At 45.1% G+C, this 57,671-nt stretch carries 58 protein-coding genes, 1 tRNA gene and 1 riboswitch (1 of these 60 running past the window's edge); of the genes, 29 read left to right on the forward strand and 30 right to left on the reverse strand.

Annotated features, from left to right (window positions below; translation table 11 throughout):
* Together H8S84_RS14280 and H8S84_RS14285 are read left to right on the forward strand one after the other, a co-directional pair.
* Positions 1-839, forward strand: partial view of a hypothetical protein gene (locus H8S84_RS14280; protein ID WP_187068036.1) — the 3' portion only. The gene continues 274 nt to the left of window position 1, outside the view; 839 of the gene's 1,113 nt are visible here — the last part of the coding sequence; its start codon lies beyond the left edge, outside the window; the stop codon is at positions 837-839.
* Between the two features lie 248 nt (positions 840-1,087).
* Positions 1,088-1,558: a glycine-rich domain-containing protein gene (locus H8S84_RS14285; RefSeq protein WP_187068037.1), complete on the forward strand. Its 471-nt coding sequence runs from the start codon at positions 1,088-1,090 to the stop codon at positions 1,556-1,558.
* 191 nt (positions 1,559-1,749) lie between these two features.
* Here H8S84_RS14285 and H8S84_RS14290 read toward each other — a convergent pair whose 3' ends face one another.
* Both H8S84_RS14290 and H8S84_RS14295 read right to left on the reverse strand, forming a co-directional pair.
* Positions 1,750-2,247 (reverse strand): hypothetical protein, encoded by a 498-nt coding sequence (locus H8S84_RS14290; RefSeq protein WP_187068038.1) that lies wholly within the window; start codon positions 2,245-2,247, stop codon positions 1,750-1,752.
* Between the two features lie 99 nt (positions 2,248-2,346).
* Positions 2,347-2,769: a hypothetical protein gene (locus H8S84_RS14295; RefSeq protein ID WP_187068039.1), complete on the reverse strand. Its 423-nt coding sequence runs from the start codon at positions 2,767-2,769 to the stop codon at positions 2,347-2,349.
* 541 nt (positions 2,770-3,310) lie between these two features.
* Between H8S84_RS14295 and H8S84_RS14300 the strand changes: the two genes are divergently transcribed.
* The 5 genes from H8S84_RS14300 (at position 3,311) to H8S84_RS14320 (ending at position 9,127) form a co-directional block, all read left to right on the forward strand.
* Entirely contained in the window at positions 3,311-4,906 is a 1,596-nt protein-coding gene (locus tag H8S84_RS14300; RefSeq protein WP_187068040.1) for a PDDEXK nuclease domain-containing protein, read from the forward strand.
* Between the two features lie 141 nt (positions 4,907-5,047).
* The gene (locus H8S84_RS14305) at positions 5,048-5,977 is read left to right on the forward strand and encodes a tetratricopeptide repeat protein (protein WP_187068041.1); all 930 of its coding nucleotides are present in this window, start codon (positions 5,048-5,050) and stop codon (positions 5,975-5,977) included.
* A gap of 2 nt (positions 5,978-5,979) precedes the next feature.
* Entirely contained in the window at positions 5,980-7,071 is a 1,092-nt protein-coding gene (locus tag H8S84_RS14310) for a hypothetical protein (RefSeq protein WP_187068042.1), read from the forward strand.
* A 71-nt stretch (positions 7,072-7,142) separates the two neighbouring features.
* Complete coding sequence (locus tag H8S84_RS14315) at positions 7,143-8,408, forward strand: DUF1036 domain-containing protein (RefSeq protein ID WP_187068043.1); 1,266 nt, start codon at positions 7,143-7,145, stop codon at positions 8,406-8,408.
* Positions 8,409-8,521: 113 nt separating this feature from the next.
* Entirely contained in the window at positions 8,522-9,127 is a 606-nt protein-coding gene (locus H8S84_RS14320; protein WP_187068044.1) for a hypothetical protein, read from the forward strand.
* Positions 9,128-9,240: 113 nt separating this feature from the next.
* Here H8S84_RS14320 and H8S84_RS14325 read toward each other — a convergent pair whose 3' ends face one another.
* From H8S84_RS14325 to H8S84_RS14335, 3 genes are all read right to left on the reverse strand, one after another.
* Positions 9,241-9,438 (reverse strand): hypothetical protein, encoded by a 198-nt coding sequence (locus H8S84_RS14325; RefSeq protein ID WP_187068045.1) that lies wholly within the window; start codon positions 9,436-9,438, stop codon positions 9,241-9,243.
* A gap of 136 nt (positions 9,439-9,574) precedes the next feature.
* Positions 9,575-10,096 carry a helix-turn-helix domain-containing protein gene (locus H8S84_RS14330; protein ID WP_187068046.1) on the reverse strand — a complete coding sequence of 174 codons (522 nt, stop codon included), beginning with the start codon at positions 10,094-10,096 and terminating at the stop codon, positions 9,575-9,577.
* Complete coding sequence (locus H8S84_RS14335; protein WP_187068047.1) at positions 10,093-10,422, reverse strand: type II toxin-antitoxin system HigB family toxin; 330 nt, start codon at positions 10,420-10,422, stop codon at positions 10,093-10,095. The genes H8S84_RS14330 and H8S84_RS14335 overlap by 4 nt, the downstream gene beginning before the upstream one ends.
* A 289-nt stretch (positions 10,423-10,711) precedes the next feature.
* Here H8S84_RS14335 and H8S84_RS14340 point away from each other — a divergent pair, with 289 nt between their 5' ends.
* Entirely contained in the window at positions 10,712-10,885 is a 174-nt protein-coding gene (locus H8S84_RS14340) for a hypothetical protein (RefSeq protein WP_187068048.1), read from the forward strand.
* 320 nt (positions 10,886-11,205) lie between these two features.
* Here the strand turns inward: H8S84_RS14340 and H8S84_RS14345 are convergent, their stop codons facing one another.
* Positions 11,206-11,544, reverse strand: coding sequence for a YegP family protein (locus H8S84_RS14345; RefSeq protein ID WP_187068049.1), 339 nt, complete (start codon positions 11,542-11,544; stop codon positions 11,206-11,208).
* A 95-nt stretch (positions 11,545-11,639) separates the two neighbouring features.
* Between H8S84_RS14345 and H8S84_RS14350 the strand changes: the two genes are divergently transcribed.
* Complete coding sequence (locus H8S84_RS14350) at positions 11,640-12,656, forward strand: helix-turn-helix transcriptional regulator (protein WP_187068050.1); 1,017 nt, start codon at positions 11,640-11,642, stop codon at positions 12,654-12,656.
* 94 nt (positions 12,657-12,750) lie between these two features.
* Here H8S84_RS14350 and H8S84_RS14355 read toward each other — a convergent pair whose 3' ends face one another.
* The gene (locus H8S84_RS14355; RefSeq protein ID WP_187068051.1) at positions 12,751-13,005 is read right to left on the reverse strand and encodes a helix-turn-helix domain-containing protein; all 255 of its coding nucleotides are present in this window, start codon (positions 13,003-13,005) and stop codon (positions 12,751-12,753) included.
* A 285-nt stretch (positions 13,006-13,290) separates the two neighbouring features.
* Here H8S84_RS14355 and H8S84_RS14360 point away from each other — a divergent pair, with 285 nt between their 5' ends.
* The 4 genes from H8S84_RS14360 to H8S84_RS20375 all read left to right on the forward strand — a co-directional run bounded on the left by H8S84_RS14360 (position 13,291) and on the right by H8S84_RS20375 (position 17,847).
* Entirely contained in the window at positions 13,291-13,830 is a 540-nt protein-coding gene (locus H8S84_RS14360; RefSeq protein WP_187068052.1) for a hypothetical protein, read from the forward strand.
* Positions 13,831-14,524: 694 nt separating this feature from the next.
* Positions 14,525-15,094, forward strand: a complete 570-nt coding sequence (locus tag H8S84_RS14365) for a helix-turn-helix domain-containing protein (RefSeq protein ID WP_187068053.1) — start codon at positions 14,525-14,527, stop codon at positions 15,092-15,094.
* Between the two features lie 13 nt (positions 15,095-15,107).
* Entirely contained in the window at positions 15,108-15,971 is an 864-nt protein-coding gene (locus tag H8S84_RS14370; RefSeq protein WP_187068054.1) for a hypothetical protein, read from the forward strand.
* A 274-nt stretch (positions 15,972-16,245) separates the two neighbouring features.
* Positions 16,246-17,847 (forward strand): recombinase family protein, encoded by a 1,602-nt coding sequence (locus H8S84_RS20375; RefSeq protein WP_394368001.1) that lies wholly within the window; start codon positions 16,246-16,248, stop codon positions 17,845-17,847.
* Here the strand turns inward: H8S84_RS20375 and H8S84_RS14385 are convergent.
* Positions 17,803-17,879 (reverse strand) — tRNA-Met (locus H8S84_RS14385). The two genes, H8S84_RS20375 and H8S84_RS14385, sit on opposite strands and share 45 nt — an antisense overlap.
* An 83-nt stretch (positions 17,880-17,962) precedes the next feature.
* A complete protein-coding gene (locus H8S84_RS14390) occupies positions 17,963-19,723 on the reverse strand; it encodes a BamA/OMP85 family outer membrane protein (protein WP_187068055.1) in 1,761 nt (586 codons plus the stop codon).
* A gap of 179 nt (positions 19,724-19,902) precedes the next feature.
* Between H8S84_RS14390 and hemW the strand changes: the two genes are divergently transcribed.
* The 4 genes from hemW (at position 19,903) to ctlX (ending at position 23,333) form a co-directional block, all read left to right on the forward strand.
* The gene (gene hemW, locus H8S84_RS14395) at positions 19,903-21,030 is read left to right on the forward strand and encodes a radical SAM family heme chaperone HemW (RefSeq protein ID WP_187068056.1); all 1,128 of its coding nucleotides are present in this window, start codon (positions 19,903-19,905) and stop codon (positions 21,028-21,030) included.
* A 99-nt stretch (positions 21,031-21,129) separates the two neighbouring features.
* On the forward strand, positions 21,130-21,543 hold the full coding sequence (locus H8S84_RS14400; RefSeq protein ID WP_187068057.1) for a hypothetical protein: 414 nt from the start codon (positions 21,130-21,132) through the stop codon (positions 21,541-21,543).
* 76 nt (positions 21,544-21,619) lie between these two features.
* A complete protein-coding gene (locus H8S84_RS14405) occupies positions 21,620-22,390 on the forward strand; it encodes a cyclase family protein (protein ID WP_187068058.1) in 771 nt (256 codons plus the stop codon).
* Positions 22,391-22,397: 7 nt separating this feature from the next.
* Entirely contained in the window at positions 22,398-23,333 is a 936-nt protein-coding gene (gene ctlX / locus H8S84_RS14410; RefSeq protein WP_187068059.1) for a citrulline utilization hydrolase CtlX, read from the forward strand.
* A gap of 90 nt (positions 23,334-23,423) precedes the next feature.
* Here the strand turns inward: ctlX and metF are convergent, their stop codons facing one another.
* From metF to rplU, 4 genes are all read right to left on the reverse strand, one after another.
* Positions 23,424-24,380 carry a methylenetetrahydrofolate reductase [NAD(P)H] gene (gene metF / locus H8S84_RS14415; protein WP_187068060.1) on the reverse strand — a complete coding sequence of 319 codons (957 nt, stop codon included), beginning with the start codon at positions 24,378-24,380 and terminating at the stop codon, positions 23,424-23,426.
* Positions 24,381-24,610: 230 nt separating this feature from the next.
* Positions 24,611-28,315: a methionine synthase gene (gene metH, locus H8S84_RS14420; RefSeq protein ID WP_187068061.1), complete on the reverse strand. Its 3,705-nt coding sequence runs from the start codon at positions 28,313-28,315 to the stop codon at positions 24,611-24,613.
* A 72-nt stretch (positions 28,316-28,387) separates the two neighbouring features.
* Positions 28,388-28,497, reverse strand: a riboswitch (SAM riboswitch).
* Positions 28,498-28,769: 272 nt separating this feature from the next.
* Positions 28,770-29,039 (reverse strand): 50S ribosomal protein L27, encoded by a 270-nt coding sequence (gene rpmA / locus H8S84_RS14425; protein WP_187068062.1) that lies wholly within the window; start codon positions 29,037-29,039, stop codon positions 28,770-28,772.
* A gap of 73 nt (positions 29,040-29,112) precedes the next feature.
* Positions 29,113-29,421, reverse strand: coding sequence for a 50S ribosomal protein L21 (gene rplU, locus H8S84_RS14430; RefSeq protein WP_187068063.1), 309 nt, complete (start codon positions 29,419-29,421; stop codon positions 29,113-29,115).
* 645 nt (positions 29,422-30,066) lie between these two features.
* Here rplU and H8S84_RS14435 point away from each other — a divergent pair.
* The 4 genes from H8S84_RS14435 to H8S84_RS14450 all read left to right on the forward strand — a co-directional run bounded on the left by H8S84_RS14435 (position 30,067) and on the right by H8S84_RS14450 (position 36,455).
* Positions 30,067-31,026, forward strand: a complete 960-nt coding sequence (locus H8S84_RS14435; protein ID WP_187068064.1) for a ribonucleoside-diphosphate reductase small subunit — start codon at positions 30,067-30,069, stop codon at positions 31,024-31,026.
* A 350-nt stretch (positions 31,027-31,376) separates the two neighbouring features.
* On the forward strand, positions 31,377-33,755 hold the full coding sequence (locus tag H8S84_RS14440) for a ribonucleoside-diphosphate reductase subunit alpha (RefSeq protein ID WP_187068065.1): 2,379 nt from the start codon (positions 31,377-31,379) through the stop codon (positions 33,753-33,755).
* A gap of 274 nt (positions 33,756-34,029) precedes the next feature.
* Positions 34,030-35,463 (forward strand): amidohydrolase family protein, encoded by a 1,434-nt coding sequence (locus H8S84_RS14445; RefSeq protein ID WP_187068066.1) that lies wholly within the window; start codon positions 34,030-34,032, stop codon positions 35,461-35,463.
* Positions 35,464-35,870: 407 nt separating this feature from the next.
* The gene (locus H8S84_RS14450) at positions 35,871-36,455 is read left to right on the forward strand and encodes an outer membrane beta-barrel protein (protein ID WP_187068067.1); all 585 of its coding nucleotides are present in this window, start codon (positions 35,871-35,873) and stop codon (positions 36,453-36,455) included.
* A gap of 111 nt (positions 36,456-36,566) precedes the next feature.
* On the opposite strand, the gene H8S84_RS14455 is transcribed toward H8S84_RS14450, so the two are convergent.
* The 5 genes from H8S84_RS14455 to H8S84_RS14475 form a co-directional block, all read right to left on the reverse strand.
* Positions 36,567-37,199: an OmpA family protein gene (locus H8S84_RS14455; RefSeq protein ID WP_187068068.1), complete on the reverse strand. Its 633-nt coding sequence runs from the start codon at positions 37,197-37,199 to the stop codon at positions 36,567-36,569.
* A 142-nt stretch (positions 37,200-37,341) separates the two neighbouring features.
* On the reverse strand, positions 37,342-37,794 hold the full coding sequence (locus tag H8S84_RS14460) for a hypothetical protein (RefSeq protein ID WP_187068069.1): 453 nt from the start codon (positions 37,792-37,794) through the stop codon (positions 37,342-37,344).
* Between the two features lie 22 nt (positions 37,795-37,816).
* On the reverse strand, positions 37,817-38,239 hold the full coding sequence (locus H8S84_RS14465; protein WP_187068070.1) for an STAS/SEC14 domain-containing protein: 423 nt from the start codon (positions 38,237-38,239) through the stop codon (positions 37,817-37,819).
* Positions 38,240-38,378: 139 nt separating this feature from the next.
* On the reverse strand, positions 38,379-38,783 hold the full coding sequence (locus H8S84_RS14470) for a hypothetical protein (RefSeq protein WP_187068071.1): 405 nt from the start codon (positions 38,781-38,783) through the stop codon (positions 38,379-38,381).
* Between the two features lie 187 nt (positions 38,784-38,970).
* Positions 38,971-40,701, reverse strand: coding sequence for a T9SS type A sorting domain-containing protein (locus tag H8S84_RS14475; protein ID WP_187068072.1), 1,731 nt, complete (start codon positions 40,699-40,701; stop codon positions 38,971-38,973).
* A gap of 463 nt (positions 40,702-41,164) precedes the next feature.
* Between H8S84_RS14475 and H8S84_RS14480 the strand changes: the two genes are divergently transcribed.
* Positions 41,165-41,551: an Hsp20/alpha crystallin family protein gene (locus tag H8S84_RS14480; RefSeq protein WP_187068073.1), complete on the forward strand. Its 387-nt coding sequence runs from the start codon at positions 41,165-41,167 to the stop codon at positions 41,549-41,551.
* A 49-nt stretch (positions 41,552-41,600) separates the two neighbouring features.
* On the opposite strand, the gene H8S84_RS14485 is transcribed toward H8S84_RS14480, so the two are convergent.
* The 3 genes from H8S84_RS14485 to H8S84_RS14495 form a co-directional block, all read right to left on the reverse strand.
* Positions 41,601-41,870, reverse strand: coding sequence for a hypothetical protein (locus H8S84_RS14485; protein ID WP_187068074.1), 270 nt, complete (start codon positions 41,868-41,870; stop codon positions 41,601-41,603).
* 164 nt (positions 41,871-42,034) lie between these two features.
* Positions 42,035-42,214: a hypothetical protein gene (locus tag H8S84_RS14490; RefSeq protein WP_187068075.1), complete on the reverse strand. Its 180-nt coding sequence runs from the start codon at positions 42,212-42,214 to the stop codon at positions 42,035-42,037.
* Positions 42,215-42,304: 90 nt separating this feature from the next.
* Positions 42,305-43,678 (reverse strand): serine hydrolase, encoded by a 1,374-nt coding sequence (locus tag H8S84_RS14495; RefSeq protein ID WP_187068076.1) that lies wholly within the window; start codon positions 43,676-43,678, stop codon positions 42,305-42,307.
* Positions 43,679-44,659: 981 nt separating this feature from the next.
* Here H8S84_RS14495 and H8S84_RS14500 point away from each other — a divergent pair.
* The 4 genes from H8S84_RS14500 (at position 44,660) to H8S84_RS14515 (ending at position 47,115) form a co-directional block, all read left to right on the forward strand.
* Positions 44,660-45,391: a hypothetical protein gene (locus H8S84_RS14500; protein ID WP_187068077.1), complete on the forward strand. Its 732-nt coding sequence runs from the start codon at positions 44,660-44,662 to the stop codon at positions 45,389-45,391.
* 52 nt (positions 45,392-45,443) lie between these two features.
* The gene (locus H8S84_RS14505; protein WP_187068078.1) at positions 45,444-46,160 is read left to right on the forward strand and encodes an alpha/beta fold hydrolase; all 717 of its coding nucleotides are present in this window, start codon (positions 45,444-45,446) and stop codon (positions 46,158-46,160) included.
* A gap of 3 nt (positions 46,161-46,163) precedes the next feature.
* Positions 46,164-46,586 carry a septal ring lytic transglycosylase RlpA family protein gene (locus tag H8S84_RS14510; RefSeq protein WP_187068079.1) on the forward strand — a complete coding sequence of 141 codons (423 nt, stop codon included), beginning with the start codon at positions 46,164-46,166 and terminating at the stop codon, positions 46,584-46,586.
* A 127-nt stretch (positions 46,587-46,713) separates the two neighbouring features.
* Positions 46,714-47,115, forward strand: a complete 402-nt coding sequence (locus tag H8S84_RS14515) for a hypothetical protein (protein ID WP_187068080.1) — start codon at positions 46,714-46,716, stop codon at positions 47,113-47,115.
* 35 nt (positions 47,116-47,150) lie between these two features.
* Here H8S84_RS14515 and H8S84_RS14520 read toward each other — a convergent pair whose 3' ends face one another.
* The 7 genes from H8S84_RS14520 to H8S84_RS14550 form a co-directional block, all read right to left on the reverse strand.
* Positions 47,151-47,483, reverse strand: coding sequence for a DUF962 domain-containing protein (locus tag H8S84_RS14520; protein ID WP_187068288.1), 333 nt, complete (start codon positions 47,481-47,483; stop codon positions 47,151-47,153).
* A gap of 84 nt (positions 47,484-47,567) precedes the next feature.
* Entirely contained in the window at positions 47,568-48,221 is a 654-nt protein-coding gene (locus tag H8S84_RS14525; protein ID WP_230407192.1) for a ZIP family metal transporter, read from the reverse strand.
* 103 nt (positions 48,222-48,324) lie between these two features.
* The gene (locus H8S84_RS14530; RefSeq protein ID WP_187068082.1) at positions 48,325-49,062 is read right to left on the reverse strand and encodes an SAM-dependent methyltransferase; all 738 of its coding nucleotides are present in this window, start codon (positions 49,060-49,062) and stop codon (positions 48,325-48,327) included.
* A 169-nt stretch (positions 49,063-49,231) separates the two neighbouring features.
* The gene (locus tag H8S84_RS14535) at positions 49,232-49,540 is read right to left on the reverse strand and encodes a hypothetical protein (protein WP_187068083.1); all 309 of its coding nucleotides are present in this window, start codon (positions 49,538-49,540) and stop codon (positions 49,232-49,234) included.
* Positions 49,541-49,656: 116 nt separating this feature from the next.
* Positions 49,657-50,244, reverse strand: a complete 588-nt coding sequence (locus H8S84_RS14540) for a hypothetical protein (protein WP_187068084.1) — start codon at positions 50,242-50,244, stop codon at positions 49,657-49,659.
* Between the two features lie 104 nt (positions 50,245-50,348).
* Complete coding sequence (gene nadC, locus H8S84_RS14545; protein ID WP_187068085.1) at positions 50,349-51,206, reverse strand: carboxylating nicotinate-nucleotide diphosphorylase; 858 nt, start codon at positions 51,204-51,206, stop codon at positions 50,349-50,351.
* Positions 51,207-51,272: 66 nt separating this feature from the next.
* Positions 51,273-51,671 carry a DUF4783 domain-containing protein gene (locus tag H8S84_RS14550; RefSeq protein WP_187068086.1) on the reverse strand — a complete coding sequence of 133 codons (399 nt, stop codon included), beginning with the start codon at positions 51,669-51,671 and terminating at the stop codon, positions 51,273-51,275.
* Between the two features lie 210 nt (positions 51,672-51,881).
* On the opposite strand from H8S84_RS14550, the gene gpmI reads away from it, so the two are divergent.
* From gpmI to H8S84_RS14565, 3 genes are all read left to right on the forward strand, one after another.
* Positions 51,882-53,405 (forward strand): 2,3-bisphosphoglycerate-independent phosphoglycerate mutase, encoded by a 1,524-nt coding sequence (gene gpmI / locus H8S84_RS14555; protein WP_187068087.1) that lies wholly within the window; start codon positions 51,882-51,884, stop codon positions 53,403-53,405.
* Positions 53,406-53,409: 4 nt separating this feature from the next.
* The gene (locus tag H8S84_RS14560) at positions 53,410-53,985 is read left to right on the forward strand and encodes a hypothetical protein (RefSeq protein ID WP_187068088.1); all 576 of its coding nucleotides are present in this window, start codon (positions 53,410-53,412) and stop codon (positions 53,983-53,985) included.
* Positions 53,986-54,085: 100 nt separating this feature from the next.
* A complete protein-coding gene (locus H8S84_RS14565) occupies positions 54,086-55,567 on the forward strand; it encodes a M43 family zinc metalloprotease (protein ID WP_187068089.1) in 1,482 nt (493 codons plus the stop codon).
* A 136-nt stretch (positions 55,568-55,703) separates the two neighbouring features.
* Here the strand turns inward: H8S84_RS14565 and H8S84_RS14570 are convergent, their stop codons facing one another.
* Both H8S84_RS14570 and H8S84_RS14575 read right to left on the reverse strand, forming a co-directional pair.
* A complete protein-coding gene (locus H8S84_RS14570; RefSeq protein ID WP_187068090.1) occupies positions 55,704-56,123 on the reverse strand; it encodes a secondary thiamine-phosphate synthase enzyme YjbQ in 420 nt (139 codons plus the stop codon).
* Positions 56,124-56,275: 152 nt separating this feature from the next.
* Positions 56,276-57,649, reverse strand: a complete 1,374-nt coding sequence (locus tag H8S84_RS14575) for a hypothetical protein (RefSeq protein ID WP_187068091.1) — start codon at positions 57,647-57,649, stop codon at positions 56,276-56,278.
* Between the last annotated feature and the right edge of the window lie 22 nt (positions 57,650-57,671).

Below are 57,671 nucleotides of genomic sequence, written 5' to 3' on the forward strand. Positions count from 1 at the left end.
AGGGCTATACGACCGCAAGCATAGCTTTCGTTAAAGAGGCCTTGATACGCCTAGTTCATTATAGTATAGACGGCTGTAGCAAAAGCAAGGGGGTGTACAAGAGGTTCTGGGAGGTTGTTGCAAATACAAACCGGAATATTTCTGTGCTGACGATGAACTATGATACACTACTAGACGAATCCTTCGACTTTCTTTACCCTGATAAGGCAGTAATCGACTACTGTCTAAACTTCATGAATTATGAGCATTACGATAGGATAGAAGCTTTTAATTGGTGGGATAATCCCAGAGAGCCTATAACCGTTTGGGAAGGGGGGGATCCGCGTCCAATAAAAATAATGAAGATCCACGGCTCCCTCAATTGGAAATATTGCAACTGCTGCAACCAGGTCTTATTAACACCCTGGGACACGAAAATAAGTTTAGAATCACAAGGCTTCAAAGGGAGAACCGGAAGAAGCTGCGAAAATCCAGAAAGCATAGAGTATGATTTGAGATGCCCGATTGATGACACGCTGTTCGACACCTTTATTGTTCCCCCTTCTCACATAAAAAACTTAAGCCACCCTGCGGTTACTAAGCTTATGGACGAGGCTGCAATTGAGATAAGGAAAGCAAGTCGAGTTGTGTTTGTCGGCTATTCATTCCCGGAGGCTGACGTTCATGTCAAAGCACTGTTCAAAAAGAATCTTACAGATGGAGTTAGTATTGAAGTAGTTGATCCTTTCCTTAACAGTCAATTAGAAGCAAACTACAGGAGCTTGAGTAAATCGGTGAAATTCGTCAAAGCGCATTTTGAGGAATACATTGGAAATGGGTTGGAAGCGGCGTTGAAATAAATTATCGAGTGGTCACTACACATCACATTTTATAGAACCGCTTAAGCCTTCCTCTATGAGTGATCCAGCTTTTTAGTTTATTCTCTCCTCTTAATATCTAAACATTCCCTCTCTTATAAGGTTCAATTCCTTTTTTTTAGCTTGATCATTAACCTGATTAACTAAATAAGTTAGCTAAACTGATTTTATTATCTATATATTTAATTTAAATATTATTATATTTAGAGTGTCAATAAAACCTTTTAGCCATGGAAATTAGTATTTCATCTAAAAGAGCTTTAGTAGCTAAGGCTCTTTTATCATTGTCAAAAATTGACTTTGAAATGTTGAAGCTCAAGCTTCAAGATTCAGAAGAAGGGCTTGGTTGGTCGCCTGAAGAATGTGACATTGCTGAGTTAGATTACAAACGCTTCTTAGCGCTTAAGTATGCCTATCCTGATGAAGAAGTAGTGCCTAATCAGACAGTAGACAAATTTTGGCATTACCACATCCTTGATACGAAAGCATACGCCCGGGACTGTGAGCAAGTGTTCGGGTATTTTGTTCACCATTTCCCTTATTTTGGTATGCGCGGAGAACAAGATTTACGTGATCTGCACATAGCATTTGCTGATACAACTGCGCTTTATATGCAGCACTTCGGTGAGGGATATGACAGTGCCAAAGGTGGTGGCCGCGGAAAATGCAGAACAGCCTGTAAACCGGTAAAATGCAAGTGATTTCAAATCAGAAAGCCCTAACAAATAGGGCTTTCTGATTTAAAATTTAATAACAAATCTTAAAGACATTCATAGAAGCCTGTGCTTCTCTAAGGAAATGGGGTCTACAGCAGCACTGCCCCGGCTAAGCTCCCTACAGGTAGAATTGATGCGGTGTTCAAAGCCAGTCACATCGCTGGAGTGTGTGGTGCTTATATTGCAGAAACTGAAGCAGGGGCTAAAGGTGCCACTAAGGCAGTTGGTATTGGTAATAGCAAAAGCTGTTGGAGCAAATCCAGCAAGTGCTTAGCCTTTAGCTGGTTGGCCTGTGCCTGGTGCTTTTTTATAACCTGGTAGGTAGAAGTCCAGATGGTATCATAGTCCCAGGTGCTCGCTGCGTTCTCCACGGCAGCTACTGTTTCCCCGCGGGTTCTGGTAGCGCAGATGATGATGTCACAGCTATAGGAGCCGGCAAGCTTTTGCAGTCTTTTCTCTAGCCCGGTACCCGGGTCACCCATGCTTTCTATCCCGATCACGATGCCTGCTATTTCTATGATAAGTTGAAAATCGCCATCAACGGGTACTTTGGCAGGTATAGGCTTTATGGCCACGAAAGTCGGGTAGGAACCAAGAAGCAGGTTAGCCAGTTCACGGATGGTCTGTGTTTTTCCCTTGCCGCTGGCATGGCTGATCGCTAGAATAGTTTTCATAGAATCTTCTATAGTGAATAATGCCGGAAGATAGCTAATGCCATTGGAAGACCAATGGCATTAGCTAAAACACCTAAACAGCTCGCAAGCGGCTGTGCCTTACCAGGGGATGTAGTCCGGGTCCTGGCTTTTTTCCCGAATGTGACGAATACGTTTGCGTATACTGACAATCTGCATGTCTACCTTAGATTGCTCCTCCTGCAAGAAATACCGCTCACGATCTGTCAGCTTTGTCTTGTCTGCATTTCTATCTGCTAGGTACAGATCCTTCAGACTTTTGTAATAGTGCTCGTATTCCTGAATGCGGAGCGTATGAAAGTCAATCACCTCTTCGAGTGCTCTTGGGTGTTCCCCACTTAGATGCTTCTCACCAAAGGTATCGTCCGGATCTAACTGCTTCCGTTGCTCACGATACGGATTGAAGTACACCAGGCGCAGGTCTCTGCCTGATCCTATGAGCATCGGCTCCATGCCTTTTCTGCCTTCCACATCCGGCGAAGTTCCAGCTGAAATCTTTGGCATGTCCGCTTCCCGCTTTGCCTTATTGGCATAGACCCTGCACTTATCCGAGCAGTAAATAGCGCGGGGTTTATTTGCCCAAAAGCTTTGAGTACAATAGGGACATACTTTCTTATAAACAATCGAATTCACGGGAAACTCTTCGCGGCTGTATTTGGGCATAGGGGTAAAGGCTTTTCTAATAATTTAACGAATTACGTAATTATTACAGATTAATTATATAGTATTTATGGAATTATTTCAAAATAGCAGTACATAATATTCATACACTTTTTCAGTTTAGCCACTATTCATATGGTTAGCAGAAATGAATTAAACTCAATGTATTAGTTTATAACAGTTAGAAAGATAGTTAAAAACGAATATTACTTAAAGTAATACTTTAAGTGCGATTTGATTTGCATAAGCTGATGACCTGAGCCTTAACTGTCGTGATTTAGAGCACACCTTTACAAACAGATAGGAGTGCCTTTTGCTTTGAAGAATTTACTAACTTCACGCCTGCGCCTGCTTTTACTTTGGCAAGGTGGCTACGGTGTTAAAGATGGAAAAACTCACAACGTACTGGGAGCTGTTCGAGCAGCTAAAACAAGAAATCAAGGCGGCCCGTGTGCACGCTGTTCTTACCGTGAACGCCCAGATGCTGGAGCTGTACTGGAAGATCGGCCATGCCATCCTGCAACAGCAGCAGCAGGAAGGGTGGGGCGCTAAAGTGATCGACCGGCTAGCCACTGATTTAAGAACTGCTTTTCCGGATATGAAAGGCATGTCGGCTCGTAACTTAAAGTACATGCGTGCCTTTGCCGAAGCCTGGCCTGGCTTTGTGCAAGTATCCCTTGCACAAAGTCAGGCGATACCTGCAAGTGCAGAAGCCAGTAAAATTGTGCAAGCGCCCCTTGCACAAATAGCCTGGTACCACCACATCACAATCTTAGACAAGCTCAAGGGCCAAGAAGAACGCCTGTTCTACATCCGGCAAGCTGCACTAAACGGCTGGAGCCGCAACGTGCTGGTGCATCAGATCGAATCGCGTTTGCATGAGCGCCAAGGAAAGCTGCAGCACAATTTTCCCAGCACGCTGCCTGCCGTGCAGGGGGATCTGGCAAAAGAGCTGTTTAAAGACCCATATAAGTTCGATTTCCTGCAGTTGTCAGAGGAAGCCCAGGAACGGGATCTGGAGAATGCCTTGGTCGATAACATCACCAAATTCCTACTTGAAATGGGTAGGGGCTTCTCGTATGTCGGGCGGCAGGTGCACCTGGAAAAGGGAGGGCAGGACTACTATATTGATTTACTGTTCTACCACCTAAAACTGCACTGCTATGTAGTCATAGAGTTAAAGATCGGTGACTTCAAGCCGGAGTATGCCGGCAAGATGAATTTCTATTTGTCCGCTGTAGACGAAGACCTGAAAACAGGTGATGACTCGCCTTCCATTGGGCTGATCCTGTGCAAGAGCAAGAACAAGGTTACAGTTGAGTATGCGCTGCGCGACATGAACAAACCCATGGGCGTAGCCGAGTATGAGCTGACAGAAGCCATGCCGCTAGAATTGCAAGGGGAACTGCCAACTATTGAAGCACTCGAGCAGGAACTGGAAAAAGAGATTGTAGCACCGGTTAAACCGCTCGATCAAAAGCTGCAACTGCTAAAAGATCTGCTGGCACAAGTGAGCAGGGAAGAGGAGGTGCAACAGGAAAAGGATCACGCTGCGCTGCGTTACCTATTTGACGATGTACTTTCAAGCTTAATCGTCCGGATAAATCAAAATTTAGCTGATGTATTCCCTTTGTTCAACACGGTGTGGTTAAACAGGCAAGTAAACCAAACAGCAAAACCAGATTACACAACAGAGGAATTCAAAGAAATGCTGGAGGCTGGAAATACAGTCTATCAAATAGGCCTAAGCCTGTGGATGGACGGTTTTAAGAAAGCAGGCACGAAAGCCTTTAGCGTCTCGAGAGACCTGATCTTTACACTCGAAAAGTTTAAGTACGCTGTCGGCCCCGACAGAGATGAAAGCTGGCTGGAAAAGCTATACCATCAGCAGTGGCCTGAAGAAGAGTTAGAGGCTCTGGCTGACAGGTGGTGTGAAGTAGTGATAGAGGATGTAACCTATAGCCTGAACCGCATAAAGTAAATACAGAATTAGGCAATTGGGTAGCCATCTAAGCTGTTTCAGGCTCAGGTAAAACCCGTAAGAATAAACATACACTTTGTTCTATATTTAGATAAAATGTAGTATTTTGGCTTTATAATCCAAGCTAAAATACGAGAACAAATGCGTTATGTCCCTGATTTGATCCCGAAGGCGTCCCGGGTGCTGCCCAGTTACTTTCAAGGAAGCCCGTATGCTTTCCCCACACGGAACAAGTTCCTGGTGGCACTCTCTTATCTGGGCGCTGCTTTTTTCTTTCTAGGCGCTTTGGCCTTTCTAAAACACCCTTTCGTGACGCTGTTGCTGGGCGCGATCGGCTTTTTGCTGTTGCCGCAGGGGCATCGCTGGCTGGAGCGCAAGGGGCGCTTTCAGTTCAAGCGCAAAGCCAAAGCCATCGTAAGCGGCTCCATCTTCTTGGTTTCCACGCCTTTCATCAACCACTATGCCGAGGTGGACGCGCAGGAGGCGCACGCCATGCAGGTGCAGGAAGAAAAAGCCAGGCAGGAGCAGCTCATGGCAGCCAAGGTAGAAGCGCAACGAAAGGACAGCCTTCACTTTTACCTGGCTGAAAGCGTGCAGCTAAAGGAAGCCAAGAAGGCCACATTGGCACTCGCTCGACTTCAGCATGCCGAGGCCCTTGCGACAGAAGCTGAAAAAGACACCATCCAAGGCATTAAATCCGACATTTTGACGGTTCGGGCGCTTACGCTGGTGAGCGCTAAGAAGTATAAGGCAGCTGCTGCGGATTTGACCACCCTGATAGATCAAAGCCCTACAGATGGAGACTTGCTCTACAACCGCGCCTTGTGTTATAGCAAGCTAGGCAAAACGAAGGAAGCCGTAGCCGATCTTAAAACGGCGATTGAGGTGGGGCATGTGGAAGCCAACAAGTTGCACGAGCGCATCAATCCTCTAAAGAAGAGAGTCGCCTATTACGTGACCCGTTGCTGTGACGGCACTACTTCCAGTGCCACCGGCAGAGGGGCCTGCTCGCACCACGGCGGAGTATGTGATTGGAATGATCCGGTATACGAAGAATACAGAAAATACTAGCTATGAGCAAACACCTATACCAAACTGTACCATTGGCCAAACGCAGCCTGCTGCAACGCCTACTGGGCCAGCACCCGGAAGAAAATGCTGTCATTGAACTAAACAACTTGCTTGCCAGCAAGCAAATCCAAAAGATTTCACGGCAAGAGGTAGGGCAGATAGCCCAAACCTATCAAACAGACTTTTTGCGGCAGTTCCAGCGTAATATGGAAGAGTTTTATGCTGTGTACCTGAATCATTGCCTTCAAGACAATATCCTGAGCCAGGATGAGCTACAGTCACTCAAACACCTGCGCGGTTTGCTGCAACTGGACGAGCGGACGGTAGAAGGCCTGCATGCCAAAATAGGGGAGCAGGTGTATAAGGCTTCCTTCGAAAAAGCCGTTGCCGATGGACGCATCACTCCGGAAGAGAAAGCTTTTTTAGAAAAACTGGAGGCAGACTTAAAGCTTCCGGAGGCGCTAGCCAAAAAGATCTCTGAAGAAGTGCGGGGCACGTTTATTCAAAATTATGTTGCGTCTATTATAGCAGACGAGCGCCTTTCGCCTTCGGAAGAGCAGGAGCTGGAGGCCATTGCCGCCAACTTGAATGTCACCCTAGAGGTGAATGAGCAAACAAAGCGCCAGCTGCAGCAGCTCAAGCTATACTGGGCCCTAGAGAATGCCGAGCTTCCGTCGATTCAGCCGGATATTTTGCTGCAAAAAAGCGAGAAGTGCTACATTTCCATTCCGGGAGTAAAATGGCATGAGCTGCGCACGGTGCGGCATCGCACCAGCTACAGCGGCTACTCCACCAGCTTCCGAGTGGCCAAAGGCTTTTACCTGCGTTCCGGTTCCTACACCCCACGCAGCTACAGCACCGATGAGATGAAGTTGATTGACTCGGGCACCTTATACTTAACCAGCAAGCGTCTCATCTTTGCAGGGAGTAAGAAAAATTCGATCATTCACCTAACAAAGATTCTCAGCATCACCCCTTACTCCGACGGGCTTGAGATTGGCAAAGATACCGGTAAATCACCGCTGTTGCAGCTTCCTAACCGGACGGATGTGTTTAGTATCATGCTCGAGCGCTTGCTTCGGGAGCGGGCATAAAGAATTCATAATACGTCAAACTAAATACCCTTCACCAGAGTGGCCGTAGGAGGCTAATCACACTTTTTGCTATGCGTAAGCTTTTACTTTCTCTATTAATCTTAATTACTTTTAATCTGTTCCCAGTTTCAGCACAGCTGAAGGTTATCAACCCTAACGGGCATGCGGTATCGCTCGCACTCGGTTTTTACAACGAGACTGGGCTTATAAAGGGGTGGCATACCCAAGGATGGATAAACATTGCACCGCATGACTCCGCCATGTTGCTGCCTAACGGGATTGTGGGAGGAGAGGTATATTATTTTGGACGTATTTCCGGCTGTGATCAGCTTTACCAGGGGCAGTACAGCTTGCATATCCAACCAAAGGAGGCCTTTTCAATTGCAAACTCTGCCTCAGATTTACCTATTTCCCTAAATAAAGGGTTAGAGAAAGCGCCGTTTACGAAAGTAAGCATTCCCAATGGTGGCAAAACTTTCACGCTGCGCCTGCCGGAGGTGAACTGTACCCAAAAGGGCATGCGGCAAGGAGCATGGACACTCTATTTAGACCGCGACAAAGAAGAAGTAAAACAGGCGCAGGATGCTGCCTTCATCCGAAAGATCAATTATCAAAACGGAGTGCCAAGCGGACTGGTGCGTGACTATTATGCCAAGACCAACGTACTGCAATGGGACGGGAAGCTGATCAGCGAGAAGCCGGATGTGCGGCAGGGTACCAGCATCACCTATAGCGAGCAGGGTCAGAAGGTAGAGGAGGCCTTCTACCAAAGCGGCAAGCCGGAGGGCAAAGTGCGGCGTTGGGATGCCGACGGCAAAGAGATCGTCACCAAAAAGACCTACAGGACCGTGACGGTGCTTAAGCCGCAGGTTGGATACCTGGTGAGCTACTACAACTCGGGCAACAGCAGAACTTATATTCCCGTGATCCTTCCGGAGAACACGGTGGAGTGGTATTACGAGTTTACCGCCTACCGCAACGAAGCTGAGCTGCAGGCGGCCCAGGAGAAGTTCAAGCTTGCCTCGGAGCTGACGCTCTTGATTGACCAGACCGGCATGCTGAAGCTCGCGGCGGACCTGTTCACGGCGCCGCCTGGAGGAGACATCTGTAACGTCTACATGTTTGAGGACGAGGCCCAAGTAAAGGCGTTCATGCAAAAAAGAAGCTTTACCCCCGTAAGAGACTGGTCGCGGACCAGCTTGAAGTCTGCCGTGGTGCCGGTGCACAGCAGCGGCAGGAAAGCTTACCTCGGGCTGCACAACCCAGCGGATTTGGATGGCATACACTTCGCCATTGAGGTGGTCGCCGTTGTGGAGAAAGAGGAGATAGTTAAATGACAGCTTGAAGTATAAAATTCCACTAATTGTCAGAATTGATGTTTACCAAAAGCCAAAAGAATTCGCTGTATACTGTAATTCAGCAGCAGGGCCTGAATGTGCATTCCTTTAGCATGGAAGACAACAGTTACCTAAAAATCAAACACCTTGCAACTGGGTTTTATTTTAAGATAGCCCCAAACACGGTTATTGAGGGGTCTGCTAACGGGCGAAGAGAAGCACCTCGGTTGAACACTTATTCCACTCCCAACTACTCCGGAGTTGTAATTCAACCAGGCAAAGAAGTGCATCATGCGAATATTGACAAATGGGAGACGGTAACTCACCTTTTCAGTAAATGGTTGCTTTGGCTGAAGCAAGAGGAGGAGGAGCCGGACTTGTGGGGAGAGCTGGAAACAAACGCTCGTATTTTTTACTTCTCCCAGGCCGCTCCTGATACAATGTTCGACCATGAGGAGCTGGCTCTTTTGAAAGGCCAGTTCAAAAAGTTGGAGAGACAGGTTGCTGCCCTAAATTTGCCATTGCACGCTGTACAAGAACTGCAGGCCGCTTTCGAAGAAGCAGCATTAAAAGCGGAGTCCTTCACAAAAAAAGATTGGAAAAACCACTTCGTTGGCCTTATCATCAACGTTGCAGTCACTTTGGCATTGAACCCTGAACAGCGCCATGCATTTTTTGCCTTAGTAAAAAGTGCCTTCTCGGGGTTATTACTAAATTAGGAGCGGCTACTTTGGTGTAGATTTCGACTAGTATTTATTCGATTTAAAAGTTTAATATGAGTCGCAAGTTTTGGGAAAGGCACTAATACTTTGTTGGTACCACAAATGAAAGATTAGTCAAACTCAATGTAATCATCTGGTACCTCTTCCCAAGTACTACATTTTCTATAAACTTGACGCTTGAATGTTCTAAAAATAGCCCATGCGTCAAAATCTTGCCTTGGAAAGTGCTCTTTTATAGTTTCCTCTAGTGCTCTTCGGAACTCAGTATCAAGATGGTCTACTACATCTTCTACTTTTATTCTTGCCATATTCTTCTCTTATAATTTGTATGCTGTGTCTCTCTTTTGTAGCACCTCTCTTTAAAATTGAGAGACTGTAAGATAGATCTTGATTTAAAACTATTACATAATTTTTTTATCAAAAATAGATAATAGACTACTTGTTTCAGTCTGCCATAATTGCTCCTTGTGCTACTTCAACAGGAGGAAGCAGCTTTTCATATGGAATCTCTAGGTAATGACTCATAAGAACAACCACATTAGCATTCAAAGTCCTCCTACCATTGAGGATGTTAGACAAGTGAGCTTTTCTCAAGTGAAGCATTTCCGCAAGTCTACCTTGTGTTGTGTGCTTTTCTTTGATCTTTCTCTTGACAATCGTTTTCCGCGCCTCAATGAACCTTCTCCAATTATCGATAAATCTCGCGGCATCCATTTCTGCTTTTTCAATTTCGGCTGCTTTGTGCTCAGCTGCTTGACCTTCCTGCATCTGCTGCGCCCACTCTTCGAAACCTTCCTCTCCGAAAGGATGATGAGTACTCTCATAATCCATTACAAGCCTCTTAAGCTTTGATCTGTATGCATACTCTTTGCTGCCGGACTCTGCTCCCCGAAGGATTCGAAGCAATGCCAGAGCCTTTTCGTATTCACCTTCGTTTCTAATACTCTTCAATTCTCCAAGTTTCATACGCTAAACCCTTTCTTCTTTAAGAATTTCTTGATCGTGCTCGTGTTGTTTCGGAAAGTTGTCTCATAATCATCGTGGTTGCCGGCCCATACAATCTCCACTTCCTGCTCCTTAAAATAAACCATGGCCATGCTTCGGGAGCTTGATATATTGAATATATATACATCTCCAACAATATGGTCAGAGTCAGGAAAAGTCTCCTTTACATCTGATGCACTCTTCCACTCAGAACTTTTAATTTTAGAGACAAAAGCATTGAACTCACGGGCAAGCTCATGCTTATTTTTGACATACTTGGTTATTTTATTTCTTCCTAATACATCCACAGAACGACACAATTAAACTAAAAGTTTTCTATTTGAAAACAAATATATTGAATTGGCTGAAATATTTCATTAAATCCTTCTTGTTGTACAAGCAATCTGAAAAAATTAGCTATCTGAGTGAAGCGACTCAGGCCATTCTTCATTACTTAAGCTTTGATTATGTCCAATAAGAGACTCCGCAAAAAAACGCTTTCATATTTGAGAGACTGGGTTGATCGCTTTGAGAAATGGGTGACATCAGATAAGGTAGATGCACAACCTGTCTTCTTTGATGACTTAGCTCCCATTGATGATGTCCAACAAGGAGCTTCGGGAGGAAATGGTGTTTGTGGGCGGGGCCACGCTGATCCTCTATGCCGACGATCCCGCTGCTGATGCAGTCTGTCTAACCAGCGACATTGACCTGAGCGTTTCGCTGGCCGGCTACGGTATCTGGAACCGGCATCAGGAGCGACGATTTTGAAGATATTGTGTATTTCACTGATAACAGGCTGCGCCTGGTAGAGGAAATTTCCCATGCGCCCAAAGAAGTGAGAGAATACCTGCGGCAAAAGTATAGGGCAATCTGAGATAGCCGATACCGGGAGGAGATATTGGGCTGCCACCTGATGGACCAAGGGCGCCTGTCGCTGCTGGAGGAGAGGGTCGAGCAGATTATGAATCTTTAGAAACAACAGCACAAAGCAGGCACCGCCTTTACTTCAATAAAGGATTTTACCTACAATACCGCCCGTGGTGCCTATGGCTAACAAGACTGTATTGTAGGTTACCCTCACAAGACGCTTATGAGAAATCTTCAATAGGTGCGCCAGGCGCGTCTCTTTTAACCGCCTCGATGCCTCCCTCGCGGGCTGTACGCGTTGTGTAGTTCTCGCTTCTCCCAATGATCTCACCATTGCTGGCTTTGAGGTTAAAGGTGTAGTTGCTCCATCCGTCCCTTCTGTCATAACGTGAATCATAGGGTGCGTTTGTCCTGACAGACGCAATGCCATTCAAGCACGACTGCTTTGTTGTATAGCCTTCCCCATTAAGGATGATTTCCCCGTTTCGGGAGCGAAGCCTATAGTAGTACTGATTGTTGGAGGTGCTCTTGAACACCTGGAATTTTGGGTTGCTTGCCATAAATTTTCCTTTGGTTTATAACAAAGCTATTGCAGGTGAGCGCAATCTTTTTGCGTTCTTCTAAAAATATTTAACTTGTTGAAAAATATCTGCTTATGCCGAAAACCAAGCACGCTATCGTACGTATGAGGCTCATCAATGAGTGCCTGAGAAGCAAGGCTAGAAAGTATTGGTCCAAAACGGAACTGATAGACAAAATAAGCGCGGCGAAAGACATCAGGATAGGTGAGCGGACGCTTGATTACGACATCTACCAGATGCGTTACTGCTCTCAGCTCAACTACAATGCCCCGATAGCCTATAGCAAAAAGGAGAACGGATATTACTACACTGATCCGGAGTATACCATTGAGAACCTTCCCTTGAATGAGGTGGAGCTGCACGCGCTTGCTACGGCAGCAGCTACGCTGGGTCAGTATAGGCACATGGCTGTCTTCAGTGAGTTTGCATCTACCGTGGACAAGGTGGTCAACCTGGTGCAGCAAATCAGCTCTGACCAGCCTGGGGCAAATTCAGGGTTTATCGATTTTGAAAAGGCTCCTTATGCTAAGGGAAACGAGTATCTCGATACAATCATTGGAGCAATCAGAAACAAACATACACTTAGGCTCTCTTACAGAAAGTTTGAGGATGCGCAGCCAAAGAACCGCACCATTAGTCCCTACCTTCTGAAAGAATACCGTAACAGGTGGTACTTGGTGGGGTTGCAGCACGAGACAGGTAGCTTGAGAAAGTTTGCCTTGGACCGCATACAGAGTCTTGAAAGTGCGCCAGAGGCACCCTACATAGAGAAAGCAGACTTCAAACCTGAACTCTACTTCAAGAATGCGATAGGCATTTCTCAGGAAGATGGGCAGGTCGAGGAGGTTGTGCTCTCTTTCTCGCCTTACGACGGCAACTATGTGAAAACGCAACATCTGCATAGCTCCCAAGAGCTTCTGGTTGATGACGACAAAGAAGTCAGGGTAAAACTGAAAGTTGTGCTTAACTATGAGCTGGAAGCCACTATTCTGAGCTTTGGCAAGGAAGTGAGGGTTATTGCTCCTGAAGCACTAAGGCAGAAAATTCGCCAGATACTTGATGCATGTAGAAAGCAGTATCAGGACTGTTAGGCAAGCTATAGCCTTTACAGCTCTACCTTATTTAACATAAGGTAAATTAAAGGACTTTCCATATAGGAAATCCTTATATGCGAATCTAGCCTCTTTAGGATTGTTGTTTTGGCTGAAGCCTAAAGTTGAACAGCTCCGCTAATTCAATATCCAATCCGCGGGCAATCTGAAACAAAGTACTCAAGCGAGGATTGGTTCTGGCTGTCTCAATACGGGCAATCTGACTGAGTACTAAGCCAGAACGATAAGAGAGTTCTTCCTGTGATACGCCCTTCGACTTGCGCAATTGCTTCAGGTGCTCTGCAAAAAGGCGTAGTCCCTCCTCATCAAACAGCTCTTTTCTTTCCATCCATGAAAGGACTGGAAAAAGACAAACCTTTATTATAGCACATATGCTATAATAAAGGTTTGTTGTCTATATTTGGAAACCTTGAGTTAAGGTAAAATGTGTTTTGAATCCAAGGTAAAGTTCTAAAGTACGACAACCCCGTTGATCCACCCCAAACAAAGCAATTAAATGCAACCAGAATCATCTTCATCACAATCCATTATAAGGCGAAGGGATTTCCTGCGCAGAGTTTACCACCTTGAAGTGCTGGGGAATGGCTACTTTCTAGAAGGATATGGGAATAATATGCGGATATTTTTATGGGAAAAGACGCTGTGGAAACTTAACCCAGCAGAGGTTTACGCCAAACTGGAGATTCCATTAACAGATCCTATTAACCAGATAGAGCACCTCAGGCATATGCTCTCTTTCTGTCCAGCTAGCATGAGGTGGAAACACGCGCAGCGGGTACTGGTGAGTATTTCTAAGCCGAATGATCCGATCCATGTAACGGCCAAAGTTCCACTGGCTCTAGATGGGCTTTTGCTCTCCAATTCCACGCAAACCTTCTGTCTAAACTTAATAAAATACGCTTTTGCAGGATCTGGCTCTAAGATAGCCTTAGGTATAGGAGGTGCTGTATTTACGGCAGCTCATTTTAACCTGACTCCAAAGATTTTTAAAGCATATTTGAAACAACTTAGTAAGTATAATCTAGTAAAGTATGCTGTTTTTAATGAACGAGAGTATGCTATTAAATTTGCTTTCAGCCTTGTGCACTATGCCCCAGCACATGCCCCTCACTTTTTTAAGGAGCTCTTTTTTGAACCTGCAGAGGCCTGCTAAGTAATACATATATGAGCATACTTCACCAAGCTGTCCATATATGTAGGAAGCTTATTTTGGAAATAAGGTTTCTATTTAAATCACTTTAGTCTTATAACTTCCAGTAATCTATGCTACACAAGTATCCCGGAGGGAGAAGTTTCTTATGGCAATGGTAACACGTTGATTAAAGTTAAAATCCAGTATGATCCACGTATGAACCTAGTAGAACATTGCTCCTTATAAAAATGGGACTATAATATAGTCTGCAAATTGTGAAAGGCGTCAGCAAAATAGCTTCCTTTATCGCATTCCTATTTCTTTTTCACTGGCGAAACACCTTAGTTATCCTAATCCACCTACCGTTATCTGCGCCATCGGATTTATGCATCTTAATTCCTTTGGTATCTCACCCACGTCATGTCATTGATTGAAAATGTGCTCTTAACTAGAGTAATCATAGTGATAGAAATGCTTATTAATATTTAGCAGATTCCTAATTTCTTCAACATTTCATCAACATTGCCCCTTATACGAAACGAAAAATTAGAATTGTACTTGGAATCATTGCTTATACTATACTCACTCACTTATAATTCTACTAAGTCAATTACCTAACACAAACTAGCTGTACACAACTTTTGCAATTTGTGCACTTTAATTTATTTTATTGATTTAGTTGCATTATAGAATAAAGATTATATATATTTGCTTTATGCAAAATATACATAATAAAATCAAATCCATCCGACTAGCAAAAAATCTCAAGCAAGAAGATATAGCTATAAAGCTGGGCATGAGTAAAGCTAATTATAGCAGAATTGAAAAAGGAGATATAGCACTTTCACCTGAGAAACTCGAAATTCTGCAGAGCATTTTCAATATGACAAGTGGAGAAATTCTCAACCATGAGACTGCGCAAGAAAGATTGGGCTTACCAAACCATGGAGCTCTTGAGGAAATAGTAAAGCAACAGGCAGCTCAGATTGAACGCATGAAGTCAAATTCAGAAAACCTGCTCGAAGCTCTAATAAAACACTTTCAAAAGCCGATAATCTCTTCGAAACTAGATAGTGGGAATGATATACCAAATGCCATAGCCTCTGTCTTTGCAATTGACGGAATAGACTTCATATTGAACAAAGATAATATTGGAGAAGATCACCCTCTTTTAGCTGCCTATAAGCAATATAAGATCAGTCTATTAGGATATGGCATTGGTCTATTTTTAGATGCTTTAATAAAAGAAACATCTAAAGGTTCACAGAGAAAGGACAAAGAATAACGCAACCCATCATATGAACAACAAAAGTGTTAGCCAACCAGAGTTCAAAGAAGGAAAGCAAGGTCTAGTGAACTATAGCTTAAATTACCCTGAATCTAGTCTATTACCTCGTTTAAAGAAAGGCATCGTAACTTTTGATTTGCTAGAGTTAGAGAACTGTACATATGAAGAAATACTTTTGAAGAAATGGGCATTTCTACCAGAAGACAAAGAAACATCATTAAATACTAGCCAATATATATGGTTGAGAATTTTGGATAACCTAATCAGTTACAACTTCCCATCAAATATTTTGCACAACTTCAAGCTATGGCTCTTTGCAGATATATTCCCGTCAGAGCACAGTTACCAAGAGCTCGAACAAGATAGTGCAGGCAACCCACTCAGAATAACATACAACATTGAAACAACGCCCACTTTGCTTGATTTTATTGCAGGCACAGTTATAAGCAAAAGAGAAGACTTACAAATATATTTTAATAAAGATGGGAGAATGGGATTTGTTGGCCGTTTTGTGCCTGTTGAAGAAGCCAAAAAAATTAATGGTTCTATTTCATTCTCTGTACACGAAATCTTACTACAGCTTGTCGGTGATAAAAACTTGCCGAACCTAACTTCTTATTCAACATTAGTCTCACAATCAGAAAATGAGGTTTTAAAATCGATGAGAACTAAAGAATGGGAGAGCATACAAGTTGATAGAGCTGCAGCTGATAAAAACTTTAACTGGCTCATAACTTTTAAGAAAAGTAAATCATCATCATTAGAGAAATATCATGAAACTATTGAAAGTTTACCAAGATACCACAGTGCTCCAATGGTTTCTATAAAAAATAAAACAGTGTTTTACAATTATATTAAAAGGCTGCGATTTTAAAATAACAATTGCTGCCTAAAGGACACCGTAGAAAACGGGTCAAATGACTATCGGTACATACACTGCAGATAACAGGTACGTGCTAGACCAATTAATATTTTGAAACCTTTTAAGCAAAACCAGAAAAAACAAAAAACATCCTCACCATTAACTGTAGAGAAACTTCGCACCTATCCTGGATTCGAATCTATTTCAGACGCAGAGGCTAATGAGCTAGTACAATCCATATGGACGATCGCACAATGCGCAGTAAGAACCTTTAAAAGCTTGAGCAATGACTAACCTAGATCAATTCAGAAAGTTTGCTAAATCCAAGGCAGCTAAAATAGCAAACATCAACAGCCAGGATGCGGTCATCTACACCAGGGTATCTACCAAAGAGCAGGCTGAAAATAACCAGAGTCTTACAACTCAAAAGAAAGAATGCGAACGCTTGGCACTCACCAAAAAATTCCAAGTAGTTAAATACTTTGGAGGCACACATGAGAGTGCCAAAACGGACGAAAGAAAGCAATTCAAAGAAATGCTATCATTTGTACGCACCAAGAAGGTTCAAAACATAATTGTCTATAGCATCGATAGATTTTCCAGGTCTGGGGCAGAGGCTATAAAGATTATAGAAGACCTACGTAACGAAGGTATTTACATCCACTCTGTGCTGCAGAACATAGACCCAACATCCCTTAGCAGCTCTTTATACCAAAACATGTTTCTTTCTTTCGGGCAGTATGAAAACCATCAGCGCCGTCAGAAGACTATGGCTGGTACATTAGAGCGCCTTCTCCAGGGATATTGGGTGACCAGAGCACCACTTGGCTTTACGCACACAATTGAGAATGGAGAACAACACATCGTTGTAAACGAAACCGGCAAACTGATTCGAAAAGCTTTCCTCATGAAAGCGAATGAAGGTTTAACAGATGTGCAGATTGCCGAACGCCTTGCCAAAATGGGCTTAAAGCTATCTAAACAGAAATTATCTGCCATTTTTAGCAACCCGTTTTATTGTGGCTTGATTTCCCATTCGCTTTTAGATGGCAACATCATAGAAGGAAGACAGGAAAGACTTGTATCCAAGGAAATTTTTAAAAGAATAAACGAGAAACGAGCCAAAAATAACCGCGGCTTTAAGCACAAGACAACAGACGATGCATTGCCTCTAAAACGTTTTGTGAAGTGCGCTCACTGCGGCACCACTATGACGGGGTACGAAGTTAAAAGTAAGGGTAAACGCTACTATAAATGCAACAAAAAGGGGTGTGGCAGCAATAAGAGCGCAGAACATATGCACAAACAATTTATAGACTTGTTACAAAGCTACGACTGCAACAAGTTAGCCCTTACCCCTATAAGAGACGCTATACATGGAACTTTAGAGGCAGTTTTTTCACAACAGGAGGACGAGCAAAAGGACATCCAAGCTTCCATCAAAGCACTAGAAGAAACGATTGAAAACGCCCAGGAGAAGCTGTTTCTCGGTCAGATGGACCAGTCAATTTATGATAAGTATAGCAGAAAGTTCAAACAGGAATTAGAGAACCTTTACGTAGAAGCAGCGAAATCATCTTTAAAACTATCGAACTTAGAAAAGTCCATAGACGCCTGTTTGTCATTTGCAGCAAATATATCAGAATTGTGGCTTTTAGGCGATTTTCACGCAAAGCAGACTATACAGAAAGTACTATTTCCAACCGGAATAACTTACAGCACTAAAAAAGAGCATTATCGAACCGAAAGAACCAACACAATACTTCAACTAATTTACAGTATGTCAAGCACTTACAGCACAAAAAACAAAAGACCGACCAGCAAAAAAGCTGATCGGTCCTATTGGGTAGCGGGGACAGGACTCGAACCTGTGACCTTTGGGTTATGAGCCCAACGAGCTACCAACTGCTCCACCCCGCACTGTTATTGTGATGCAAAAGTATAACAACGATTTATACTTTACAAGTTTTTATACCTAAAAAGAGCAAAAAAGTTGAGCTTTTTCAGAATTTGCTGGTGATACCAAAGTGTATCTTCGAGTATCTCAGCGAGATAGGCTGCTGATCGGATTTTCCCAGGGAGTAAACTAGTTGAAAAATACCGGCACCTGTACTAAAACTAATACCGCCACCCACGCCAAAAGGAAAATCGGAGGCTTCGGAATTCTCCAAATCGCTGCGGTAGTAGGCCTGGTCGTAAAACAGCAGCACGTACGAATCGGCAGCCGTAAACAGGCGGTACTCCAACGTGCCCACAGCATAAGCGGAGGCATAGAAGAAATACTCGTCGAAGCCACGCAGCGTGTTAAGTCCCCCAATGCGGTACATGTCATTCAGGAAGATCTGGTCGTTTAGCAGGGCCTCGCCGCGCAGCCGGGTTAGCAAGGCGCTGTTCGTACCCAATCGCAGGAAATTCTCAACTCTTAGCCCCAAACTCAGCTGTGTTGTTTTCAGGTCGAGGGTGTCGTAAAAGCTTTTCTCCAGGTCGCTGTTGCGGAGCAATGTTTTCTTACCAGCTGCCAACTGCATCTCCACCAGCCGGCCACGCCTCGGAAAGTAAAAATCATCGAGGTTGTTCCAGAGGTAGTTAAGGCCATAGGTATTGGTGCGGGCATCGGCAAGGTCCAGCTTTTGCAGGCTTTGGGTATTGGCCGAGGAAAGTATACGCGAGTTGCGCCACTCAGTAAACACACTAAACTTGCCATACTTTAAGGTATAGTATGCCAACTGCAGGCGCGGTTGTATGGTTATAAAAGATGAGTCCTGTTTAAGCAAGTTAAATTTAGTACCCAGTTCGAATGGCGTACCCAGCAGGTTTGGGTGCAAGTATTCTCCGTTAAGTATAACCGAGCCTTTGTTTACCCGCCGCCATTGCAAACCCAACTGCTTGCCTGTACCGCGGATGTTCCGGATGTTCAGGTTTGCCTCGCCAGTTATCAGCAGTTTATCTTGCCGGCTTGGGTCTGGCAAAAAGCCTACAACGCCATCAATCTGGTTTGCCTGACGGTCTTCCAGAAAGTATAGCACCTTGGCCTTATCCCGTAAAAACTGCACCTGTGGCGGCCTGGTTTGCCTGATGTATGGCAGTTGCGTAAGCATGCGCTGCGATGCATTAACCTGGTCCTGGTTATAGATCTGCCCGGGCAGCAGTTGCAGGTAACGCATAAGGAACTTGGGCTGAGTTTTCGTATTACCCACTATAGCTACTGAGTCGTAGGTTACCACAAAAGCCTTTTCCACCATCAGGGCAGCATTTATTTTCCCATTCTCAATTGTTACAGAGTCCAGCCAAACAGAGGCGAAGGGATAGCCGTTGCGCTCGGCATAATTCAGGATACGTTGCTGCAGCTTTACATATTCGGCCGGCTTAAAAGGTGTATCACGGTAAAACTTCTCCCTGAATCCTGACTCAATCAAAATACCTTCACTTAAGTTGTCGTTCCGCAGCTGTGCCCACTCATACTGCTGGCCCAGGTGCAGTTTCACGTGGAGCGTATCGCGGCGCAGGTATAAGCTATCGGCAGAGGCAAGCAGGAAGGCATCCTGCTGCAACTGGTACACCAGCGCCCTGGCCTCTTTGGCGGCCTCTGCAGAGTCGGGGTGCGCAGTGCGGAAAGTATAGCCATGGAGGCGGGAGGCATTCTCAGGAGCAACATCCACCTGAAGTATAACTTTTGGCCGGGGCGTAGCAACAGGTTGCTTCTGCGCCTGCACCTGCGGCAGCCATAAAAGCAAACATAAAACTACGGCGGCTATTTTATACATTTGTATAAGTTACTGTTGAATTGTTTGACAGCGAAATTGTTAATCAGTTAAATGTTGATAACCAGATGGCGCATTTCTTTACAAAGGTAACGGTGTGCTGCCAGATTATCGCACAAGAGCAAGCGGTGTTAACCAATAGCTCAACAATTTAACAACCCAACAATTTAACGATTTATACTTTGTCCGGCATTTACCTCCATATTCCTTTCTGCAAACAAGCCTGCCATTACTGCGATTTCCACTTTAGCACCTCCATGGGGCACAAAGAGGCAACTATACAGGCTATTGCCCGGGAGCTGGAGCTGCGCCAGGATTACCTGCAGGGGCAGGAGGTGCGCACCATCTACTTTGGAGGCGGCACTCCCTCTTTGCTCACGCAGCGGGAGCTGGAACTATTGCTACAAACTATAAAAAGGCTGTTTATAGTTTCGGAGGATGCTGAAATTACCCTGGAGGCCAACCCTGATGACCTTAAACCGGAGAAACTGTGGGAACTAAAGGCCGCAGGCATTAACCGCTTAAGTATAGGCCTGCAGTCGTTTCATGAGCCGCACCTGCGCATGATGAACCGCGCCCACAACGCCACTGAAAGCCTGCAGTGCGTGCGTGATGCTCAAGCCGCTGGCTTCGATAATATTACTGTTGACCTGATCTATGGCATCCCGGCACCGGATCACACGATTTGGTTGGAAGATCTGAAAACGCTTTTCTCCCTTAATGTGCAGCACGTTTCCTGCTACGCCCTTACCATTGAGCCTGACACGGCATTGGGCCGCTGGAGCAAGAAAGGCAAGTTTACGCCATCCGAAGACGACTTTACAGCTCAGCAGTTTGAAATTTTGCTGGAGCAAATGGCGCAGCATGGCTTTGTACAGTACGAGATTTCAAACTTCTGCCAGCCCGGCTTCGAATCCAAACACAATAGCAATTACTGGCGCGGGGTGCATTACCTGGGCTTAGGGCCAAGTGCGCACTCTTTTAATGGGGTGTCGCGGCAGTATAATGTGGCTAATAACCGGAAATACACTGCAGCCATAAGCGAGGCAATAATACCAGCAGAGGTAGAGGAACTTACTTTAGCAGACCAGGCAAACGACTACCTGCTTACCACGTTGCGCACTATATGGGGCTGTGACTTAGCCATTATGCGTGATAAGTATATGTACGATGTTCAGGCCAGGCATGCTACCTATCTTCAGGAGTTACAGCAAAAAGAGTTGGCAAGTATAAATGAGAGTGTGCTTTATTTAACTGACAAAGGCAAACTGTTAGCCGACCAGATAACGCTTGATCTATTGGCCGATTAAAATACACAAGTTCTATAAAGACAAATCAAGCTGTACTTCGTACAAAAATAAAAAGGGTGCATGCCGAGTATTTTCTAAATCATACTACCTGCCACACTTATGCTACATCTCGCTTTGGTATATAATTCTGATGATTTTAAAATAGAGGTTGACGACAACCATGCCTACGTGCGTACCGAGTGGCTGCGTCCGCTTACTGACAAAGAATTTACCAGCGAGGCCATGCAGGCGTATAAAATCATAGCTGAAAGAAATGCGGAGAGGGTGCTTGTAAATGCGCAACAGGTATCTATACTTGGCCCGGAAACAAAAGACTGGCTCTCCAACACTTACTATTGCCTGTTCTCCAAGACTGCCGTGAAAAAAATGGCCCGCGTGATGCCTGACAATCTCTTTAAGAAACTGGCTTTAGCATCGGTTGTAACACGCGCCGAGGCCTCAACTACTATTTCTTACTCCATACAGGACTTTGCCTCGGAAGCGGATGCTATTCACTGGCTGCTGGAGGACTAAAGTAAGTATACTTTTCACGCTTCAACGTATAGGTTTCGGCAAATTCTGCTATACTTGCTAAAAAGCTTTTTACCCCATGGAAGCCACCATCACCTATCAAGATCAAACCTATACCTTTAACCCGCTGCAACCGTTGGATATTTCGATGCCGCTGCACGACAGGCAGCCACAGCCGGAGTGTTTCTGGGCAGAGCCTGTACAGTTTGATGTGATCAGGGTTGGTGATTTTGTGGGAAGTGTGGCAGAAGGCGGCAGCACCAACTATAAACGCGTACACGTAACGCCACACGGCAATGGCACCCACACCGAGTGCTACGGTCACATCTCCGCGGACGAAAACGCCACGATACACAATTGTCTGAAGCGCTTTATGTTTGTAGCCCAACTAATATCGGTGCAGCCGCAAGAGCAGGAGAACGGCGATTTTATGGTACTACTGGAGGATGTGCAAAAGCAGCTGCAGGGGATAAAATGCGAGGCTGTTATACTTCGCACGCTACCCAACTCCGACGATAAGCTTACCCGCCACTACTCCGGCACCAATCCGCCATACTTGGAGCACACCATCGGGCAGTACTTAGCAGAAAAAGGAGTACAGCATTTACTTTTAGACCTGCCATCTGTGGACCGTGAACTGGATGAGGGTAAACTACTGTGTCACCACGCCTTCTGGCAATATCCTAAAAACACCCGCTGTGGCGCCACTATCACCGAGCTCATTTATGCCCCGGATCACATTGCAGATGGTTTATACTTACTAAACCTGCAGATCGCCAGCCTGCAGCTGGATGCCAGCCCAAGCAAGCCTGTACTGTATTCGTTAGCACCTGAGTTTCCGCAACTATAGCTACGCCATGCAACAGACTACCAATACTATTCTGATGATTGAGCCGACTAACTTCTGCTACAATCCAGATGCGGCAGAAACGAACAAATTCCAGAGAGAAGCAAAAGGATTAACACCGGCAGAAGTACAGGCAAGGGCGCTTCAGGAGTTCAGGTTAATGGTGGAGCAGTTGCAGCAGGCAGGCGTGGAGGTAAACGTAATACAAGACGTAGAGAGCTCCTGCACACCCGACTCTATTTTCCCGAACAACTGGTTTTCCACGCACCAAAGCGGCAGGTTAGTTACTTACCCGATGGCCCCAGTAAACAGACGTGCAGAGCGTCGCCAGGAGGTGATAGATTTCCTGGTACAAAAGTATGGCTATAAGGATCATGTACAACTGGAGTATTTCGAGCAAATGCCAGAGCCAAAATTTCTGGAAGGCACCGGAAGTATGATCCTGGACCGGGTGAACAAGATAGTGTATACCGCCTTATCTCCGAGAACAGCGCAGGAACCGCTACAGGAGTTCTGCGACAGGCTAAAGTATAAACTGATTACTTTTCGTGCCTGTGGGCCAACAGGTGAACCAATTTACCACACCAATGTGATGATGTGCCTGGGCGAAACCTTTGCAGTAGTTGGCCTGAGCGTGGTAGATGCACAGGATCGGGAAAAGCTACGCCAGCAATTAGAAAGCACTGGAAAAGAGGTTATAGAACTCACTTCTGATCAAACACACCACCATTTTGCCGGAAATATGCTGCAGCTACAAAACAGGCTCGGCGAAAGTATACTAGTGATGTCTGAGGCTGCTTATTCTTCGCTTAAGGAGGAGCAAGTGGAGAAGCTAAAGAAACAAAACAATCACCTGCTATACTTCCCTATACACCTGATCGAGCAGTGTGGGGGTGGCAGTGTGCGCTGTATGATTGCGGAGATTTTTAAGCCACTAGAAGTATAGTCTGTACTTTCCTACACCTCAAAAAGTTAAGGCTGGAGTTGTAGCCCCAGCCTTAGGTTAGTTATAGTTTAGTTATATAAGGTGTTCTCTCTAAAACAGCGCCTCCGCCACTTTTCTTACCGACTCTGATTTACCCATGGAGTAGTAGTGCAGGCATGGTACGCCAAACTCCATCAGCTCTTTAGACTGCTGTATGGCCCACTCAACTCCTACCTGTGCAGCCGCTTTATTATCAGGACAAGCCTCTATGGCATCAGCTAAATCGCAAGGTATTTCGATATGGAACAGACTTGGCAGCAAGGTTAGCTGCGTTTTGGTGGTCATCGGTTTTAAACCTGGTATAATCGGCACATCTATACCTTCTGCACGGCACTGGTTCACAAAATCGAAGTACTTCTGGTTATCAAAGAACATCTGCGTTACGATGTAATCAGCACCCAACTCTACCTTCTTCTTCAGCCAACGCAGGTCTGATTTCAGATTTGGCGCCTCGAAATGCTTCTCCGGGTATCCGGCTACCCCAATGCAGAAATCGGTGCAGCTGTTGCTTGCCTGCTCATCATCTAAATAGCAACCTTGGTTCATATCCACTACCTGCTCTATCAGCTGTGATGCATAGTGATGCCCTCCCGGCTCCGGTACAAAACGCTGTTCACTTTTCACGCAATCGCCACGCAGCACCAACACGTTGTCTATACCCAGGAAGTGCAGGTCTATCAACGCGTTTTCAGTTTCTTCCTTGTTAAAGCCTCCGCAAATCAGGTGTGGCACGGTGTCTACTTTGTAGTTGTTCTGGATGGCTGCGCAAATACCTACCGTGCCAGGACGTTTACGTGTAGTGATTTTCTCCAGCAGGCCATTCTCACGCTGTTTGTACACATACTCCTCACGGTGGTAGGTTACGTCGATAAACGGCGGTTTGAACTCCATCAGCGGGTCTATGTGGCTGAACAGGGTTTTCATGTTCTCGCCCTTCAGCGGAGGCAGTATCTCAAACGTGAACAGCGTTTTGCCGTCAGCGTTTTTGAAGTGATCTGTTACTTTCAATTTATGTTAAATTGTTAGATTGCTTAATTGTTAAATTGGTGGTTTGCCGTGTCCAACCACCCCTAATCCCTCCTTGTCTAAGGCGGGGAACCTGCTATTGTTTTAATACACCTCAAGTTCTATAGCTGAAGGCTATTGAATGCAATAGCGCAAACTATGAGCTATACAGATTGAAGTAGTAGGCAAAATTCCCCGCCTTAGACAAGGAGGGGTTAGGGGTGGTTAGATTGCTACACCGCCTGCTGCGCTACCGGCTTTGGCTCATAGTTCAGGTTCGGCGACAGCCAGCGTTCCAGTTCCTCTTTTGGCATACCTTTGCGCTGCGCAATATCCGCCACCTGATCTTCTCCAATCTTACCCAAACCAAAGTAGCGCGACTCCGGATGCGAGAAGTATAAACCACTTACTGAGGCTGCCGGGTACATGGCTAGATTCTCCGTAAGTATAACTCCGGTTTCTTCTGCATTCAGCAAGTTAAACAGCGTGATCTTCTCTGTATGGTCTGGGCAGCCGGGGTAGCCTGGTGCGGGACGGATGCCTTTATACTGCTCTTTGATCAACCCTTCGTTATCCAGCTGCTCATTTGGTGCATAGCCCCACAACTCCCTGCGAACCTTCAGGTGCATCAGCTCAGCAAAGGCTTCGGCTAATCTGTCTGCCAGCGCTTTTACCATAATGGACTTATAGTCATTGTGCTCTGCTTCATACTTCTCCAGCAGCTTCTCGATGCCAAAACCTGCAGACACTACAAAACCACCTATATAATCCTGCACTCCTGTTTCCTTTGGAGCCACAAAATCAGAGAAAGCCAAGTTTGGCACATTTGCACCTTTCTTGCCCTGCTGCCTCAGCGTATGGAATTCCATCTGTACGTTTTCACGTGAATCATCAGCATATACTTCAATGGTATCATCAGCCTCTACGTTGGCAGGATAGAAACCAACCACAGCACGTGCCTCTAACAGCTGCTTGTCAACAATCTCCTGAAGCATGACCTGTGCATCATTAAAGAGTTTGGTAGCCTCTGTGCCTAATTCCGGGTCGTTCAGGATTTTCGGGTACTGGCGTTTTAACTCCCAGGTATGGAAGAACGGGGTCCAGTCGATATAGGGCACGATCTCCTGCAGCGGATAGTTCGTGTATATTTTGTTGCCCAGGAAGCTTGGTTTGGTTACTTCGGTGATATCCCAGTCTATTTTATACTTGTTGGCGCGGGCTTCTTCTATACTTGCAAAAGCACGGTCTTTGGTGCGGCTCAAATGATCCTCGCGCAGCTTCTCATACTCTGCCTTGATCTCTCCAATATAGCTTTCTTTGTTACTGCCCAATAGGCTGCTTACCACCGTTACGCTACGGGAGGCATCGTGCACGTGTACTACTGGTCCACTATACTGCGGCGCGATCTTTACAGCCGTGTGTACTCTGGAGGTAGTAGCTCCACCTATCAGCAGCGGAATTTTCATGCCCCTGCGCTCCATCTCCTGCGCTACGTACACCATCTCGTCCAGCGAAGGAGTAATCAGACCACTCAAGCCAATGATATTTACCTGCTGCGCTTCGGCTTCTGCCAGGATTTTGTCCAGCTGCACCATCACGCCCAGGTCTATTACCTCATAGTTGTTACAGGCCAGCACCACGCCCACAATGTTTTTACCTATGTCATGCACATCGCCTTTCACGGTAGCCATCAGTATTTTTCCTTGTGTAGAGGCTGATGAACCTGCCTTTTCTGCTTCCATGAACGGCATCAGGTAAGCCACGGCTTTCTTCATGACACGAGCACTCTTCACCACCTGCGGCAGGAACATTTTACCGGCTCCAAACAGGTCGCCGACTACCGACATACCTGCCATTAATGGCCCTTCAATCACATCCAGTGTCTTAGCAGCTTTCTGACGTGCCTCTTCGGTGTCTTCGTCTATATATTCAACAATGCCGCGTACCAGCGCGTGCTTCAGACGTTCTTCAACTGTAGCTTCGCGCCAGGCATTGTCGGCTGCAGTGGCAGTTTTGCCTTTGCCTTTGATGGTTTCGGCATAGGTTACCAGCTTCTCGGTGGCGTCCGGGTGGCGGTTAAAGATCACATCCTCGATCAGGTCGCGCAGCTCTTGTGGCACCTCCTCATAAATCCCCAACATGCCGGCATTTACAATGCCCATGTCCATTCCGGCTTTTACGGCGTGGTACAGGAACACCGTGTGCATCGCCTCGCGCACCAGGTCATTACCCCGGAACGAGAACGACAGGTTACTAACGCCCCCGCTTACTTGTGCATGCGGCAGGTTTGCTTTTATCCATTTCACCGCCTCAATGTAATCTACTGCATAGTTGTTGTGTTCTTCTATACCTGTGGCAATGGCAAGTATATTCGGGTCGAAGATGATGTCCTGTGGCGGGAAACCGACTTCGTCTACCAGAATCCGGTAAGAGCGCTCGCAGATCTCAATGCGACGTGGCAGCGTGTCGGCCTGACCTTTTTCATCAAAAGCCATTACCACCACGGCAGCACCATACTGGCGCACTTTGTGGGCTAATTTCTTAAAGGCTTCTTCTCCTTCTTTTAAGCTGATGGAGTTAACGATACTTTTACCCTGCACACACTTCAAACCAGCCTCAATCACGCTCCATTTAGAGGAGTCGATCATGATGGGCAGTTTGGCGATGTCGGGCTCAGAAGCGATCAGGTTGAGGAAGTCAGTCATAGCCTGTTCTGAGTCCAGCATGCCTTCGTCCATGTTCACGTCGATGATCTGCGCACCGCCCTCTACCTGCTGCTGTGCCACTGCGAGTGCTTCCTCGAATTTACCGTTAACGATAAGTCGGGCAAACATCTTAGAGCCGGTAACATTCGTGCGCTCACCGACATTTACAAAAAGCGTATCTTTTGTGATGGTGAGTGGCTCTAAGCCGCTGTAGCGTGGGAGAGGTGCTACTGGAGTGGGAGCGTGCGGTTTATACTTCTGCACTAAGTCTGCGATTACTTTGGTGTGTACTGGCGTGGTGCCACAACAACCACCCAATATATTTACCAGCCCCTCTTTCAGGTATTCTTCCACAATAGCACCCATCTGCTGTGCCGTTTCGTCGTAGCCTCCAAAGGCGTTTGGTAAACCAGCATTTGGATAAGCACTGATGTAACAGTCGGAGATGCGGGCCAGCTCCTGGATGTGCGTCTTCAACTGACGAGCACCCAGCGCACAGTTAAAGCCAATGCTAAGTATAGGCGCATGAGAGATGGAATTATAAAAAGCCTCTACTGTTTGCCCAGATAAGGTGCGGCCGCTGGCGTCGGTTATGGTACCGGATACCATGATCGGCAGTTCTTTGCCACCGTCATTCACAAATTCCTGAATAGCAAACAGTGCTGCCTTACAGTTCAGCGTATCAAATACCGTTTCTACCAGCAGCAGGTCAGAACCACCATCTACCAAACCGCGCACCTGCTCATAGTATGCCTCCACCAGCTGGTCGAACGTAATGGCACGGTAGCCGGGGTTGTTCACATCCGGAGAAAGCGAAGCAGTACGATTAGTCGGGCCGATGGCACCTGCCACAAAACGTTTATGAGAAGGATCTTTTGCCTCTACCTCATCCGCTGCCTCACGTGCAATCTTTGCCGACTCATAGTTTAGCTCATACACGATGTGCTCCAGGTGGTAATCGGCCATGGCTATACTTGTGCCACTAAAGGTGTTGGTTTCAATGATATCAGCACCTGCCTCTAAGTACTCTGTGTGTATGGTTTTGATTACGTCTGGTCTGGTAATGGAAAGCAGATCGTTATTGCCTTTCAGGTCGGAGGGATGATCTTTAAAGCGTTCGCCTCTGAAATCTTCTTCTGTAAGCTGGTAACGCTGGATCATGGTGCCCATGGCGCCATCAAGCACAAGCACACGCTGTTTCAGCAACTGGTAAATCGGATGTAATTTGGTCATGTTCGGTGTCTTTCTTCTCGTAAGTCTGCTGCATTAGCTTATCAAGAAGGACACCCTAAGGTAGGATATACTATCTTATCTTTTCCCGGCTAAAGTATAGCTGAGAAGGGAATTAGCACCAGGCTTGTACAAGGTTGCTAAGACGTCATAGGGCCCTATCCCTCGGTCTTTCTTGATAAGAAGCTGCAATTTAATCAGATATATGTGAATTACGAAATCTTTTGAATATAGATATGATGTATTTGTCTGACGGCTTGATACCTATAAAACAGAAAAGGACACATAAAGTGTCCTTTTCCTAAAAGAGTTTAATTGATTTTACTCTATAACTCTTTATACTTACTTATACGGCTACTCGAGGCAAAGGTGTCGTTAGTTTATACTTTTTTACAAAAAAGAAAGGGACACCGTGTGGCATCCCTTTCCCTTAACTGCTTTAACAGTTATGCTTTGCTTACGCTTCTGCTTCTACTCTTGGAATTACAGAAACATAAGAACGGTTTTTCACGCTCTTTCTGAACTCTACAACGCCGTCAACCAAAGCAAACAAAGTGTGGTCTTTGCCCATACCCACGTTTTTGCCTGGGTGGTGTGCAGTACCTCTTTGTCTTACAATGATGTTACCAGCGATGATGTTCTGGCCACCGTAAATCTTAACACCAAGTCGTTTTGAGTGTGACTCGCGGCCGTTATTAGAACTACCAGCTCCTTTTTTGTGTGCCATTTTGTTTAAAATTTAATTCAGGTTAGCGGGGGCATCCCCTGAAAAAGTTCTTCGATTAATTTCTTCTTACTGCTTAACCAATGCTCTCGATCAGGACCTTCGTGAAGTGCTGGCGGTGACCATTCTTCTTACGGTATCCTTTTCTTCTCTTCTTTTTGAAAACGATTACTTTGTCGCCTTTCACGTTGCCAAGGATTTTACCAACCACTTTAACACCGCTCACGAAAGGAGCACCTAACGTAACTGTACCGTTATCATCAGTAAGAAGAACATTGGTGAACTCAACGGCGTCACCCTCATTGCCGGAAAGCTTGTTAGCGTAGATGAACTTACCGCTCTCTACTTTGGTCTGTTGACCTGCGATTTCTACAATTGCGTACATCAGCTTCAATGTATGTTTAAAATTTAGTCTGCAAAAGTACGGCCTATATTTTAATTATGCAACGCCTTGTCGTATAAATTGTTAAACCCTGCCCACATGTTACACATCAAAATGTGGATAACGATGTTGAAATCCACAACCCAATTTCAAGGCGCCTCATAATTCCACCCTAATCAACTATACTTTAACTAGATACAGACCATTTGAGTAATCTACATTTTCAACAGCTGTTGTGTAAATCTGTTTCATGCTTCACAAATTTTGCCTGCAGTTTTAAAATTTTACACACAGATACACACCTAAATCTTCCCTCCACTACTCCAAATCGCTTTCTGGTAAACAAAAATGGTATTTAACAATGATTTTATAGCTTCTTAAAAATATTCCAACAAAACTATATAGTTGATAACTTATGTGGATAAGCATGTTCATTACACCGCAACACACAAGCGTTCAACTACTTAAAAGAGTGTGTATAAATTGAACAACTTTAGCCCCTTAATTCAAGTTCAATTCTATATATTTGAAGTCACGATAATACCGGATGTTAACCAGGCATCTACCAAAACATAAATCTTAATGGGGTGTTTTCTAAGCAAGGTTTTGCTTACCCCTTCAACCAATAAAACACTTAGTTACTAGCTTATGGAGCCAATACTACAAGAGAACCCAAACCGCTTTGTACTGTTCCCAATCCAGCACGACGATATCTGGCAGATGTATAAGAAGGCTGAGGCCAGCTTTTGGACTGCCGAAGAGATTGACCTGTCGCAGGACATTAAAGACTGGGAAAACCTGAACGACGGTGAACGCCACTTTATCAGCCACGTACTCGCGTTCTTTGCAGCCTCTGACGGTATTGTGAACGAGAACCTGGCTATTAACTTTATGCAGGAGGTACAGATTCCGGAGGCGCGTTGCTTCTATGGTTTCCAGATCATGATGGAGAACATCCACGCCGAGACTTACTCCCTGCTGATAGATACTTATATAAAGAAGCAGTCTGAAAAGGATTACCTCTTTAACGCGCTGGAGACAGTGCCGTGCGTGAAGAAAAAAGGGGAATGGGCACTACGTTGGATCAACAGCGAGAACTTTACAGAGCGTTTGATCGCTTTTGCGGCTGTAGAGGGGATTTTCTTCTCAGGTTCTTTCTGCTCTATCTTCTGGCTTAAGAAGCGTGGCCTGATGCCTGGCCTTACTTTCTCTAACGAGCTGATCAGCCGCGACGAAGGCCTGCACTGCGATTTCGCCTGCCTGCTGTACTCTATGCTGAACAATAAACTGCCAGAAAGCCGCGTGCACGAAATTATACGCGATGCGGTAACATTTGAGCAGGAGTTCGTGACGGATGCGCTGCCGGTAGACCTAATTGGCATGAACGCGAAGCTGATGAGCCAGTACATCGAGTTTGTGGCTGACCGTCTGTTAGTAGCGCTTGGCTGCAGCAAGATCTACAACGCTACCAACCCATTCGACTTCATGGAAATGATCTCGCTACAAGGCAAGACAAATTTCTTCGAGAAGCGTGTGGGCGAATACCAAAAGGCCGGCGTAATGGGAGACAAAGACAAAAATGTTTTTTCTCTCGACGAAGACTTTTAAGATTATTAGAGATTTACTATGTTTAGGGAGCCAAAGGGAAAAGGCCCATCTTCTTTTCCTATCCTAAATATTATACTTACTCTTACCGCACGGTAGCTAAAGCAACAGGCAGGTTACTGCAGCGGCACCATAGTTGGCAGCATCGCCACCTAACGGGGTATTTCTACCCTACTATATAGTAAAAGCATTTAGCTTTACTTATAATCGTTTGTACTACAACGGCTTATACATATAACACCGTATGGGCAGGTTGTATACCTTACAAAGTATAACCTCTGCTGTAAAGCAGCATTACCTATATAACCAAACTAAACAACCCGGGGCCTTTAACCTCGCTAATTGTATACATTATGTTAGTAGTTAAACGAGACGGCAGACGCGAATCTGTCAAATTCGATAAAATTACAGCACGCATCGAGAAGCTGTGCTATGGCCTGCATATGGATTACGTGTCGCCGATTGAGGTGGCCAAAAAGGTGATCGACGGTATATACGACGGCGTTACTACCGTGGAGCTGGATAACCTGGCAGCCGAGACAGCAGCATCGCTTACTACCAAGCACCCGGATTATGCGGTATTGGCAGCACGTGTGGCTATCTCTAACCTGCACAAGGTTACAAGTAAGTCGTTCTCCAACACCATGAAGCGACTTTATACTTACACCGACCCAAAAACCGGTGAGAATGCATCGCTGATCGCGAAGGATGTGTATGAGATCATCCGTAAGAATGCGGCTCTATTAGACTCAACCATCATTTACGACCGTGACTACAACTACGATTTCTTCGGTTATAAGACCCTAGAGCGTTCATACTTGCTTCGCCTGGATGGTAAAATCGTGGAGCGTCCGCAGCACATGCTGATGCGCGTGGCTGTGGGTATACACAAAGAAGATATTGAGTCTGCGATTGAGACATACAACCTGATGTCGGAGAAGTGGTTTACGCATGCTACCCCAACGCTATTTAACGCTGGTACGCCAAAACCACAGCTGTCTTCGTGCTTCCTGCTTACCATGAAGGATGATAGCATACCGGGCATCTACGATACATTGAAGCAATGCGCTCAGATTTCGCAGAGTGCCGGAGGTATTGGTCTAAGTATCCATAATGTACGTGCTACAGGTTCTTACATTAAGGGCACCAACGGTACATCCAACGGTATAATCCCGATGCTGAAGGTGTATAACGATACAGCCCGTTACGTGGATCAGGGTGGTGGCAAGCGTAAAGGCGCTTTCGCTATTTATCTGGAGCCATGGCACGCCGATATCTTCGACTTCCTGGAGCTGAAGAAGAACCATGGTAAAGAAGAGAACCGTGCACGCGACTTGTTCTACGCCCTCTGGACGCCAGACCTGTTTATGAAACGCGTAGAGGAGAACGGAGACTGGAGCCTGTTCTGCCCGAACGAAGCACCTGGCCTGGCTGAATGCTGGGGCAAAGACTTTGAGCGCCTGTACGAGAAGTATGAGCGTGAGGGTCGTGCCCGCAAAACGGTAAAAGCGCAGGATCTGTGGTTCCACATACTGGAGTCTCAGATAGAAACAGGTACGCCATACATGCTATACAAAGACCACGCGAACCGCAAGTCGAACCAGCAAAATCTAGGTACTATTAAGTCATCGAACCTGTGTACCGAGATTATGGAATACACCAGCGAAGACGAAGTTGCTGTATGTAACCTTGCCTCTCTGGCGCTACCTCGCTTTGTGAAAGAAGAAGGTGGCCATAAGGTGTTCGACCACCAGAAACTGTTTGATGTAACCTATCATGCAACTGTTAACCTAAACAAGGTTATCGACATAAACTATTACCCGGTACCTGAGGCGAAGAACTCTAATATGCGTCACCGCCCAATTGGTTTAGGTGTGCAGGGCTTAGCTGATACTTTTATTCACCTGCGCATGCCGTTCGAAAGCGATGAGGCAAAAGGACTGAATAAAGACATCTTCGAGACGATCTACTTTGCTGCCATGACAGCTTCTAAGGATCTTTCCAAGAAGCAGGGTGCTTACGAAACCTTTAAAGGCTCTCCGTTAGCAGAAGGCAAGTTCCAGTTTGATATGTGGGGCGTTACGCCAGAAAGCGGCCGTTGGGACTGGGAAGAGCTTCGCCAGGAGGTGATGAAGCACGGTGTGCGTAATTCTCTGTTGGTAGCACCTATGCCTACTGCCTCCACTGCTCAGATCTTGGGTAACAACGAATCGTTTGAGCCTTATACTTCTAACATTTACCTGCGCCGCGTATTGTCTGGTGAGTTTATGGTGGTGAACAAGCACCTACTGAAAGACCTGATCGCGCTGGGCATCTGGAACGACAACATGAAGAACCAGATTATCGCAGCTAACGGTTCTGTGCAGGATATCCCGAACATCCCGCAGCACATCAAAGACCTGTACAAAACAGTATGGGAGATTAGCCAGCGTACAGTAATTGATATGAGTGCTGACCGCGGTGCTTACATTTGCCAGAGCCAGTCGCTGAACCTGCACGTAATGAACGTAAACTTCGGTAAACTGACTTCGATGCACTTCCACGCTTGGAAGAAAGGCCTGAAAACAGGTATGTACTACCTGCGCACCAAAGCTGCTGTAGATGCCATTAAGTTTACTGTAGAGAAACAAGCCGCTGAAACCTTATCACCGGTTTACAACCAGGATCAGAATCGCAGCGACATGAGCTGCTCCCTGGATAACCCAGACGCTTGCGAAGCTTGCGGATCGTAAAATTAACAATTATAGATAATAAGAAAGGGAGGCTCATGGCCTCCCTTTTCTATTTTAGAACCTTTTATCTAATGATAACTGTCTGATTGGTCTTCTTCCACAATTATGGATCCTCATTGATAGGTGTTTAGTTATTGGTGAGAATACAAACAACAGTAGAAACTAATATTGATCAACCCAATGATATCACCAGACCAATAGCGTAAGCATACCAACCCAAGCACACCTTACGCAGTACAAGCATCTATACTTTAAGATCATAAAGAGTACACCTGTGAAGAAGCTACCAAACAAACCTACCAAGCAGCAAAAGCAAAACAGCATAAGCAGGCGCAGTTTCATTGGCAGCTCACTAGTTCTAGGTGCGGCTGGTATCGCAGGTTATTCAGGCGCTTTTGCCCATACTCTACAACCATCGCAGAGCCAGAACCTACCGCCACGAGGCTACTACCTCATCAAGAATGCCTATGTGCTAACTATGGATGCTACCCTAGGCGACTTTAAGCAAGGCGATGTGCTGGTGCGGGACGGTGAGATAAAGCAGGTAGGGCAGAACCTGAGTGCAGCCGGTGCCGAGGTGTTGGCAGGGGAGGGAATGGTCGTGATGCCAGGGCTGGTAGATACGCATTGGCACCTCTGGACATCGCTGCTCCGAAGTATGGCCGGCAACACAGAGGGCCGCGGCTACTTCTCCGTTACCCGAAAAGTAGGCCAGCATTATACCCCAGAAAGTATGTATGCCGCCACCAGACTGGCACTTGCTGAAGCTATCCACTCAGGTATTACCACGCTACACGACTGGAGCCACAATGCAAGAGGACCAGCGTTTGCCGAGGCAAGTATAAAGGCTTTGCGAGAGGCAGGCATACGAGGGCGCTATTCGCTTGGTGTGCCTACCGGAGAAGGCGGCGTGATAGACCTGCAACTGCTGGAAAAACTTCATGATAACTGGAACAAATATGCAAGTAATAATTTGCACTTGGGTTTAGCATGGCCAGGCATCAACAACAGAAAAGAAACCGGTTTAAAAGAACTGGATAAAGCCCGGCAGATAGGTATACCCGTGTCGGTTCATGCGAGCTCGGCAGGGGTAATAAGTGGTTTAGTGCAGGCGGGTGTGCTGGCCAAAGGTATGCAAATTATACATTGCAAAGATGCTACAGAAGACGAGATCCAAAGTATAGCCAGAGCAGGCGCTGTGGTTAGCCTGTCGCCGTTTTCAGAGCTGCGCATCGGGTATGGTATACCGCCGGTCAAAGAGCTTTTAGATGCAGGAGTTACACTTGGTATATCAGCAGACACAACCACGCTAACCGGCAATGCAGATCTTTTTTCTGTGATGAAAATATTGCTGAACCTAACCAATGCCTTAAATAAAAGTGAATTTGCTTTAACCGCCAAACAAGCACTGGAGAAAGGCACCATCGAGGGAGCACGCTCTCTAGGACTTGCTGACCAAACAGGCTCGCTTACACCCGGAAAACGCGCTGATTTAATCATGTTATCTGCTAATGCCCTGAACTTAGGCTATGTTACTGACCCTTATGGTTTGGTAGTAGAGGCGGCACAGCCAGCTAACGTACATACTGTGATGATAGACGGAAGAATTCTGAAACGAAATCACACCCTCACCCACCTGAACAAAGATCAGATTATAGCCGATGCCAAAACGGCTTTTAAAAAGGTTATGGAAAAGAGCGGGTGGTAAGATAGTAATATGATGGCTTCAGACGAGTTAATGACTTACTGCCTTTGTAAGTGTTCTCACCAACAATTAAAACCTTTTTAAATCAGCAAAGTGTTTATACTACCCAAAACTCTACTCTAAAAAGTATAAAGCTGTAATTGTTAAAGATTTTGTCCTCCAAAACTTACTTCTATAGCATTGTAGCTAACCTACGTGGTTAAGGTGTTGATACTTGATTTAAAAACACATATCCTCTCAAAGTTAACTCTTTTTAAACCCTGATGCTAATTGGAATTCTTATCTATACCATACTCAGTGCAGCCTTCACTAAAATAACTGGCACTTAAAAACAACATATTCAAAATTTATATATGTTTGCGCCATTTATTTAAAATAGCTTAACACAAAACACGCTACACCAAAACACTATGAAAAAAATTATTATCATCATTGTTGCCATAATGGGTATCTCGTTTGGCGCAGAGGCACAAAAAGTACAGGTCGGCCTCCGGTTAGGTGGCAACTACTCTAACTTTATCGGCGCTGGCGCTGATAGCCTGGACCTGGAGGGAATCTGGGGTGGCCACGGCGGATTAATTATTACGGTTCCTATAGTTAGCAAGCATGTAGCCGTACGGTCAGATATTATCTACTCAATGAAAGGCGCCAAATCAGAAAATGATAGCTTGAACATTGATTTAGGTTATTTGGATGTACCCATAATGGGTCAGCTAATAGCAGGTCCCTTTTACTTAGAGGCAGGACCACAAATGTCTTTCAAGGTAAAAAGCGATATCAAAGACAAAGAAAACAGAGAGAACGTACAAAGCCTGGCCGATAACTTTAAGCGCACAAGCCTTAGTTATGCTGCAGGTGCAGGATTCAAAATACCGTCTATTGGTTTAGATTTTGGCGTGCGCTATAACGGCGACCTTTCCAAGCTGGTCAAAAACGTCGACAACAAAGAGTTTAGAAACTCTGTGCTGATGTTTACCACAAGTTATGGGTTTTAACAGCTTATAGTTCATCTCATATACACAACTACAACAGACAAATATTTAGATAAAAGACAAGGCCGCTGATAACCTCAGCGGCCTTGTCTTTTATCTAAATATGGTTATTGATTACATCTGCTCTCTTGTTACCACCACAACGGCTACACGGCGGTTAAGCTGGCGGCCTCTTGCAGTTTCGTTCGTGGCTCTTGGGGCTGTCTCACCCATTGCCTCTATAGAGACACGGTTAGCATCTATACCTCCCTTACTCTGCATCCAATCTTTTACAGCGTTAGCACGTTCAGCAGAAAGCTCTTTGTTGTATTCGTTTCCGGCGCGCGCATCAGCATGGCCAAAAATACGGATCTGTCCGCTCTGTGGCAGGCCCTTGATCTCATCAACTATCTGCTTCAATTTCTCTTCGCCGGCTGGTCTTATCTGAGCTTTGTCTGTATCGAACAAAAGGCGGTCATCCATGGTGTATATGTTATACTCTGTATCTGAGCGCATCTCTACTTCAGACCCTCTTAGTTCAGGATCATCCACCACAGGAGCATCCCAGTTTATACCTGCCCAAAAATCCTCTCCCACGTCTTTTATTTCGGCACCGTCTGCTTCTACTCTTCCGCGTTCGTCGTCATACATAACCGCGGTATCGGCAGTAGCTTCGCTAAGCGTATCCTTTTCAACATCTCCCTTTGGGTCGTTACAGGCAGCCATAGCTCCAAAACCCAACAACAGTAGTAGTGTGTTTTTTTTCATAGTATAAATTTTAGGTTCTATATAAAAGTACGCACTACCTACTACTTAGTTTATTATTGGTGAAGCTGAGGCATTATAAAAGAAGCGAGTGAGTGGAGGATTGACAGTTTCGCTCTATGTTACTAAACTGTATTAACAAATATTAGCGGGAAGTATTGGCAGTTCCAGAGTTACTGTGTGGCACCTCCTGTTCAATAGGCTGCTCAAGCCATTTAAGTGCCTCATTGGTATTGTTAAACTCGCTTAGCACAATGTTGCCAAGGCCACCGCTACGCTGTATCATGTTTTCTATAGCCATGCGGTTAAATAGATCTTCCGAGACGATGGTAGCCATACGGCGAAGTGGACTTTCCAGCAATTTTGGAATAAATTCCTCTACTGTCCACTGCTGATCTTGCTGGCGAATCGCCTTCATATTTCTGCGGTCAGCAAGCCAGCGCGTAAGTTTATACTTGTTTACTGTTTCCAGACTTCTCAGCACTGTTTCCCGGAACTCGTTGCTGCTCGCGAAACCTTTCCACTCACCAATTCCAAGATGCAGCTCTTTGTCTACATAGATACGGATTATATTATTTTCAAAGTATAACTCCATCATACAGTAATCTTTTTCAAAAGCACTATGCCTGCGTTGCCGCTGGTATTGGCTGTAACAACCACGTCATAGCTGTTGCTTCATCCTCAAACTCCTTTACAACCAAATCCCCTAGGTTGCCGGCTCGCTTTGTGAGTTGCTCCATGGCCATATTGTTAAAAATATCAACAGACACTATAATGGCCATCCGTCTAATAGGGCTTGCTAGAATCTTTGGCATAATCTCAATGGATGCCCACCGCAAATCGTCTTGCCTGATGGCACGCATTGTTTTCTGATCTGCCAGCCAACGGATTGTGCTATACTTATAGGCAAGCTCCATGCACAGCATGCTGTTCTCTCTGAACTCAGCACTAGATAAGAAGCCGCGCCACTCAGCTTTGCCTAAACGTTTTTCAGCATCGTAACTAAGCCTGAACCCATGGCTTTCGTAGTACAGTTCTTCCATAGAGTTACACAACCTACATATAAATATGTTGTACGCATGATTTACAGATATGTATAGCAGCAGCGCTAAAACTAAGGGGCTAGGGGAATATAAGAGGTATTGCAGAAATTCTATGCTGGCAAAACGGTAGTAGTGATTATTATACTTGCAATAAACACTCTATTGCTTCTGCCTCGGTGTTAAAATCGCGGATAATCAGGTTGGTGGTAAAGCCTTTACTACTGTCTTTTAAGAGTTCGATTGCTTCACGATTTTCTGCTGAATGAGAGGGAAGCCTTGCCATACGCACAATTGAGCCTCTAAGTATACGAGGCAGAAACACTTCTTGGCTCCAAAGTACATCAGCGGGATCGATCGCTTTCATTTTACGGTCGTCTGCAAGCCAACTGATAAGCCCAAAACGATCGATCAGGTCGAGGCACAGCAGCAAAGACTCCCGAAATTCTGATCCTTTTATATTTCCATTCCAGACAGCAGTACCTAATTTCTGGTCTTTATCATAGTATAAGCTCACAAAGGCATTCTTAAAGTATAACTCTTGCATTGCTGATCCTATTTAAAATAGTTTGAAGCTACCAGGCTCAAACTTACATTACTCTATTTGGCACACCACTTACTGTTATTGCTAATTTAAACCAGCCAGCGCCGCTACAATGGCTTTAATATTAAATACAACACAAAAAGAAAAGCCCACCTTTACCAAGCGGGCTTTTCTTTTTGTTAAACTATAACTATCGCTTTACAAAACGCAAAGTTTCGTGGTGTTCTCCGTCTGTTACAGAAACAAAGTATACTCCGTTAACTAAATCTTGCACTGGAAGCACAAGTACCTGAGCCGGCTCCACTGCAAGCTGCTTAACAGCTTTTCCTGTAGCATCTATTACCTGAACCTGTATTGTTCCTTTGTATCCGGCAAAATCAATGTTAACTACATCTGTGGCCGCAGTAGGATACAACTTACTTTTCGGAGCAATAGCCATACTACCAGCCATTTCCACAGCCACAATATTTGAATAGGTTGATTTTCCGTCGAAATCAGTCTGAAGCAATCGGTAATAGTTTACACCTGCACCTGGGGTTTGATCGGTAAAAGTATAGTTTAGTTTAGAGCTACTGTTACCAGCGCCAGCAACTGTGCCTATTTTTTTGAAGGCTTTGCCATCCTGGCTATGTTCAACATCAAAGTGCTTGTTATTCTTTTCGGTTGCAGTGCTCCAGTTTAGCTTTGCTGTGTTATCCAGTGCCGCACCCCTAAAGGATATAAGCTCTACAGGCAGTGAACTGATGGTCATCTCATTTCTCCAGCTCAGGTTGTGGATAGCAATTCCCTGGCGCCCGTTGCTGTTGCGAACCTGGGAGTCGTTGCGGTACTCTATTACCACGCGCGTAACCGGCTCTGAGAAAGTAATCACTACATCGCCTTCGGCAGAAGTATTATCATTTGTGATAAGGCCGGAAAAAGCAGTAGGAGCCGTAGAGGTAAACTGGTTATAAGACGTAGTTTTAACTTTGCTCTTCTTAAGCTGCACCGCTACACCATTGTTATAGCCTACAATATTTATCCTATCCTTAAACTGATCAGTTGCAATATCCACATCGAAAAGTGTAAATGAAAGATCCCTTACTGCCTTGTCTAAGCTTAGTTGTATTGTGGAGCCTGTGGTGGCAGTAGCACCAGTCTGTATCAGGGCGAAAGATTTTGTACCAGCCTTAAAATTAGTATTATCGACTTTAGACACCTCAAAGCTTACGTCTGAGCTCATAGCTACAGACCAACGCATAGTAACACCATCCACAACATAAGGTGAAGTAGAAGTAGGACCAGACACTAGGAAAGGGTTTTCATCTAGCGGACGGTTTGCCCAATTAAATGTAGAATATCCCTCAGTTAGTGTTCCTGTAAGAGTTACATCATCTACAGCATAATATGGGTTAGAGTCTCCGTTGTTTTTTGTGTAAACAATTTCGATGTCGATTCGAACGTCGTCATATCCCAATGCGGCTTGAGGCAATTGAATTGGTGTGCCGCCATTTACATGGTTCCACTGGCTATTTACAGTATTAGTGGTAGTATAAAACTCATGTCTTGTGGCGCCGCCATCAACACTATAATAAGCTTTAACAGGCTCTGTGAGGGCAGAATTGACTTTACGCGGATTTCTATATTGCTGCCAGGTTATAAAAAGGCTGCTAATGTTCTTTGTTGATATTGATTCGCGCAGTATCAGCGTTTTGGTAGCTGTTGTAACCGCATTATCGGTGCGGGCATACTTTTCTTTAGAAGAAAATGAAAGTGTACTTACTGCGGCATCATTTGCAGGAGCTATTACCCAAGCACCAGTTACGTTTGTCCAAACGCCGGTTATTTCGCCGCTAAAGTTCTCATGGTGGACAATCGTTTGAGCGGAAGCTCCAAACACAACAATTAAAGAAAGAATAATAGAGAGGTAAATGTTTTTCATACTGTACTACACTGAGTTGTTTGCCCAGTATGAAATAAATATGCCATAAATCGTATGTCCGGTGTTAATCTGTCAAAGGCATAAATATGAGATCAAATATATTTGATTATCAACATGTTAAAAGCACAAAAAATTTAACTGGATTGGTAGTATAGTTTAATTGCTACCATGTATTGTTTCCCAAAAATGGAATAATGTGTTATAATTTGGAAAATTTATATCGACAACGCTGTTCAAAATTATAGTTTAAGTATAGCTACGCTTGATTCAAAGTCGAATATTAACAGCTATCCCCCCATCCCAAACTGTAATCGTTGGTAGCTCAATCAATTGAAGTTATCTCCGTTTGAAGCTGTATATGCCTATAGCAAACAACATTTGGCTGATATGTGTTGTATTAACACGGATTGGTTTGGCACCTGATTTGCAATAAGATAAGTAGAAAAAAAGAGGAGAAAGACAAATGAAGCGATTTAATAACAAGGATTTTCTACATACTATCGCCCTGCATCTGGATCTGTTTAATACCATAGGAGGCGGCGTTAGCAAAACTTATGCACGCGTAAAAAAAGAGCAAGAGAGTGCCGTGATTGAAGTATGGGCAGCGGGTGTAAATCCAGAACTGTTTAAAGTAGTTTTGCGCCGGAATACCTTAACGGTTAATTCTGTTTTAACAAGTGATCATAGCCCCAACGTAACTGTGCCAATATTTAGCCGCACCTTTATTCTGCCACCAATTGTAGATCTTAATCAGATTGAGGCATTGTACCAGGATGGCAAATTGCGCATTAAGTTACCTTACCATGAAGCTGCCGATAGACCGAGGGAGATAGAAATTAAGCAATTATAACGCAAAGGGCACCACACATGTGGTGCCCTTTGCGTTTAGGGTATTTAACTTAGTTATCTGTTGGCTTAAATTTAGCTTTAATGATAGAGGTAAGAAAGTCGTGTACCTCTACGGTTTCCTTATCATAAACAAATGTATTATAAGAGTCTGCTGATGTCTGCTCAATTTTGCAGCCATTCTCGATCATCATAAATATCAGCTCTCGCAAACGGTAGGGGTGGCCTGCAATATTTATTACGCATTCCATATCATTACTCTCCACGCGCAGAAACATGTGCTGCACATGGTTTACATCCGACATTACTTCCTGATTAGACATAGGCTTTACACTTTGGCTATAAATATAAACCTGTTACTGCCAAAAAAGTGCCACTTTGGCGGCGCAAATCAAGCCTCAGCATAAAAACCTTACTTTGTTTCTGCTTATACTTTGATGAGTACAACGTGCTTTAGTACGCCCCATAGCTTAAGCTTGAAAGTATACTATCGGCGAGGGTGTTCTTTACGCCAGCCTACAACAAATACAATTACCCAAACCGGATACAGTGGCGAAAGCACAGACGCTAAATAAGGATCTACGGCGAACATAAGTATAACCTGAAGCAGGAATGTAATGGCAGCTCCTATAATTGCTATCTTATAATATCGGTTTTGCCAGTTCATAGTAGCCTATACGGGATGCGTATAAAAAAAATGCGGGAGGGCCATGTAACTGGCCCTCCCGCAATGTATAAATGCTAATTGCCTTTATACTTAGTTTACTCTCATAGCTGGCATGGCTTTGCCACCATGGTGCATGTACATTTTGGCTATCTGACCGTTCTCATCTTTCTCGAATGTAACCAGTGCCGGAGCCACTTTTACAAAGAACTTGTCTTCTGCCTCCGGGAAAATTTGGAATCTGTCCTGGCCTGGCACCTCTACAAACAGCTGATCTCCCGATGCCTTAACAATAAAGGACATTTTAGGCGCCACTTGGTACTCTCCTGCATACTTGGCAAGCTGTGCGGCACTCATCTTTATCATAGTGCGTGCAACCGGCATCTGATATTTGTCTCCTAATACAATGGCTGTAATATCTCGCGAAATAGGACCGTTTACTTGCTGCGACTCATAGTTGCTCAAGATAGTTATAGTCATCTCTCGCTCCGGGATTCTGATAAAGTTCGCTTTGAAGCCGTTTATAGCTCCGCTGTGGCTAATCCTTAGTTGCTTACTTACAGAGTCAATTACCCAGCCATAGCCATAGTTGTTTTTAACCGGCGTGTACATCTGCTTCTTAGACGCTTGGTTTAAAAGCTTGTCTCCTCTAAGTGCTGCATCAAACTTTGCCAGATCGGCACTAGTACTGTACATAGCGCCGGCGGCATGGCACCAGCTCATATCGATATATTTTGCAAGCTCACGCTCAGCCCCGTCGTGGTTATAGCCTAGTGCCATACCAGCTATTGGTTTGCTAAACTCAAGGCCAGTAGAGCGCATCTTCAAAGGCTTCAATATCTGCTGGTAAAGCACCTTCTCGTATGGCTTTTTCGTCACCTTTTCGATTATCTGTGCCAGCACTATAAACCCGGAGCTGCTATACCTCCACTTAGTTCCCGGCTCAAACTCCAGCGGCATGTCTTTTACAAGTGCCAGGATATCATTTGTTGTAGCAGGCTTTGTGTTTACATCCTGCCAGTGGTTCACAAAATCAGGAATGCCGGCTGTGTTGGAAAGCAATTGGTGTAAAGTTATCTTCTCGCCATTTGGGAAGTCTGGCAGGTACTTGCTTACTTTATCCTGCACATTTAGTTTACCCTGCTCCTGCAGTTGCATTACCATTACAGCTGTAAAAGATTTAGTAACAGAGCCTATTCTGTACTTCACTTCCGGGCTGTTGGCTATACCTTTTTCATAATCGGCCATGCCAAAGCCTTTGCCATAAACAGGCTGGCCTTTTTCGGTAACTACCACTGTGCCACTAAATGTGCCTTGTTTCAGATGTGTGTTGAGGTACTGATCTAAGTTGGCTGCAAAAGTTTGCTGAGCATTTACCTTAGCACTAACAAAAGATAGCGCCAGTAGTACCAGTAAGGCGGTGCCGCGATACCAGTTCGTTAAATTGGAAGTTGATTTCTTTTTCATAGTTTTATTTTTCAAAATGTTATATCCTTTAAATGAATAACTTAAGACAAAACTATGCATGCTTACGCTCGGGTGCAATACCCTGATCTGGCAACATGTATGAACTTATAAAGCGGAGGGATGAACGTGCAAAGTATAGGGACAAGTGAAGGGCAAAAAAATACCCGGCTTCTCTTAAGGCCGGGTATTCATTAATCTAAAAGCTTCTGCTCTTGATATATCTTTCTCAACAATCAAGGGCGGATCATCGTCTTTAGCTACAACCAATGTATAGTGGTTGTCTTTATCCTGGTAATATATAAGCGTTGTCAGGTCTTCGTATCCAATACTGAAGATCTTTCTCGGCTCATGCTTGTACCTATATTTATAATTATCTAATTTTATATTCCTCAATAACCTCATATTCCAACACCTTTCTGGTATTTTAACGGCACAAAGGCAGCTTAATGTTTCAATTCTTAGAGTTGTACAATGCTTTTCTTGCTATCATTATAACATTGATGCATAGTATTTTAAATCTGAATATTTAAATTTATCTCTAACATATAAGATAGTAACTGCTTGATGCAGCACCACATTATAGATTAATATCTATAGTAGCTGCTGAGCAACACCATACTTTAAAAGTAAAACTATGAGCAACAGCGGAAAGTACAGTTGGCTTGTTTGGTTGTTATATTTTATCATTTTCGAGACAATAGTATTTTTGGGGCTGCAGTGGCTATTATTGGATGTAGGCATTAGCAACCAGTATCAGGCTGAGAATACCATAGTGCCTAACTGGGTAAAAGCTGTTATATTTATACTGCTATACATTTTGTGCCTCTTGTTCGTTGTTATGCTGATAAGCAGTTTTGTGCCCAGCAAACATAGGGGCCAGTTAATGCGTTGGGTATACTTAGCGTTACTCGGAATGGCGGTTATGCTGTTCTTTTTGTTTTAACCTTACCGGCCAGGAACTGCCGGCTGTTTAGATAACCAATGAAAAAATTAATTTATCTGCTAACCTTCTGCTTGGCAGCAAGCTTTTCTGCAAACGCTCAGCGGGGAGAAATAGAGAGTACACGCCAGGGGCGCTTCTTTATAAAGCAGCAGAACGGACAGATTGTCTATGCCAATAAAATTCAACTGAAGTCGCCGCTGTTTAAACAGAACCACTTTTTGCTGGATGACTCCCTGAAGTATAACCCAACTACAGTAGCCGCCTTTCAAAATGAGCAAGGCTATTTTGCCCGTGTAGACTACGGCAACAGCTATGACGACTTCGCCAAACGTGTGCTCGACGGACCGCGCATTGATAAATTTTATACATCGCGCACTGTTTATGACTATGGGTATGGGTACAGCCCCTATGACTTTGGAGGACCGCGCACTAGCCGTCGCCGTATTAATTTCTTCTCTAAAGACGACGGTCCCCTCTACCTGATGGACTATAACAACCTGCGCGATGCCCTGGCAGATAACGCAGCAAGTTTGCAGATATTACAACAGTATCGCCGCAACAAGGTAATTAACACAGGTGTGTCTATTGTAGGTGCCGGATTACTGGCGATTGGCTCGCTTTCAACTATAAACAATGCACAAAGCTCTGGTGTTTCGCCGCTGGTTTATGCCGGAGGAGGTATACTTGGAGCGCAGTTTGTGATTAACCTGTTCCAGAAGGACAAGCTGACACAGGCTATGGAAGTATATAATTACCAGGTGCAGCAGTAAATCATCACAAGTATAAGCTATCTCCAACAACCACTGTTACAGTAACAGACCAATGGATAACCTTTTGCTACTACACGGAGCCTTAGGCTCGGCGGCCACACTAAACCCTATAAAACAGGCGCTGCAGGATAAATATAATGTCTATACTCTAGATTTCTCGGGGCACGGGGGCTTAGCCATTCCGGATGAGCCTTACAGCATGCAGCTTTTTTCTAATGATATAAAGGAGTTGCTTGACAAAGAGGGTATTGAGCAGGCACATATCTTCGGCTACAGCATGGGTGGCTATGCAGCTTTATACTTTGCGTTACAGTACCCGAACCGTGTAAGCAGTATTTTTACGTTGGCCACTAAGTTTGCCTGGTCACCGGAGGCTGCTGAAAAGGAAAGCAAGATGCTAAACCCGGAGAAGATAGAGCAGAAGGTGCCGGCTTTTGCCCAGACATTAACCCAACGCCACTCGCCACAAGACTGGAAACAGGTTATGTTAAAAACTGCTGAAATGATGCATCAACTAGGAGCAGCACCTGCTCTTACCTCAGAGAACCTTCCGCAACTGCATATACCTGTTTGTGTGGGTGTAGGCGACAAAGACAATATGGTGACAGTAGAGGAGACGCTGTGGGCTTACAGGCTGTTGCCTAATGCCAGCATGCTTGTTTTACCAGACACCCGCCACCCCCTCGAAACAGTGTCCGTAGCCAGAATAACTTCAGAAATAGAACAATTTACCGGCAGCAAAACACTGCATGCCCTTAGCACACCTTAACTCATGACTTTTTACCCTTTTAGCCAGATCTGCAACAACTTTAAGTATACTTTTATACTTGTAGCCTTTTCTCTAAGTATAAGTTCTTGTGCCAGCTCCTCTGCCGAATTTGGCAAACGTGGCTATACCGAAGAGGGCAAAGCATCTTATTACAGCCGAAAACTACAGGGCCGTAAAATGGCAAACGGAGAACCCTACAGAAGGGGAAAATTGACTGCAGCGCATAAAACACTGCCATTTGGTACAAAAGTTAAAGTAACCAACCTGCAGACGAATCAAACAGTTAAGGTGAAGATTACAGACAGAGGACCTTATGCCAAGGGCAGAATAGTTGACCTTTCGGAGGCTGCTGCTAAGAAAATTGGCTCTGTTAAAGCAGGAGTGGTGCCAGTAAAGATGAAAGTTGTGAAGCCTGCCGCTAAATAGGTTAGCAAGTATACTATCAGCAGCACAACAAACAGTTATTTCAGCCGTTAACCATAACAAAGAGTATATTCTACAAATTATCCTACTGATTTTTTGATTTTTACACAATTTGCAGTTACATTTGAGCATGAGAAAACTGTGGCAACCTGTACGAGAATTTTTGCCTATAGCAGCCATATTACTGCTATGCTTAATTGTTGTGCCAGTAGCCCAGGCAAATGGTAACGGAAACGGAAATGGTAGCAACGGTGCTACTACAGCCACTGTTCAGCAAAATACCACTCCTGCCACTACTACTACAGCAGCTTCTGCAGAAACAGCCAAGGTAGCCAAAGCTAAGCCTAAGGCACCTGCCACGAAGCCGCAAAACAAGTCTGTTTTGGATACAGAGGTATTAGATAGCCCTATTGGTTACTTCAAGAAAGCCTTTACTTCAGAAGAAGATGAAGCTGATGCTACTGCCAACAACGGCGCTGTAATGATCACAGTGAAGGCACTTATTGCTACGCTGCTCTCCACTATTATGTAATCCACTCTTTGCTGGTTATCTAAAAGCAGGCTGATTTACTTGGTACTGCTCCTAAACTTTTGCTTCCCGCACAGTATATCGAAGAATAGCTTGAAGTCTGATGCCAGGCTATAGAACGGGTACTTGAATGTAGCAGGCTTGTTACGCTCAAAAAAGAAGTGTCCTACCCAAGCAAAACCATACCCGATCACAGGCACCAGCAACAGCCATTTATACTCCCCGAGTACAACAGCAGCTATTGCTACCAGAATTAGAAGCCCTGTGCCAATAAAATGCAGTACCCTGCTAGTTGTGTTCTGATGCTCCGACAGGTAGTATGGGTAGAACTCTCTCAGCGAATTATAGCGTTGTGGGGCAGGTTTAGCCATTATTTTACTCATTTTATACTTGCTTAAACTACTTATAAGTAAGTATAAAATCAAGCTATGAGGTGCTTCCTAATAGAAACAAGGCTAAATAAAATCGCTGAGTATGGCCAGTACCAAGCCCAATAAGGTAGCTACAAGTTTATTGCGGTTAAAATGGTGGTCCGGGCTCGACTCGAATAGGATGGTAGTGGAAATATGTAGGAAGTTGCCAGCAACCAGGCCTGTAAGCGCTGTGTATACCAATCCATCCGGGGCTTCCTGTGCCAATATGGTGTTGCTGAAGGCAATACCCAGCGGAGATCCCAATGCAAAGATCAGAAGCCACAGAAACGCTTTACGTAAATTCTCTAACCGCGACAGCAGCACCGACATTAAGGCAAAAGCAGCCGGAATGTGGTGCAGTGTGATTCCCAAAAGCACCAAATAAAAGTTATCGTTGGAATGGTGGCCTTGGTCTGCAGTGCCGTAACGGTGCTCTACCAGTATACTTCCCTCCAGAAAGGAGTGCACAAACAAGGAACCCAACAGCAGGAACGGCAGAGAGCCTACTCTATCCTCGTGATGATGCATATGCCCGTGCTCTACGCCATGGGAGAACAACTCTAGGATAAGCTGCAGAAAAAAACCAGCCAGCACCCAATAGCCAACGCCGTAGCCGCTGCTGTTGCTTAGCACATCGGGCAGCAGATGAATGATGGTGATAGTGAACAGATAGGAACCGCTGAATGCCAGCGCCATCTTTAGCCACTTTATATTAGTAGGAGGGAATATCTTTACTAGGAACCCTGATAGGATAACAGTAAAAAACAAAACAGGTATCGCTATGATCATCAGGTGAGCGTTATTTCTTTAACACAAAGATCATCCGATCGCTTTGCTCTCGGTCATACTTATTAAGCTCATAGTCTCCAAGAATCTCCACTAAACGCAGCTGCGTCATTTTAAAATACTCTATAAAGTCTTCTTCGCGCAAGGCCCGCACCCGTTCCTGAAACATATACTCTTTCCCGTTGTCCGAGAAGGTAATCGTCTTAACAATAAAGTCGTGCTCCAGGCCGCGATGTATCTTAAAGTTAATCCCCTGTACCTCCTTCTCCTCGTCTGTTACCAGGTTAGCTATAACTTTATCGGTATTCATGAAATCGATTACTAGTTTGCCGCCATGCTGCAGGCTTTCTGTTGTAGCTAAAAGCGCCACCACATTTTCGGTTTCGTTTTCGAAATAACCAAAGCTGGTAAAAAGATTAAGTATAAAGTCGAAGCCCTCTGTTTTATATACCTGCCGCATGTCGTGCACATCAAATTGCAGACGCTCGTTCTCGTATTGTTTGGCGTAGGCTATACTTTGCTCCGACAGGTCAATACCTGTTACATCGTAACCTTTTCTGTTCAGGTATAATGAGTGGCGGCCTTTGCCGCAAGCCAGATCCAGTATCTTTTCGTGGTGCTTTGGATGGAGGTATGCCAACAGGTTATCCATGAACTGCTGCGCCTCTTCCAGGTCGCGGTCTTGGTATAAGATGTGGTAGTACGGCGAATCAAACCAAGTACTAAACCATTCTACTTCCTGTTGTGCCATTTGAGCTAAAAGCAATTGAGTTGCAAATATACTTTAATTTGCCTAAATCCGGCTATACGTAACCAAGCTTAGCTGGTGTTCGGGCACCTGCAGCAAACAATAGGTGCCATAAAAAAAGCCTGCCGTTGCTAGGTATAAAGCAACGGCAGGCTTTATCAGCAGATTTAGATTACTGCTTTGTAGCGCCTGCTTCCGTGTTTGTTTCAGTTACCTCCAGCACGCTATCTCCCTTCTGAATGGTGTTACCGCCAAGGTCGTGGTTTGGCATTACCTGTTCTTTATCTGCTGGGGCCTGCACAGCTCCACCAGCAGCTATCTCTGGATCGCCGGCATCGCTTACATTGAAAGTACTGCGTGTACCTGGCTCTACCATGTCAGCAGACACTTTTTCGCCCGGTCTCAGGTCTTTTGGAGTGTCGCAAGATGCCATAAACAAACCACAAACTGCGGCAAAAACTGCTATTACGTTCTTATTCATTTTTGTACGATTTTATACTTATGTTATAGTTACTCCGCCCAAGCTAATCCAGGCAAAGCATTATCTATTAATTATTTACGATGATTTTGTTGGCTTTGGTTATGGTATTACTGTTGTTAAGCTATCAGGCTCTTACGACGCAGTATGTTATCCATCAGCTTTAGGTCGTTCTGGCTGTTAAATATCTTGTAAGGCAAGTATATAAAAACCGGAACCTCAAATGTGCGCGCTAACCAGCCTTTCCAGCCAGTAGGCATCTGAGAGCCTGTTGGCGGCTTCAGCCAAAGCAGATAGGCCTCGTCGCTGCGCTGCACTTTCTTAATCATGTCCCAGGTCATGGTCATGCCTTCACGCTCATTGCGCTTCATTAATATCTGGCGGTTATCAATGTCGTAGTGCAGTTTTTCGAACAATACATTGCCCTGCTCTATGCGGGTGATACCCATTACCTGCGCTGAACGCACCAGTACAAAAAGTATAGTCATGATAACGGCTAACGCTACCCACCACCACGAGAAACTGAAAATGGCCGGCAACATAAAAATTGTAAGCGGAATTAAGATGTACCACCACTCTTTCTTCCAGACTTGTGTTACAGCAATGCGTGTAAACAAGTCTTTGTCCATCTGGTACTTTTTTGTTCTGATGGCGCCAGGGGCTGGTCCCTGTGGCGCTCTAAAACCTCTTTGGTTTGGTTGCTGCATAAAAAATAAAGTAAAATTCTCTGTTCTGCCTACTCTCCGGCCATGCCTTTTAAGAGAATGTCAGGTAATTAAAGTGCTGCTATACCAGCAGTATCAAGTTTATACTAATAAGCTTTTAGGCTCAAATCCATGCTTTTGATAGAGTGTGTTAAAGCACCCACCGAAATATAATCCACGCCACACTCGGCCACGGCACGTATGGTTTGCTCTGTTATGCCTCCGGATGCCTCTGTTTCGTACTCTCCTCCGATCATGGCAACAGCCTCACGCATCATGTCAGGTGTCATGTTATCGAGCATAATGCGGTGTATGCCTCCTGTTTCAATTGCCTGCCTTACCTCATCCAGGTTTCGTGTTTCTACCTCTATCTTCAGGTCTTTGCCTTTTTCTTTCAGGTAGCGCTGTGTAGCCTCTATAGCCTCTCGAATACCACCGGCATAGTCCACATGGTTATCCTTTAGGATGATCATATCGAACAAGCCAAAACGGTGGTTGTGACCGCCGCCTATCAAAACAGCCCATTTCTCCATAATGCGGAAGTTAGGAGTTGTTTTGCGAGTATCCAGTAGCTTGGCACCGGTACCTTCTATTAGACTAGTTAAGTACCGGGTATAGGTGGCAATACCGCTCATGCGTTGCATGCAGTTCAGCACCAATCTTTCTGCTGTAAGTATAGATTGTGCCTTGCCTTTTACAGTAAGGGCCACATCGCCATATTTTACCTGAGCACCGTCCTGCAACAGCACCTCAACGCTAAGATCCGGGTCTACGGCACTAAATATGTAACCGGCCAGCTCCACGCCTGCCAGTATGCCCTCGCCCTTTACCAGCAGGCGCGCCTGGTTTTGCGCATCGGCAGGTATCGAGGCCAGCGAAGAGTGATCTCCGTCGCCAATATCCTCGGCTAAGGCCAACGAGATAAACTCGTTTATACTTTTTTCGGTTAGGTATGTCGGTTTCACGGCACAAAAATAAAAAAAGGCTCGGAGTTTATACCGAGCCTTCCTAAAAATCTCATTATTATCTGCTTAATCTTTTATAAAGTTCATCGATTGTATCTTAGAATCCTTCACACGGACAAGTACCGTATAGGTCCCGTTTTTGGAAGTATAAGAGCCGATGGCATAGCGCTGGCCTTTATCTGATGTACCCTGGTGGCTAATAGAAAAATCTGCCGGAGGGTTTTTGCTAAAGAAATTCTTCATCACAAACTCTGCTTGCGTGCTACTGTAACTGGTGGCATCACCGCCTTCTAATGTGATTTCCACCACATTGCTAAAGTTGCGCGCCAAATCTTTAGACGAACCTGCCTTTATCGCAGACTTAACGCCTCCCATTACATCGCTCTGCGCTACGGCCTGCTCTGCTGTAAAAAATACAGCCAATAACAACGAAAATACTACCGCAATTTGTTTTAAATTTTTCATAAATCCTGTTTGTGATCTCGCCTTTGTAATAGCTAAAACTATGCCAAGTACTGGCGCAGGCATTAAACAATGCTAAGTTAGCACGAATATCTAAATATTGAAAAAGGAAGCCCACTTACATTTTTGTTTACGAAGCGTTTAAGCCTGAAAACGACTGCCACAACCTTTGTAGCAGGGGCTGCTTTTAAAGATTATACTTATATTTGTGTTATGGATAAAAAGGTACTTTTAGTCATTTTGGATGGGTGGGGAATTAGCACCACTCCGGAGGCTTCAGCGATATTAAAAGCAAACACCCCTTACATAGATTCTATTCTGGAAAAGTATCCTAACACCTACCTGGATGCATCCGGGGAGGCAGTTGGTTTGCCAGAGGGGCAGATGGGCAATTCGGAGGTAGGACACATGAACATTGGTGCCGGCCGCGTAGTGTACCAGGATCTGGTGCGCATAAACAAAGCCATTGCAGAGCGTAAATTAGCTACTATGCCCGTGCTTGCCGATGCCTACACTTATGCCAAAGAAAACAAGAAGCCTGTTCACCTGATCGGCCTTTTATCCGACGGCGGCGTGCACTCGCACATCGACCACCTGAAAGCGCTTTGCTCTGTTGCCGCAGACCATGAACTGCAGCAAGTATACATTCATGCCTTTACCGATGGCCGCGACACAGACCCAAAGGGTGGTGTAAAGTATATCAACGAGTTGGAGCAGCACCTGGAGAAAACCACCGGCAGTATTGCCTCAATCGTTGGTCGCTACTATGCTATGGACCGCGACAACCGCTGGGAGCGTGTAAAACTGGCCTACGACCTGATGGTGAAAGGAAATGGCAAGCCTTCGCAAAACCTGATACAGTCGGTGCTGGAGTCTTACAAAGATGGCGTTACCGATGAATTTATCAAGCCTATTGTAAAAGTAAACGACGAGCAGCAGCCAATTGCTACCATACAGGAAGGCGATGTGGTGATCTGCTTTAACTTCAGGACTGACCGTGGCCGCGAGATTACGCAAGCCCTTACGCAGCGTGACTTTCCGGAGCAGGACATGCACAAGCTAAACCTGCGCTACATCACCATGACCAACTACGACGATACGTTTGTGGGCGTAGAGGCTATATTCGAAAAAGACAACCTGAACAACACATTGGGTGAGGTGATTGCGAAAGCTGGCAGAAAACAAATCCGTATAGCTGAAACCGAGAAGTACCCACATGTAACGTTCTTCTTCTCTGGTGGCCGCGAACAGCAGTTTGAAGGCGAGAATCGCCTGCTGTGCCCATCACCGAAGGTAGCCACTTACGACCTGCAACCCGAAATGAGCGCCTACGATATTCGCGATGCCATTGTGCCGGAACTAGAGCAGAAATCAGCTGACTTTATATGCCTGAACTTTGCCAACCCCGACATGGTGGGCCACACTGGTGTGTTTGAAGCAGCAGTAAAAGCTTGTGAGGTGGTAGATGAATGCGCTGAAAAGGTCATTACCACTGCCTTAGCCAACGGTTATGACATTATTGTGATAGCCGACCATGGCAATGCCGACATGATGATCAACCCTGATGGAACACCGAACACAGCGCATACGACGAACCTTGTGCCATGCATTTTGGTAAGCAACGACTTTAACGGCAAACTGCACTCAGGCAAGCTAGGGGATCTGGCGCCAACTATTCTGCAATTGATGGGTATAGAAAAGCCATCCGACATGACCGGAGAAACTCTGATAGACTAAAACGATGGCAAAGTATAGCGCAGGCATATTACTGGTAGTGCTGCTGGCTTTCACAGCCTGTGAGCGCCCTACACCTCCGGCAGTTAACGAGGACGGTGCGGCCTATGACCTGACACAGTACCTGCAAGAGCAGAAAGCTCGTATGCAGGCTCAGAAGCCAATGGTGCTCAAGACTGTTACCACCGAAAACAAGCCTTCCGAAACTGTAGAAACTGACGAGATAAACTGGGAGGATGAACTATCGGTATTTGAGCAGCTGGACCTGAACAAGCCTACGTTGGCAGAGTATTATACCAAAGAGGTATTTGAGCTGGAAAGCGGCGGCTACGCGGTAGAGTATAAAAAGCTAGAGGAAAGCGAACCTTTGGTACACTACCTTTACCTTTCTTTTGCCCCCAATCGGCAACTTATGGAAGTAAATGCTATACTTCAGGATCAAAACCCGCTGTTCTTCTCCCGCCGGAAAGTACAGTTGCAAGCTGAACCAGGCACAGGTAACATCTCCAGCTACAGCATAAAAGGTGTGCAAAAACTTATCTTCAGTGATTCGCTTCATTACAAAGTAGACGCTAATCTATAGCCGAAAACAAATCTTTACCTGCCTTTATTTAGTATATTTGTATAGCTAAGACGTTAATTTACTTTTACTTGGCGCTTTATACTTTACCTGCAGTCTGCTTATGCGCGTAATCTTAGCCTCAGTTCTTTTTACTTTATACTTTGCCGTACCCTGCCTTGCACAGCGCGCCTGCGGAACAGATACTTATGTGCAGGCTCTGAAGCAGCGGTATATAGGCTTTGAGCAGCAACAGCAGCAGGCTGAACAGGCAGTGCAGCAGGCTTTGCAGCAGAAACAGCAAAATGGACATTACTTACGTCAGGCCGCTGTTGTTATTCCCGTAGTGTTTCATGTAGTGCACAGCAGTCCTGCACAAAACATTTCTGACGAGCAGATTCTCTCACAGCTGGAAATTCTGAATGCTGACTTCAGGAGGAAAAACAAAGATGCGGCAAACACACCATCCTACTTTGCACCTTTCGCCACCGACACAGAGATAGAATTTTGCCTGGCAACCACAGACCCTAACGGAGCTCCAACTACAGGTATCACCCGTACCCTGACCTCACGCAGTTCGTTTAGCGATGTAGCAGATGATGTAAAATTTACGAGCAGGGGAGGCATAGATGCTTGGGACCGTACGCAGTATCTGAATATCTGGGTGTGCAGCTTAAGCAACTACATAATAGGGTATGCCACACCGCCAGGAGCACCGGCAGCCATCGATGGAGTGGTACTGGACTTTACTACAGTGGGAGCACCACCTTTCAACAGATTTAATAGTCCTTTTAACCTTGGCAGAACGGCTACTCACGAGGTAGGGCATTGGCTGGGCTTGCGCCACATTTGGGGCGGGGGAGCCACTTGCCAGGATAGTGATAATATTGCTGACACTCCTAACCAATTAGCAGAAAACGTTGGCTGCCCTTCAGGGATGGTTTCTTCTTGTACAGATGCTCCCTTTGGCGACATGTACCAAAACTATATGGATTACACCGATGATGCTTGTATGAACCTTTTTACGCAGGGGCAAGGTGCATATATGCGGGCTGTACTGGGCACATCAAGGGATGCTATTACAAGATCACTTGCCTGTGCCTATGCACTTCGTGCAGAGTTTACAACAGCAGTTGCCAACGATACGCTTATTGCAGCAGGCTCTACTGTTAAATTCTCGGATGCATCGGTAGGAGTTAAGCCAATATCTTATTTCTGGGAATTTGAAGGTGGAGTGCCTGCTACATCAACACTACAGAATCCAACTGTTACCTATCCACAGCCAGGCAAGTATGACGTGAAGCTAACCATCGCAAACGATAAATTATCTAATACTCAGGTAAAAGAAGCGTATATACACACTACTGTTAGTGACTTGGTAGTATATCCTAACCCAGCTTCTCGCTTTGTTGTCATTGAACAACCAGCCCGTGTTTTAGTGCGCCAGGTAGAGCTTGTAAATCAGCTGGGCCAGGTAATTTACGTGGCAGAAGCCAGAGACAGGTTACTACGCTTTGATATAAGCAGCATGCCAGCTGGCGTTTACTTCCTGCGCATCACCAGCACCAATGGCACAGTAATCAATAAAATAAGTGTAGTAAAGTAGGTTTCTGAGTTATGAGTCTCGAGTTCTGAGTTACGAGTGCTGAGTCAGGATCTGGATCTAAGATATTAGACCTAGCTCTTTATACTTGCAGCTGACTTTGTTGCTTAAGGAAACGTAATTCGTAATTTTAAAAAAACTACTCTCCCTGCAGTGTAACTACGATGGTGCGCTTAGAGGCGTGGTCGCGGTGCTCACAGAGGTAAATGCCTTGCCAAGTGCCCAAGTTAAATTCTCCGTTAGAAATAGGCACTGTTACTGAAGAACCAAGTATGGCTGCTTTTAAATGTGCCGGCATATCATCAGAGCCTTCCAGGGTGTGGCGGTAGTAGCTTTGGTTTTCAGGTACCATGTGGTTAAAGTGGCTTTCAAAGTCCTGCCGTACGGTAGGGTCGGCGTCCTCATTTATAGTGAGGCTGGCCGAAGTATGTTTGATAAAGATATGTGCCAGCCCTACATTAACCTCCTCCAGCTCCGGCAGTTGTGCCACGATCAGATCTGTAATTAGATGGAAGCCTCGTTTAACAGCAGGCAGTCGTATCTCTTTCTGAAACCACATAGTTTTACAATTAGTGAATTGGTGATTGAGTGAGTTAGCGAATGTTAAACTGCTTAATGATTAGCGCTTTTTAAACACTTGGGTATAGTATATATACTCAAGCTTTTAAATGACTACTATATTCACTCATCCACTCATTCAGTCACTCAAAATTAATCAATGAGCCTTTCGTAAGCGCCGGCATCTGGTGCGGTTGTGCTGCGAGGTTTACCTTTCAGGTCAGTAAATATACTTGGCAAAACCTTAGCTGCTCCGCTTGCAGGTGAAAGTGTATCCAGTGCAAAGTTCGCTTTGGCCGGCTCTTTAAACTTGGGAGCCACATTTAACTTGTTGCCATTGTTGTTTAGCACATCCTTATATACTTCAGTGCGCAGCAGGTTATTGCTAATATCCATACTTGCAGCGAGTGGTGTTATCAGGACTTCGTCCACTGCATTAAAACCATCTGAATATATTATAGAGTTAACCAGCTTGAGTGACAAAGGCTTGTTCTTGATCTCGGTGCCAGGTATAAAATCAGCTACAACGAACAAAGGTGTTTCGCGAAGCAGCGGATTATTGTAGCTTACTATAGTAGAATAAAGTACCTCATAATTACCACCTCCTAGGCCGCCAAAGCCATACTGCCCGCAGTTATGAATAAGTGTGTTTATGATCTTAACATCCGAAGTAAACGCTACAATACCATCTAAAAAAGCATACTGTATGGCACAGCTTTCTACTACAGTACCTGCCATTCCCGGGTTACCGATGCGGAGTCCATAAAGGGCATTTCTGATGTCGGTATATTTTAGGGTGTTACCTGCGCTTTTGGTAAGTATACGGATACCTTCCCACTGGCCGGGTGCAGTTAAATATTCTGCCTCCCGACGATACCCGCTAAACACCACTCGTTCATCAGGAGTACCTTCAGAAAGAAGTTTCCCGTTTACCAGCAGCACCGATTTGTTGCTGCCATATACTTCAGTGCCTTTCTCTATTGTTAGCGTAGCGCCTTCCTGCACCAGCACTGTATCGAGCAGCACATGCGGTTTATCGTTAAGCCAGGTGGTAGTACCGGTAGTTTCTTTTCTGTGGAAGTATGCATTTTGCCCGTACGCCACCAGCTTTACGTTTTGTTGCTGCCCGTTTGTTCTGAAAAGTATAGAATCTGATACCAGGAAGGGGAGATTAGCATCAGTAGGGTTGATGTTTACCTTAACCAGTACATAAATACTATCGCCACCGCGTAACTCCAGGTTATTTACCAATGGGCTTTGCACCCCATTTACGGTAAGCTGGTAAGGCGATGCTCCTGCACCCGCCAGCATGATCTCACTTATCCTGACAGCCTTCTTGTTCGGGTTATATACTTTAAGGCGCTTGGTTATACTTCCTCTGCTAACAAATACGGTGTCAAACAGCACAGTATCGCCAGAGAACTCCAGCACAGCATTAGGGTCTGTGGTAAAGATCTCATCCTTGGGCTCGCAACCTATTACTGAGAACAGACACAAAAGGGGAAGTATGGCCAGTAAGTACCTCAAATTTGTTATTCGTTGAGAAGAA

Origin of the sequence: Pontibacter cellulosilyticus (assembly GCF_014306105.1) — a bacterium.
Lineage (GTDB): Bacteria > Bacteroidota > Bacteroidia > Cytophagales > Hymenobacteraceae > Pontibacter > Pontibacter cellulosilyticus.

Coding starts and splice junctions, on each gene's coding strand:
- H8S84_RS14550 (WP_187068086.1), bottom strand. CDS start 51,671: ATGAAAAATTTAAAACAAATTGCGGTAGTATTTTCGTTGTTATTGGCT.
- H8S84_RS14490 (WP_187068075.1), bottom strand. CDS start 42,214: ATGAACTGGCAAAACCGATATTATAAGATAGCAATTATAGGAGCTGCC.
- H8S84_RS14350 (WP_187068050.1), top strand. CDS start 11,640: ATGCCGAAAACCAAGCACGCTATCGTACGTATGAGGCTCATCAATGAG.
- metH (WP_187068061.1), bottom strand. CDS start 28,315: ATGACCAAATTACATCCGATTTACCAGTTGCTGAAACAGCGTGTGCTT.
- H8S84_RS14510 (WP_187068079.1), top strand. CDS start 46,164: ATGACTTTTTACCCTTTTAGCCAGATCTGCAACAACTTTAAGTATACT.
- H8S84_RS14485 (WP_187068074.1), bottom strand. CDS start 41,870: ATGTCTAATCAGGAAGTAATGTCGGATGTAAACCATGTGCAGCACATG.
- H8S84_RS14515 (WP_187068080.1), top strand. CDS start 46,714: ATGAGAAAACTGTGGCAACCTGTACGAGAATTTTTGCCTATAGCAGCC.
- H8S84_RS14340 (WP_187068048.1), top strand. CDS start 10,712: ATGATGTCCAACAAGGAGCTTCGGGAGGAAATGGTGTTTGTGGGCGGG.
- rplU (WP_187068063.1), bottom strand. CDS start 29,421: ATGTACGCAATTGTAGAAATCGCAGGTCAACAGACCAAAGTAGAGAGC.
- H8S84_RS20375 (WP_394368001.1), top strand. CDS start 16,246: ATGACTAACCTAGATCAATTCAGAAAGTTTGCTAAATCCAAGGCAGCT.
- H8S84_RS14480 (WP_187068073.1), top strand. CDS start 41,165: ATGAAGCGATTTAATAACAAGGATTTTCTACATACTATCGCCCTGCAT.
- H8S84_RS14290 (WP_187068038.1), bottom strand. CDS start 2,247: ATGAAAACTATTCTAGCGATCAGCCATGCCAGCGGCAAGGGAAAAACA.
- H8S84_RS14505 (WP_187068078.1), top strand. CDS start 45,444: ATGGATAACCTTTTGCTACTACACGGAGCCTTAGGCTCGGCGGCCACA.
- H8S84_RS14295 (WP_187068039.1), bottom strand. CDS start 2,769: ATGCCAAAGATTTCAGCTGGAACTTCGCCGGATGTGGAAGGCAGAAAA.
- H8S84_RS14535 (WP_187068083.1), bottom strand. CDS start 49,540: ATGAATAAGAACGTAATAGCAGTTTTTGCCGCAGTTTGTGGTTTGTTT.
- H8S84_RS14475 (WP_187068072.1), bottom strand. CDS start 40,701: ATGAAAAACATTTACCTCTCTATTATTCTTTCTTTAATTGTTGTGTTT.
- H8S84_RS14440 (WP_187068065.1), top strand. CDS start 31,377: ATGTTAGTAGTTAAACGAGACGGCAGACGCGAATCTGTCAAATTCGAT.
- H8S84_RS14500 (WP_187068077.1), top strand. CDS start 44,660: ATGAAAAAATTAATTTATCTGCTAACCTTCTGCTTGGCAGCAAGCTTT.
- gpmI (WP_187068087.1), top strand. CDS start 51,882: ATGGATAAAAAGGTACTTTTAGTCATTTTGGATGGGTGGGGAATTAGC.
- H8S84_RS14305 (WP_187068041.1), top strand. CDS start 5,048: ATGCGTTATGTCCCTGATTTGATCCCGAAGGCGTCCCGGGTGCTGCCC.
- H8S84_RS14495 (WP_187068076.1), bottom strand. CDS start 43,678: ATGAAAAAGAAATCAACTTCCAATTTAACGAACTGGTATCGCGGCACC.
- H8S84_RS14370 (WP_187068054.1), top strand. CDS start 15,108: ATGAACAACAAAAGTGTTAGCCAACCAGAGTTCAAAGAAGGAAAGCAA.
- H8S84_RS14460 (WP_187068069.1), bottom strand. CDS start 37,794: ATGATGGAGTTATACTTTGAAAATAATATAATCCGTATCTATGTAGAC.
- H8S84_RS14390 (WP_187068055.1), bottom strand. CDS start 19,723: ATGTATAAAATAGCCGCCGTAGTTTTATGTTTGCTTTTATGGCTGCCG.
- H8S84_RS14360 (WP_187068052.1), top strand. CDS start 13,291: ATGCGGATATTTTTATGGGAAAAGACGCTGTGGAAACTTAACCCAGCA.
- H8S84_RS14540 (WP_187068084.1), bottom strand. CDS start 50,244: ATGCAGCAACCAAACCAAAGAGGTTTTAGAGCGCCACAGGGACCAGCC.
- H8S84_RS14310 (WP_187068042.1), top strand. CDS start 5,980: ATGAGCAAACACCTATACCAAACTGTACCATTGGCCAAACGCAGCCTG.
- H8S84_RS14325 (WP_187068045.1), bottom strand. CDS start 9,438: ATGGCAAGAATAAAAGTAGAAGATGTAGTAGACCATCTTGATACTGAG.
- H8S84_RS14455 (WP_187068068.1), bottom strand. CDS start 37,199: ATGAAAAAAAACACACTACTACTGTTGTTGGGTTTTGGAGCTATGGCT.
- H8S84_RS14560 (WP_187068088.1), top strand. CDS start 53,410: ATGGCAAAGTATAGCGCAGGCATATTACTGGTAGTGCTGCTGGCTTTC.
- H8S84_RS14355 (WP_187068051.1), bottom strand. CDS start 13,005: ATGGAAAGAAAAGAGCTGTTTGATGAGGAGGGACTACGCCTTTTTGCA.
- H8S84_RS14330 (WP_187068046.1), bottom strand. CDS start 10,096: ATGAAACTTGGAGAATTGAAGAGTATTAGAAACGAAGGTGAATACGAA.
- ctlX (WP_187068059.1), top strand. CDS start 22,398: ATGCAACAGACTACCAATACTATTCTGATGATTGAGCCGACTAACTTC.
- H8S84_RS14435 (WP_187068064.1), top strand. CDS start 30,067: ATGGAGCCAATACTACAAGAGAACCCAAACCGCTTTGTACTGTTCCCA.
- H8S84_RS14450 (WP_187068067.1), top strand. CDS start 35,871: ATGAAAAAAATTATTATCATCATTGTTGCCATAATGGGTATCTCGTTT.
- H8S84_RS14530 (WP_187068082.1), bottom strand. CDS start 49,062: ATGGCACAACAGGAAGTAGAATGGTTTAGTACTTGGTTTGATTCGCCG.
- H8S84_RS14365 (WP_187068053.1), top strand. CDS start 14,525: ATGCAAAATATACATAATAAAATCAAATCCATCCGACTAGCAAAAAAT.
- H8S84_RS14400 (WP_187068057.1), top strand. CDS start 21,130: ATGCTACATCTCGCTTTGGTATATAATTCTGATGATTTTAAAATAGAG.
- H8S84_RS14320 (WP_187068044.1), top strand. CDS start 8,522: ATGGAAGACAACAGTTACCTAAAAATCAAACACCTTGCAACTGGGTTT.
- H8S84_RS14520 (WP_187068288.1), bottom strand. CDS start 47,483: ATGGCTAAACCTGCCCCACAACGCTATAATTCGCTGAGAGAGTTCTAC.
- H8S84_RS14300 (WP_187068040.1), top strand. CDS start 3,311: ATGGAAAAACTCACAACGTACTGGGAGCTGTTCGAGCAGCTAAAACAA.
- H8S84_RS14470 (WP_187068071.1), bottom strand. CDS start 38,783: ATGCAAGAGTTATACTTTAAGAATGCCTTTGTGAGCTTATACTATGAT.
- H8S84_RS14405 (WP_187068058.1), top strand. CDS start 21,620: ATGGAAGCCACCATCACCTATCAAGATCAAACCTATACCTTTAACCCG.
- rpmA (WP_187068062.1), bottom strand. CDS start 29,039: ATGGCACACAAAAAAGGAGCTGGTAGTTCTAATAACGGCCGCGAGTCA.
- H8S84_RS14525 (WP_230407192.1), bottom strand. CDS start 48,221: ATGGCGCTGGCATTCAGCGGTTCCTATCTGTTCACTATCACCATCATT.
- H8S84_RS14570 (WP_187068090.1), bottom strand. CDS start 56,123: ATGTGGTTTCAGAAAGAGATACGACTGCCTGCTGTTAAACGAGGCTTC.
- H8S84_RS14315 (WP_187068043.1), top strand. CDS start 7,143: ATGCGTAAGCTTTTACTTTCTCTATTAATCTTAATTACTTTTAATCTG.
- H8S84_RS14465 (WP_187068070.1), bottom strand. CDS start 38,239: ATGGAAGAACTGTACTACGAAAGCCATGGGTTCAGGCTTAGTTACGAT.
- H8S84_RS14345 (WP_187068049.1), bottom strand. CDS start 11,544: ATGGCAAGCAACCCAAAATTCCAGGTGTTCAAGAGCACCTCCAACAAT.
- H8S84_RS14565 (WP_187068089.1), top strand. CDS start 54,086: ATGCGCGTAATCTTAGCCTCAGTTCTTTTTACTTTATACTTTGCCGTA.
- H8S84_RS14285 (WP_187068037.1), top strand. CDS start 1,088: ATGGAAATTAGTATTTCATCTAAAAGAGCTTTAGTAGCTAAGGCTCTT.